Here is a 57,671-nt window from a genome sequence, read left to right as displayed (position 1 = left end):
TGCCAATGTCGGTGCATTTTTGCTATCTTTGAAATTCGTTACAAACAACACTATGAGCGCAGAAATAAGACAATTAGAGCCTAAGGCACTTTGGAATAAATTCGCAGATTTAAATGCAGTACCACGACCTTCAAAAAAAGAGGAACGTGTAATAGCTTTCATGAAGAACTTTGGTGAAAATTTAGGATTGGAAACCATTGAAGATGAAGTAGGCAACGTAATTATTAAGAAGCCCGCAACTACGGGAATGGAAAACAGAACTACTGTAGTAATGCAGTCGCATTTGGATATGGTACACCAAAAAAATAACGATACGGTTTTTGATTTTAACAATCAGGGTATTGATATGTATGTGGAAGGTGATTGGGTAAAAGCAAGGGGAACAACTTTAGGTGCAGATAACGGATTGGGTGTGGCAACAATAATGGCAATTTTAGAAAGTACCGATATTCCTCATCCAGCTATAGAAGCATTATTTACCATCGATGAAGAAACTGGAATGACGGGTGCTATGGGTTTAAAAGGTGGTTTGTTGTCTGGTGGTATTTTATTGAATTTGGATACCGAGGAAGATGATGAAATTGGTGTGGGTTGTGCAGGTGGTATAGATATTACAGCAACAAGAACCTACAACGAAGAAGAAACACCTGAGTTTAAAATTGGCTTTGAAATTAAGGTAAAAGGCTTGCAAGGTGGACATTCAGGAATGCAAATTCATGAAGGGTTAGGAAATGCCAATAAAATTATGAACCGCTTATTATTTGATGGTTTTGAGAATTTTGGATTACGAATCTCTGAAATAGATGGTGGAAGTTTGCGAAACGCCATTCCTAGAGAGAGTAAAGCCATTGTTGCAATAGATGCGATTCACGAAAATGCATTTGTCTTAGAAATGAAGGAGCTCGCAGATGCGATAAAGAAAGAATACAAAACCATGGAGCCTGATTTGGTGATTGAAGTTTCGAAGACAGAAGCACCAAAAAGCATTATGGATTTAGGTGTTCAAGAAGGGTTTACACGAGCTATGTACGCTGCTTTAAATGGTGTGTATCGTATGAGCGCTGATATTCCTGATTTGGTAGAAACTTCAAATAATATAGCCAGAGTTGTAGTAAAAGAAGGTAATATTGAAGTGAGTTGCTTAACGCGTTCCTCTGTGGAAAGTTCTAAGATGGATTTAGCCAATAGCCTAAGGGCAACATTTGAATTAACAGGCTGTGAAGTGGAATTTTCAGGCGAATACCCAGGATGGACACCAAATATGGATTCTGCCATCTTGAAGGTAATGACGAAACTCTATGAAGATTTAAATGGTGAAAAACCACACGTAGCAGCATGTCATGCAGGATTGGAATGTGGTATTTTGGGCCAAAATTATCCAGAAATGGATATGATAAGTTTCGGACCAAACATTAAGGGTGCACATTCACCAGATGAGCGTGCGCAGATTTCTTCAGTACAAAAATATTGGAAATTCGTTCTAGAGATTTTAAAGGCTATTCCGGAGTAGTAGATGCTTGTTAAGGTGCGTATAGAAATAAAAGATATAGATATTAATATTTTTCCTTGACTCAAAACTCACGTTCTCAGTGCCATTTGCATGGGGTCGAAATAGCGCTCATCTTGATTACAGTTGCGCGTTGTTATAGCAAGATTTTGCATAGAAACTCTTATAGTGGGTTAATTTCCTCTTTTTAGAAATTGGATGATAGATATTACAATTCCGATGAGAATCATCGGATAAAGAATTAAAAGGTCTACACGTATCAAAGGTCCTGCTGTATTTTCTTTCCATGAAGACAGCACTACAAATTCCCATAATAGGTATAGCATAATAAAGGCCATTGTGGCCCATTGTATGGTTGTTATTTTTTTGTTTTTCATTATTTCTTTAGTTCTAATAACTCAATAAGTTCTATTCAATTAGAAATTTTAATAAACTTACCACCTTTAAAATGTGTTATAATTACTTGATTGTAATTGTAATAAATCAAATTGTTTAATACGTAGTTTCATAAACAACCTCACCATCAAAAATGGTCATCACCACTTTAGTGTTTAGGATTTCAGACTCATCAATAGTCATGATGTCTTTATCAAAAATGGTGAAATCTGCTAGTTTTCCAACTTGTATAGAACCTTTGATGTCTTCTTCGAAAGCACCATATGCAGCATCCAATGTATAGGATTTTAAGGCTTGCTCTCGCGTCATTTTTTGTTCTGGTTCACACCCTTCTTTAATATGTTTTTAGCCTCACCAATCAATAGCCAAAATGCGACAATTATAAAAATAAAACAGTGTCTTTTTTAGGGTACAGGATCGTAACCAGAACCACCCCAAGGATGACAAGAAAAAATACGTTTTATAGCGAGCCATCCTCCTTTAAAAACACCATGTTTTTTTAAGGCTTCTATAGCGTAATGCGAGCATGTAGGCTGGTATCTACAGGTTGCCGGCGTTAACGGAGATATCAAAGTTTGATACACCTTAATCAGCAATACAAATGGTGCTATAAGAATTTTTTTCATATCTATATTGGAGATGCTTAGTTGTTAAGTAATTGTGCAACCAAACAACCTACATCTAACGAATAAACTAGTTTATTGAAAACGTAGTACCGTCTTTTCCGTCTTTTAGCACAATGCCAACTTCTGCCAGTTCATCACGAATCTTATCAGATAATGCAAAATCTTTATTCGCTCTGGCTTCTTGTCTCAATTTTATAAGAACATCAACGGCACCAGAGAGTTTATCTGTTCCTGAATTAGTTTCAGAAGTATTTTCCAAACCAAGAACATCAAATACAAAGGCATGCATTGTGGTCTTTAATATTTCCAAGTCCTCTTGAGAAACACCAGCTTTTCCTTCTTTAATTTGATTGATATATTTTACAGCTTCAAATAAATGTGCAATAAGAATAGGCGAATTAAAATCGTCGTTCATTGCATCATAGCATTTTTGCTTCCATGCATTCACATCAAACGCAGAGTCTCCAGAGGCTTTAATGTTATTCAACAATTTTATGCCTTCCATAAGTCTGTTAAATCCTTTTTCACTGGCTAATAAACCATCATCGGTCAAGTCTAAAACACTGCGATAAGACGATTGCGCATTAAAAAAACGGATAACACCTGGAGCAAATGCTTTACTGAAGAATTTGTTATCGCCAGACAATAATTCATTTGGGTTCACTGTATTTCCTGTGGATTTAGACATTCTAGAGCCATTAAGCTCTAACATGTTGGCATGCATCCAATAATTAACAGGAGAAACTCCTTTTGCGGCCTCGTTTTGGGCAATTTCGCATTCGTGATGTGGAAATTTTAAATCCATACCACCACCATGAATATCAAATTGTTCTCCCAAGTATTTGGTGCTCATCGCGGTACATTCTAAATGCCATCCTGGGAAACCATCGCTCCAAGGTGAAGGCCAGCGCATGATATGTTGCGGTTCAGCTTTTTTCCAAAGCGCAAAATCTTGTGGATTCTTTTTATCGCTTTGCCCATCTAAAGCGCGTGTGTTATGTATTAAATCTTCAAGCTTTCGTTTGCTTAATTTTCCGTATTCATTGGTTTCATTAAACTTATGAACATCAAAATACACAGAGCCATTTACTTCATAAGCAAAACCATTGTCGATAATTTTACTAATCAATTCAATCTGCTCAATAATATGTCCTGTAGCCGTAGGCTCAATACTAGGAGGGAGGAAGTTTAAAGTATTTAGAATGTTATGAAAGTCAACAGTGTAACGCTGCACCACCTCCATAGGTTCAATTTGTTCTAAACGTGCTTTTTTTGTGATTTTATCCTCTCCAGCATCTTCATCGTTCTCTAAATGTCCTGCATCCGTAATATTTCTAACATAGCGCACCTTATACCCTAAATGCTTTAGGTAACGAAATACCATATCAAAAGACATAAAAGTCCTTACATTTCCTAAATGAACATTGCTATACACGGTAGGTCCACAAACATACATGCCTACATGTCCTTCGTTTATAGGTTTAAAAACTTCTTTTTTTCCAGTGAGGGAATTGTATATTTTGATTTGGTTTGATTGATATAACTGCATTTGGTTTGCTGATGAGTTATTATAAGTTTTGGGACTAAATATGTTTAAAACTAAAACTGAGTGTCTAGCTGAATATAATCTAAAAATTCTCGACGCGTAGCCATATCTTTAAATTTACCACCAAATTCTGAGGTTACCGTGCTACTTTCAATATCTCTAATGCCTCTTGAATTGACGCATAAATGTTTCGCATCAATAACGCAAGCTACATCTTTGGTATTTAAAACCTCTTGAAGTTCCTTAACAATCTGAATGGTTAAACGTTCTTGAACTTGCGGACGTTTAGCATAATAATCTACAATACGGTTCATTTTAGATAGTCCCACCACGGTGCCATTAGAAATATAGGCTACGTGTGCTCTTCCAACAATAGGTAACAAATGGTGTTCGCAAGTTGAATATACCGTGATATTTTTTTCAACCAGCATTTCACCGTATTTATACTTGTTTTCAAAAGTAGAGGCACTGGGTTTTTTCTTAGGGTCTAAACCTCCAAAAATTTCCTTCACAAACATTTTTGCAACACGATTGGGAGTACCGTTTAAGCTATCATCGGTTAGGTCCAAACCAAGGGTTTCCATGATGTGACGCACGTCGTCTTTTATAATGTCTATTTTCTCCTCATTGCTAAGTTTAAATGCATCACTTCGCATTGGTGTATTCTCTGAAGAACCAATGTGTTCATCTCCTAAAGCATCAAACTCTTCTAAATTGTCAAATTTCATAAGTATTAACTGAAAATTTAATTTGCAAAGATAAGCAATTCATATTTTTTTACTTTGCTTCTAACGTATTATTAATATTACACTTAGTCTTTAATAGTACCCTTATATTACAAAAAAGCTTGAATTCTTAGTTTAAGAACTCAAGCTTTTGTGGTTTATATTGTTTTTGAATTTAAATATTGAATCCTAAGGTTAAGGTAATATTAGAGTTTTCTCTATTAATAGTTGCAGCATCTATCAAACCAATATTGTACAAAGGTGTTTGGTCTGTTCTTTCCCATTTATCGTAGGTAATATCTAATCTGGTATTTCCAAAGTTATAACCAATACCTAAAGAAAAACCGTTTAGATCTCCAACCGTAACACCATCAACATAGGGGCTTTCTTCAAATCTATATCCGCCTCTAAAACTAAATTGTTTATGCTTGTATTCACCTCCTAATCGGTATGTTGCAGCAGTGGTGAGTACGTCGCTAACATCTGCATTCAAACCAGTAAAATCATTTTCTGGTCTAAACTTAGTAGCCCCATAGTTTTTAGTTGAATAATCAAAACTGATTAATCCTTTTTGTCCGAAAACGTACGCAGCACTTCCTGTAAATCTTGCAGGTGTTTGTAATCTGTACGATGGGTATATGTTGGTAACTTGAGGGTTGATATTAACGTTAAATGGAGAGCCATCATCTCCAGCAGTACCTAAAAATTGTGTAGTTTCTTCTTCAATGGTGTACCAAGTAGGAGAATCATAGGTTAATCCAACTCTAAACTCGTTAGTTAATTTTAAAATCCCACCTAATTGAAATGAAAACCCTGAACCTCTTGTAGACAAATTGTTTTCAAACTCAACATCAGTAATTATCGAGCCTACGTTATTATTATCTTCAAAAAGCAGGGTAGAGCGGTCGTAATCTATAAAATGTGAGTTTAAATTAACTCCTAAAAATAGGTCGTCACCGTATTGTGCAGCAAGATTAACTGCGATTTTACCGTTATATCCTGTTGATAAATACGTGTAATCATGATTAAAATTACCTTCTGCAACATTTAATAGATAGCTCGTATTGTCATCGGCATCAACTTCTGGTTCTAAAATAAAAGATTCGTAGCCTAAGAAACCTTGTTGGTGTGCAAAACCCAAATCGTTTCCTATATTAACGTATGCGTCATCTAAAGTTTCATTTGGAAATGCTGAGATTTCGTCTAAACGAAGTCCGTTAGCATAATCAAAGAAATAGCTTCCGATGGTGTTATTAAAATTATTACTATTAGTATTTGTACCTACAGCAAACCAATTATCATCATGGTTATTAGTTCTATCGAAGGCTACACCAATAGTAAATTTTTTCCAAGGAGAGTTACTTGTGTTTTTAAAAACGAAAGATGCTCCACCTTGCGTTAAATCGAAATTAGAATCGTTAACACTACCAGTGCCATTAAAATATTGTGTATTGTTATTTAATTCGGCATTCGCTAAAGAAAACGATGCATGACTTTGGCTAAACACCGCAGAACTTGCAGGATTAATACTTACGGCACTCATATCTCCACCAAGTGCACCAAAAGCACCACTTAGCGCTCTAAAACGAGCAGTTCCTTGAATATTGTCTTGAGAATATCGTAAAGCATCACTAATATCTTGACCGTAAATTGTGGAAACAGATAACAAGCCTATGCATAATAATTGGAGCTTTTTCATATGTTTAATTTTTTGTTATTTATGGGCAAAAATAACCCAGAATATTTAAAATAATCAATACTATAAATAGCGTGGTGATTATTTTAAATATCTAAGGTCATACTTGTATTTAATTTTTAATGATTTGTTATTAACGTCTTCTGCCGCCACTAGAACTTCTTGAACTTCCAGAACTTCTAGAGCTCCCTGATGATCTTGAAACAGATCCAGAACTTCTTGAAGGTGAAGAGGACCTTGAATACGAACCGCTCCTACTTGTGCTTGAAGAGTTTCTATTGTAATTAGAATTACTACTTCTAGAGGTTGTAGAAGAAGAGTTTCTCCTTATGGGTGTAGAGTATCTGATGTTAGATGATGACGACCTATTTGGAGAATAAGATGGCTGTCTAGAGCTGCTTCTTCTCACTGTAGAATTTCTATTAATTGATGTAGGTGAGTTTGAACGACTCACTCTGCTAGAAGTACCATTAGTTCTAGCAACACTATTACGCCTTGTTGTGCTATATCTAGAAGATGAGCTGTTGCTGCGCGCAACACTTGTTCTTCTAGAGGTGCTGTTGTATCTTCTTGCAGTAGTACTGTTTCTATTACTTGAAGACAAACGTCTGTTGCTTGCAACACTACTTCTTCGTAGTGAATTGCTAGTAGAGTTTCTTCCAAATAATGCAGTACTTCCTCTTCTTGTATTGCTAAAAGCTAACCTATTGCCAAACCTGTTTCTTGGATAGAAGCCATTGCCGTAGTATAGGGAAGGGTGCCAATTGTTCCAGCCCCAACCGAAGCCACCACCCCAACCGAAGCCTCCGCCCCAGCCCCAGCCAGCATTCCAACCCCAGTTGTTCCAGCCCCAACCAGGGCCCCAGCGGTTCCATCTATTCCAGCCCCAGTTGTTCCAGCCCCAACCGAAGCCTCCGCCCCAGCCAAAGCCAGCATTCAGCCAAGGATCCCATCCCCAGTTGTTCCAACCGTTGTCGTGAAAATTAATTACCACATTGCTATTGGTTTGCCCCCAACCAGCATTACCTTGGTAATCGTTATAAATAGTATCATTAATTGCAAGGTTCTGTTCGCTACTGTATCCGTCAATATCTGTAAATATTGCACCATTATCGGTAGCTATCTCATATTCCTGCGCTTTATTCTTAAAATAATTCTCGTAATAATCATTATTACCAGGAGTATTTATTGTGCCATCAACAACTTTAACTTCATCTTGCTTATTATCGTTGGCTCCTCCGTAAATACCATCATTGTCAACACCTACGTATTGGTAGGAACCGCATGATGCTAACCCGAATAACAATCCTAGGATTGCTGCGAATTGCATTTTCGATTTTAAGTAGTGATTAATTTGCATATCTCTTTAATTTAATTGTTGAACAAAACAAAAATAGTTAGTTTTGCGCTACTATTTTTTTATTTAACATAATCACAATATTTGTGCCAAAAAAGCGATATGAGCAAAAAATTAACAAGTAGGGCAGAAGATTACTCAAAATGGTATAACGAATTAGTGGTAAAGGCTGATTTAGCTGAGAATTCCGCTGTAAGAGGTTGTATGGTTATTAAGCCCTATGGGTACGCTATTTGGGAAAAAATGCAAGCAGAATTGGATAGGATGTTTAAGGAAACTGGACATCAGAATGCATATTTTCCACTTTTTGTGCCCAAAAGTTTGTTTGAGGCTGAAGAAAAAAATGCTGAAGGTTTTGCGAAGGAATGTGCTGTTGTTACACATTATAGATTACAATCCGATCCTAATAACAAAGGAAAATTAAGGGTAGATCCTGAAGCTAAACTCGAAGAAGAGTTGGTTGTAAGGCCTACAAGCGAAGCTATAATTTGGAATACATATAGGAATTGGATACAATCTTATAGAGATTTGCCATTATTGATAAACCAATGGGCAAATGTGGTGCGATGGGAAATGCGTACGCGATTGTTTTTGCGCACTGCCGAGTTCTTGTGGCAAGAGGGGCATACAGCTCACGAAACAAAAGCAGAAGCTATTGAAGAAACAAAATTAATGAATGGCGTATATGCTGAGTTTGTTGAAAATTTTATGGCTATTCCTGTTATACAAGGTGTGAAATCTGAAAGTGAGCGCTTTGCTGGGGCAGAGGATACCTATTGTATTGAAGCCTTAATGCAAGATGGAAAGGCACTGCAAGCAGGGACTTCACATTTCTTAGGTCAGAATTTTGCAAAAGCATTTGATGTGAAGTTTGCCAATAAAGAAGGGAAACAAGATTATGTTTGGGCAACCTCATGGGGTGTTTCTACGCGTTTAATGGGAGCTTTAATTATGACGCATAGTGACGATAATGGTTTAGTATTGCCACCAAATTTGGCACCATACCAAGTGGTTATTGTACCTATTTATAAAAACGAAGAACAATTTAATGCCATTAGTAAGGTTGCTGAAGATATTATAGGTGATTTAAGAGATAGAAATATTTCAGTTAAGTTCGATAAACGCGATACCTTGCGCCCAGGAGCAAAATTTGCGCAACATGAATTACAAGGTGTACCTGTGAGAATAGCTATTGGGCCTAAAGATTTAGAAAATGAAACGGTGGAAGTGGCTAGAAGGGACACTTTAACTAAACAAACTGTTATTCTTGATAGGGTTAGTGTTGTTATTGAGGATTTACTTGAAGAAATTCAAGGAGCATTATTTACAAAAGCTTTAAATTTTAGGAACGAGCATATTACACCTGTAGATACTTTTGATGAATTCAAAAAAGCACTAGAATCAAAAGGAGGGTTTATCTCTGCGCATTGGGATGGCACGACTGAAACTGAAGACAAAATAAAAGAGATCACCAAGGCTACAATCCGTTGTATACCTTTGGATGCGAAGGAAGAAGAGGGGGTGTGTGTGTATTCTGGAAAACCATCAAACAGACGTGTTTTATTTGCAAAAGCATATTAGATAAAAAAAAATTTTAAAAAAGTTTCATCTACTGTTGCAACATTTAAAAATAGTTGTATTTTTGCATCCGCAATGGAAACGTTGTAGGTTCATTTAAATAGAAATTTACCAAATGGCCCGTTCGTCTATCGGCTAGGACGCCAGGTTTTCATCCTGGTAAGAGGGGTTCGATTCCCCTACGGGCTACAATTTTTAAATAAGAAAAAAACAAAATGGCAAATCATAAGTCAGCTTTAAAAAGAATAAGAAGTAACGAGTCTAAGCGTGTGTTGAATAAATATCAACATAAAACAACGCGTAGTGCAATTAAAAAGTTGCGTGAACTAACAGATAAGAAAGAAGCAGAAGCAATGTTTCCTTCAGTTGTTTCTATGTTAGACAAGTTGGCAAAGAAAAATATAATTCATGCTAATAAAGCGTCTAACTTAAAATCGGGTTTGGCAAAACATATTGCTGCGCTTTAGTAGATATCCAAATAGTTATATAATATAAAAAAACCACTCTTTAAAGAGTGGTTTTTTTATGGGCATAATTTTAATATCTTTCCTTTTAATGTGAAATTCTATCTGCTAAACCTATGTAATGTAAATACCATAGCCGACAGCAATAAAAAGGCGCCAACTTGATGTGCTACTCCTAACCAAACGGGTACTTGCAGTAAGATGGTAAAAACTCCTAGAAGAAATTGAATACCAACCATAATAAGTATTGATGAAATACCTGCTAGTTGGTATTTAGATAGTATCAATTGTTTACTTTTTCTCCAAATAACTATAATTAAAACAACTACAATGTATGCTAATATTCTATGTACAAATTGCACTCCACTTTTACCTTCAATAAAGTTTTTATATAATGGTGTTTGCTCAATATAAACCGTTTCGTGCATGAACTTACCCTCGCTCATCATTGGCCAATGGTTGTGTATCCAACCAGCATCGAGACCAGCTACAAAAGCCCCGTAAATTATTTGAATAATCAGTACTATTAAACTAAAACGCACTAAATTTCTAAATCCTTTTTCGATGGCTTTCCTTTTTGGGAATAATAAATCTAACGCCACCCAGAAGGTATAGGCAAAAGTTAAAAACGCAGTGGTTAAATGGGCAGCTAGCCTATAATGACTAACGTCTGGTCTATCTACCAAACCACTTTTTACCATATACCAACCTAAAAACCCTTGGAAGCCTCCCATAAATAAAAGAATGATGGATTTTTTTATGGTTGGTTTTGTAAGCTGTTTTGTAATTAGAAAATATAGAAATGGGATTATAAAAACAATACCAATTAAGCGTCCTAGAACACGATGTAGCCACTCCCAAAAATAAATATCTTTAAAATCCTCTATCGTAAAGTGATAGTTTAATTTTTGATATTCTGGGTATTGCTTATATAAGTCAAAAGCTTCTTGCCATTCCACCTCATTCATAGGTGGAATAGTTCCAGAAATAAGTTTATAATTTGAAATTGATAAACCCGAATGGGTTAACCTTGTGATGCCACCTACAATTACCATAATAAATATAAGTGCACATCCAGTTAATAGCCAATAAACAACACGTTTGTTATCTTTTTTCTTCATAGCTTAATTTTTTTTCAAAGCAAATACTGTTATCTACATTTTTATATGGGCCAAAATTTTCTGCGACGTTGTAATTGTTTTTCTTGTAAAAGTTTACCGCTGCCGTTTGTTGTTTTCCAGTCTCTAAAACAATAACCGTATATCCTAATTCGCTTGCCCAAGTTTCCAACTCTATTAATATTTGGCTTGCAATTTGTTGCCCTCTAAACTCAGGTACAGTGTACATCCGTTTTATTTCAACTCTATTTACATCAAATACTTTAAAAGCGCCACACCCTACAGCAGTACCATTTAAGTAAGCAACAATAACATGTTTTAAAATTGCAATACCGTTATATTGCATGTAAAACTCATGGTCATTACCATCAATAATCTTTAAATAGCTGTTCAGTTGCGATACCAAATTCTCAAAATCGGGGTGTTTAGCATCTGTTCTTACTAGCTTTAGCATTAGTCCATTACTTTTAAACCTAGTTCTTCACCTTTTTTCAACATTAATCGATAAGCCGCCTCGTGTTCGTTTGGTATGTCACCTTCCAAAATAGCTTCTTTAATAGCTTCTTTAATCACGCCAATTTCTCGTGATGGTTTTAGATTGAAGGTTGCCATAATTTCTTCTCCAGAAACTGGAGGCTGAAAATTACGAACATGATCACGTTCTTCAACTTCAATAATTTTTTCACGTACAATTTTGAAATTATTATGGTATTTATTGAATTTCTTTGGGTTTTTGGTCGTAATATCTGCTTCACATAGCGTCATTAAATCATCTACATAATCTCCAGCATCAAATACTAATCGTCTCACAGCAGAATCTGTAACAATATCTTGAGCCAAAACAATAGGGCGGGAGCTCATCAACACCAGTTTTTGTACAAACTTCATCTTATCATTCAAAGGCATTTTTAAACGTTTGAATAGGCGATACACCATTTTAGAGCCTTCAAATTCGTGCCCGTGGAAGGTCCAGCCTACTTTTTTACTAAAACGCTTTGTGGGAGCTTTACCAATATCATGAAGTAATGCAGCCCAACGCAACCATAAATTATCGGTGTGTTTCGCAATATTATCAACAACTTCTAAGGTATGGTAGAAGTTATCTTTATGGCGTTGGCCTTCAATCTCATCAATACCTTTAAGTGCAGTAAGTTCGGGCAAAATGTAATTTAATAATCCTGTTTTTTCAAGCAACAAAAATCCTATAGAAGGTGTTTTACATTCCAATATTTTATGAAGCTCTACAACAATTCGCTCGTTTGTAATTATTTTAATGCGATGCGCGTTTCGTTTTATAGCCTTTAAGCTATGTGTTTCAATTTTAAAATTGAGTTGTGATGCAAACCTTATGGCACGCATCATGCGTAGTGGGTCGTCGCTATAAGTAATGTCAGGGCTTAAAGGGGTTCGTATAGTTTTATTTTCTAAATCTTTTATGCCATCAAAAGGGTCTAGCAAATCACCATAATTACCTTCTGAAAGGCTTAAAGCTAAAGCATTTATCGTAAAATCGCGACGGTTTTGGTCGTCTTGCAATGAGCCATTTTCAACAACTGGATTTCTACTGTCTTCAGAATACGATTCTTTTCTGGCGCCTACAAACTCCACTTCAATATCATCATAGCGCAACATTGCAGTACCATAGGTTTTAAAAACCTGAACTTTGGGTTTGTTTGGTAAATTTTCTGCCACCTTTTGCGCTAGTTCAATACCGCTACCAATAGCGACTACATCAATATCTTTGGCATCACCACGGCTTAATAAAAAATCACGTACAAAACCTCCAATAACGTAGCTTTCCAAACTAAGTTGGCTAGCAGATTTAGAGATAACTTTAAATATATTTCCTTGAAGTGCTTCTTTGTAATTCATCAATAAAATTCCAAAACTCATTTTCTAAATTCCAAAACAGAATTATATATTAAAAGAGCAATTTATTTTCGTAAAACCTTAACAACATTGCTATTAGTTATCTGGATAATGGCTGCTGATGTTGTGCAAATTTTTTCTTTTTGCAAATTTACGACATAGTCTACACCTTTTAAAATAGCGGGTACTATTTCTTTAAACGATTTTGGGATAGTTTCACCATCAATATGGGCAATTGAAGTTGCAATAGCGCCATTAAACCTTCGGGAGAGTTGATAGCAAAACTCATCATCTGGAATTCTTATAGCTATCGTGTTATTTTTAGATATTAAGTTTGAAGCTATAGTTTTAGGTGCATCATAAATAATTGTAGTTGGTGTATCTACAACATCAATAATACTTTGGGCTGCAGCTGGTATTTCGTTAACATATCTATTTAACATTCTATCATCTGCAACAAGGCATGTTATGTTTCTTTCGCTATTACTTTGCTTGAGCTTATATAACTTATCAAGAGCATCTTTATTTCCCGAATCACAGCCTAAACTCCAATACGTATCTGTAGGAAATAAAATAATATTTCCGGCTTTTAGAGCATTAACCGCATGTTTAACTTCCAAATGTAAATTAGCCATTCTTTAAAACAGATTCGTAAATTTTTATAGTGTGTTGCGCCATGTTTTCAGTAGTGAATTGTTCTAGTAGTTTCTCATAGCTTTTTGAAATAAATTGAGCTTTTAGTGTTTCTGAGCTGTTGAGCTTCAATACATAATCGCTTAATGTTTTAGCATCATGCATAGGCGCTAATAAACCATTGGTTTTATGGGTTATAAGTTCGGGAATGCCACCAACATTGGTACTCACAATAGGTGTTTTATGATACATAGATTCATAAATAAATTGAGGTAATCCCTCACTTTGAGAGGTCATTAATGAGATATCAAATTGTGGAATGAAGTTTGAAGCTTGGGGTGTATATCCCAAAAAAAGGACGTGTGCTTCTAAATTTAAACGTTTTACTTGTTCTAACAGTGCGTCGGTACGTTCGCTGAATGTTCCTATTTGAATGAAAATAAAATTGGTTTGTTTTTCAATATTTACAATTTGGTTAGCAACATTTATAAACGTTTCTAAATTTTTTGCTCTTATATGGTTCCCAATATGGCCAACAATAGTTTTATTGTAATCAATACTATACTTTTCTCGTAGTTTAAATGGCGTCTCCGTGCTTTTGGTTTTTAGGTTGGTGCCGTGGTAAACTGTTATCACTTTACTTTGGTCTGAGATAGCTTTTTTAGCGACTTTTTCGGTTTCCTTTGAAACGCATAATATGTTTCTAATTTTTGAATAATTATACTTATAAAGGGTTTTTTTACGCTCCTTTATTGGGAACGAGGTTTTTTTACTTAAAACAAAAGGTGGTAAATTATAGATCTTATCTGCAATTATAGTGAGTTGAAGTGCGCTTGGGTCATGAATATGAATAAGATCGATATTTTCAGATTTACAGATGCTACCAATTTTAAGTACAAAGCGTAAATCTATTTTTATTTTAAGCGGTGCTGAAGTGAAATGAATATTTGTATTTGACAATCGCGCTTCAAAAGGAGAATCTTTAACGCATAATACCGTGTTTTTTATTTCAGGATTTGAAATACCTAATTCTGTACACAAATTCTCGATATGGTATTCGCCACCACCCCAATTTGTTACTCCTGATACGTGTAAAATATGCATTAAAACTTGCCCTGATTATTTAAGATGTGCCTAGTCAAAAGTACACCTTGCATATTGATTACGCAAATATTATAATGTGAACACACTCAAATATATTTAGATATATTTGCACCAAAGCTTTACGAAATAGTCAAAAAGTTTTCAATGCGCACAACACTAAGAGTACATCCTAATTATAAAGGCCTAAACAGCAAATTAAAAGATGCCATAGCTAACTTTGATAGTTATGGTGATGTATTGGGTGCCGCAGAACGGAATGTGATAAAAAATGTAACTATTAATGGTATGACATGTACCATTAAATCGTTTAAAATCCCGAACATTCTTAATCAAGTAGCCTATCGTTTTTTTAGAAAATCTAAAGCAGAACGCTCATACATATATGCCAATAAATTATTGGATTTAGGTATTAAAACCCCAATGCCAATTGCGTATCAAAAACAAGTATCGTTATTTCTATTTAAAGGGAGTTATTATATTAGTGAGTTTGTGGATTGTGATTTAACATATAGAGAGTTAACTACAGATTTTAATATGGAAGATCACGACGCAATTTTAAGGGCATTTACCAGATTTACGTATAAACTTCATGAAAAAGGGGTGCATTTTTTAGATCATTCCCCGGGAAATACACTAATAAAAAGAACGGAAAATGGTTACGATTTTTATTTGGTAGACTTAAATCGTATGGAATTTGGCAAATTAGATTTTGAAACGCGGATAAAAAACTTTTCAAAACTTACCATACATAAGTCGATGATTGAAGTGATGAGTAACGAATATGCCAAATGCACAGGAGAGGATGAAACCAAGATTTTTGAAACGATGTGGCAGTATACCAAAGCATTTCAAGAGAGGTATTACAGAAAAATAAGAATAAAGAAGCGCATTTTCTTTTGGAAGAAAAAATACCAGGATAGAGTTTCTGAGTCGCCAATTTGATAAAAGATATGGGAGAACATCTTTACTTCAGTCTAGTTCATAAATGGAAATATTTGATTGCGATTTTAAAATCAAAATTTTATACTACTCCTGCTCAAGTGAAACGAGTAGTTTATGTGGCTCGAGAAAAAGATAAAGATTGGATTTTTGGTGCAAAAGTAAGGCGCTTGTCCAGATTCTCTTCATTGGAAGCTTCAACCCATTACCATGATAAGTTGCGTGATTTACCAGATGCCGACGGTTATTTTTTCATCTACCAAAATTATTTTTGTAGGTGTATCCGGAGTACTCCAAGTATTTTAAAAAAGAAAAATGTGGTGATGTTTACACACCCTAATTGGTCAAAAAAATACTCAAAAACTCATGTGGTTTGGTGTTTAAATAAAGCAGATACTATAATTTGTTTAAACTCCAATGTAAAACAATACCTGATAGATTGTGGTGTAAAGGAAAAGTTACTAAAAGTGCTCCATATTGGCACCTCCTCTAAAACATTTTATCCACACGAAAGAGGTGCAGGTGATGTGGGGTTTTGTTCAAATTTCGGTGAACGAAAAAATCCTGACTTGATTTTGGATATTATTAAGAATATGCCACAAAGAACATTTCACATTATAGGACGAAATTGGGAAGATTATGGTAAATACGATGAGTTAATAAACTTACCAAATTTTGTATATCACAATAATGTAGCTTATGAGTCTTATCCTGATTTATACAATAAATTAGATGTTTTCGTATCGCCATCGCTTTTGGAAGGTGGCCCTGTTCCTATTCTTGAAGCAATGATGTCTAATTGCGTACCTGTAGCTTCAAAAACAGGTTTTGCCCCAGATTTAATTCAACATGGTAAAAATGGCTATTTATTTGAGCTTGATGCTACCTATAAAGACGTTGTGCCCTTAATAGAAAATGCTTTTCAAATTAAAGAAGATGTACGCGAATATGTGATGCCTTTTACTTGGCAAAACTGCTCTAAAACTATTGATGGCTATTTTTTAAGTTGAATTAGCTTTTCGTTGTAATTCCCAAAGTTTAGTATATTTTAAAAATGTAATATTGGCAGTTTGTACGCAAATTACAAAGCCGTTTACACCATCTAAAATACCCAAGCGTAGGAAGTACGATTTGAAAAATGCCCAAGTAGGATTGAAAATCATCTTAAAAAAATTAGATGTTTTCCCTTTATCAAAATAAGCTTGTGCTGCAATTGTAGAAAAGTATTCTGTCTTTTTATTGAATTCAGAATACGTTTGGTACGTCTGGTGTAAAATATCACCCTTTAAGAAACCTACCCTAGTATTTTTATTTGATAAAACAACATTGTCATGTGGATTAATACCTTGCCATTTTGCTTTTCTTCTATCAAAAACTCTTAGCTTTTTATTGGGATACCAATCTGAGTGTTTTATCCATTGACCGCAGAAATTATTAAATCGATTACAGTAATAACCATCCAATTTCCAATTAGATTTTAATTTAATAATAGATTTTTGCAGCGCTTCAGAAAGGGCTTCATCGCCATCCAAAGAAACAACATGATCGTATTTAGCTTTTTTTAAGGCAAAATTCTTTTGCTCAATATAACCTAAGAACCTTTGTTCTATAAATGTAACTTCATATTTGCTACAGATGTCTTTTGTGTTGTCTGTAGAAAACGAATCTATAACAATAATTTCGTCAACAACATTTTTTAATGATTTTAAACATGCTTCAATGTTTTTTTCCTCATTAAATGTTATTATAACACCAGACAATTTAATCATTACAGAAATTAAAAAGATTTTTGGCAAAAATAGCTATTTTTGAAGCAATGAGCGCATTTGATGTTTCGGTAATTATAAGTACTTACAACAAACCAGAATACTTAGCAAAAGTATTGTGGAGTTACCAGTTTCAAACGTTTAAAAATTTTGAGGTTGTTATTGCTGATGATGGTTCTACAAATGAAACCAAAATGTTAATTGAAAACATGTCCAAAGACGTTCGTTTCCCGATTCAGCACATATGGCAACCCGATGATGGTTTTCAAAAAACCAAAATACTAAATAAGGCTACTGTTGCTGCACAATCGGAATATTTAATTTATACGGACGGTGACTGTATGGCTAGGGCAGATTTTGTAGAAACACATTTAGCTTTAAGAAAGAAAGGATTTGCGTTATCGGGTGGATATTTTAAACTTTCTAAGGATGTTTCCAGAAAAGCAAATTTCGATATAATCGCATCTCAAGATTGTTTTAAAGCTGATTGGTTATTGCGGCATGGGCAAGCCAAAAGTTTTAAAATGAATAAGTTAAGCCCTTCAAAACTTAAAACTACATTGTTGAATACATTTACACCAACAAAAGCTACGTTTGATGGCATGAATGTTTCCGTTTGGAAGCAGGACGTCCTAGACGTAAATGGCTTTGATGAGCGCATGCAATATGGAGGAGAGGATAGGGAACTTGGCGAGCGCCTTATGAATTATGGTATAAGATTTAAGCAAATACGGTATAGTGCCATTTGCTTGCACCTGTATCATGAGAGGCCTTATAAGAATAATGAAGTTTTAGAGAAAAATAATATTATAAGAGCTGAAACAAAAAGAAAAAGAAAGGTTTATACCAACTACGGCATTTTAAAATCTAAGTAATAAGCTCTTTTTTGCATTTTGTAAGTGCCGATGCTATTACTTGATGCATATCGTAGTATTTGTATTCTGCCAACCTACCTCCAAAAATAACATTGGTTTCAGTCAAGGATAGTTCGCGGTATTTTTGATATTTCTGTTGGTTCTCATCGTTGTTCACAGGATAGTATGCCTCTTTTTTAGGGGTCCAAGTTTCAGGGTATTCTTTGGTAATCACTGTATGTTTTTGTGTGCCAAACTCAAAATGTTTATGTTCTAAAATCCTAGTATATGGCACATCAGCGTCGTTATAATTCACTACGGCATTACCTTGGTAATTATCCATGTTTAAAATTTCATGTTCAAAACGAAGCGAACGGTATTCTAATTTTCCAAATTTATAACCGTAGTATTCATCAATATTTCCCGTATATACTATTTTATGAGCAAGATCTTCAAGTTCACTTTTATTTTTCAAAAAATCTACATTCGTCCTTGTTTCAATACCTTTTAGCAAACCATCAGTAATGGTATTGTAACCACCTATTGGAATACCTTGATATCTATCATTGAAATAATTATTATCAAACTTGTATCTCACAGGGAGTCGTTTAATGATAAAAGCAGGTAATTCTGTTGCTTTTTTACCCCATTGTTTTTCTGTATATTCTTTAATAAGAGTTTCGTAGATGTCTTTGCCAATTAGCGACAGCGCTTGTTCTTCTAGGTTTTTAGGGTGCTTTACACCGTATTCCCTAATCTGGTTTTCAATAATCTGTTTTGCTTCAGCCGGTGTTTTTACGTCCCATAGTTGATGAAACGTATTCATATTAAAAGGTAAGTTATAAAGCTTGCCTTTAGAAAATGATAATGGAGAGTTGATATAATTATTAAATGTTGCGAACTGATTTACATAATCCCAAATACCTTTATCATTAGTGTGAAAAATGTGCGCGCCATATTTATGTATGTTTATACCATCGTTGTTTTCGCAGTAAATATTGCCTCCTAAATGCGCTCTTCTGTCAATAACCAAGCAAGTTTTTCCCATTTTAGTGGCTTCATGTGCAAATACAGAACCAAATAATCCCGCACCAACAATTAAATAATCATACTTTTGCATACATTTATATTTTTAACAAAGCTAGGTATAATAACCAAAAAAAAGAATTCGTTTTAATGTATTATATTTCAAGAAATTATAAGTCTTTATTTAATGCTGCAGGAAAAGCCAAAACCGATTGTGAGTTTGTTTTTGATAAAATGGGCTTTAAAAACTTAGGGTTTAAGCAGTCTGCCATTCCAAATTCTGCCATTGGAACGATTAAGAATTTCTTCGGGATTTTATTGGCGTTATTAAAATTACCTCGAAAAAGTACCCTTGTAACGCAATATCCAAATAATAAGTTCAGAAAAATGATTCTCTTTTTCGCAAAGCTTAAAAAGTGTAAAATCATCACTTTGGTTCATGATGTGAGAATTTTAAAAGGAAGGACAAAAGATGTAGATGCAGAATTACGTCAAATTGTAAATTGTGATGTAATTATAGTGCATAACCCTTCTATGAAAAAATGGTTTTTAGAGCAAGGGGTGAACATTCCAATTATAGTACTCGGGATTTTTGACTATATCTCCGAGAAAAAACCAATGCAAAATACCAATAGAGCGCCAAAAGACTCATACGATATAGCTTATGCTGGAGGTTTCGGGGATGGTAAAAACTCCTATATTTTTGATTTTGATATTTTGGAAAACAGTAATTATAACTTGAGACTGTATGGTATTGGATTCGACCCCAATAAGCGTAAAGTAGATCAAGAAAAATCTGTAGTACACTATGAAGGCGTGTTTAAATCGGATGAAGTCGCTTACAATATAGTATCTGATTTTGGTTTGGTTTGGGACGGTATTTCTAGTGATACCTGTAGTGGTAATTACGGAGCTTATTTAAAGTTTAATAATCCGCACAAAACATCGCTTTATTTGCTTTGCGGCTTACCAATTATTATATGGTCTGAAGCAGCCTTGGCAGATTTTGTTGCTGAGCATAATATTGGTATCACAATTTCAAACCTAAAGGATCTTAATCATATTTTAGAAAATTTAACGATTGAAGAATATCAAAACATGAAGCAAAATGTTGCCGATATTCAAACTAAAGTTATGGAGGGATATTTTGTAGAAACTGCCGTAGAAAAAGCTTTAAGCTTAATTAGATAAATTTTTTAGGAAGGTCTCTAGTTTTTCATAAAATAAAGTAGGCTCAAACTGCGAATAATAGTTATCTATTTGATTTTTAACCTGAGAATTAGTCTTACCTAAAAAAAGAGCTGGTTTGTATTCTTTTAGATGGACCGATACATTGTTGTCTGCTTCTTCAAAGACACTCCAAGTGCCTTTGTCTATCCACGGAGAAAATACTGAAAACGTTGGAACATTGATCGCTTTCGCCATATTTATAGCACCACCTTCATTTCCAATTAATGCTGTACAGTGCTTTGTTATTGCTATAAAATCTCTTAAGCTTTTTCCAAAAACATCCAAATGAATGCATTGTTGTGTTTTTGGTTTACATAGTGCATAAACAGCCTTGGCTTCCTCTGTTTGTTTTGGAATGTAATTGAATAAAATATTGCCACCTGTGGCTTCTACAATACTATCAATAACTTCGGCCATATAAGAAAACGGGTAAGTTTTATTGGCTCCGCTTCCCAAAACACTTATCATAAACAGTGGGTTTGATGTGTCTATCTTAAAATTAGTAAGATACTGTTTGGCAGCCTCTAATTCTTCAGAAGACAGATAAATTTTTGGTTTTACTTCTGGTATAGCTTCACAAATTGGGTTTAGTAGTTGCAACCTGTTTTCTATCGCCAAACCTTTATTGTGTTTTGAAATTTTATGACGCTTAACAGGATGAGTGTAAAATTGCTGAGTATACCATTTATAATATCCAATCTTTGTTTTTGCTTTAGAAAATAGAGTTATAAAATTACTAGACCACTTCCCATAAACATCCACCACAACATCATACTTTTCCTTACGGATTTTCTTTAAAAATTTATAAAACAGTAAGGCGTTTTTATCAATTTTTGGAGTTACCAAAACAAACTTGTCAATATCTGGATTGCCCTCAACAACTGGTAGTGTATGAGAATTAATTACATAATGAAGTTCAGCATCAGGATAGTTTTTTCGCAGCACAGAAAATATTATACTAGATGTTAATACATCGCCAATCATTTTCTGTTGAATTACTAAAATCTTCATATGTTCAAATTACAAATAAAAAATTCCAAATTCCAATATAAGTATTTTGGAATTTGGAATTTAGTTTTTGAAATATTTTGTTTTTACACGGCTACATCATGCTCTCTTAAAGCATCATTAAGGGATGTTTTTTTATTAGTGCTTTCCTTGCGCTTACCAATTATCAATGCACAAGGCACGTTATAACTCCCTGAAGGGAATTCCTTGGCATAACTTCCAGGAATCACCACAGATCTTGCTGGAACAATACCTCTATACTCTTTAGGTTTATCACCCGTAACATCAATAATCTTTGTACTCATAGTTAAAACTACGCCTGCACCTAAAACAGCTTCGGTTTCTACTTTTACGCCTTCAACAACGATACAGCGAGAACCGATAAACGCATTATCTTCTATAATTACAGGAGCAGCTTGTAATGGTTCTAAAACACCTCCAATACCAACACCTCCTGATAAATGTACATTTTTACCAATTTGCGCACAACTACCTACTGTTGCCCAAGTATCTACCATAGTACCTTCATCAACGTATGCTCCAATATTCACATAACTAGGCATTAAAATAGTGCCAGGGGAAATGTATGCACCATGTCGTGCTACGGCATTAGGCACTACACGAATACCTCTTTCAGCAAAATTACGTTTTAAAGGGATTTTATCATGATATTCAAAAATGCCAGCTTCTAAGGTTTCCATTTTTTGAATAGGGAAGTATAAAACTACCGCTTTTTTTACCCACTCGTTTACTTGCCAGCCACCTTCAATTGGTTCAGCAACGCGTAATTCACCTTTGTCTAAAAGATCAACTACGTGTCTTATGGCATCTGTGGTTTTGGTTTCCTTTAAAAGTTCTCTGTTATCCCAAGCGCTTTCTATAATTTGTTGTAATTTTGTCATCTGTATCAATATTTTGAGCAAATATAATATCTAATAGCTAATTGGCTATTGTATTTCATCTTGAAATATGTATAAAAATTTCCCAGAATATCTGATAATTTTTTAAAATTTAAAGGGTGTTTTCACTTTGAAAAAATGTTAATTATAGATGAAATGCATTTTGCGTGTATTTCGTCGTTAAAATTAAGCACTTCCACTATTCATCGATAGAAATATTCAGGTGTTCTAATAATCGAAAATTACTTGATGTACAACTAATATATTATAGTTGAGGCTTCTTGTGGATATATATTTGGAGTGTTGAATCAAATGAAACAACCCAAATCATGAAAACAATTTTTTACATTTTATTTATCTTTTTATTTTCTTTCTCTGCATTGAGTGCTCAGAATGAAGTTAAGGCCAATAATGTAGAAACTACGGTTACTATTTCTGAAGCTAAAGAAGCGACAGTGATAATTGATACTGTAAAGATGAAAGAAGTTATTGCTAGAAGTAGTAGTGATATTAGAATTTTCTTGAACAGAGAGAGAAAAATTGATAACATCAAATTAGTATTTCCTGAAATAAATAAAAGAAAATTGTCTTAAGAACGATTAAGTATTCAAATTTAATAATAAGGTTAAACACGAGAAAGACTGTCTTTGAAGGCAGTCTTTTTTATTTTAAAGAATTACTTTTGTTGAAAATTATAGCATGTCGAGAATTTTAGCAATAGATTATGGTAAGGCACGAACGGGAATAGCGGTTACAGACGAACTACAGATAATTGCTTCTGGCTTAACTACTGTATCAACCAAAGAACTCATTCCTTTCTTAAAAGAGTATCTTTCTAAAGAAAATGTAGAATTGTTTTTAGTTGGTGAGCCAAAACAAATGGATAATTCTCCGTCGGAAAGTGAAGCTTTAATTATTCCATTTTTAAAAAAACTCTCTGAAACGTTCCCAAAAGTTCCTATTGCTAGAGTAGATGAGCGTTTTACTTCGAAAATGGCATTTCAAACTATGATAGATAGCGGTCTTAAAAAACGACAACGGAAAAATAAGGCATTGGTTGATGAGATTAGTGCAACCTTAATTCTACAAAGTTATTTATACTCAAAATAGATTTTTGCCACAATAAATTAATTTACGATACAAGAATTGTATTTTTGCCAAAAATAATCCTGACCAATGATTTTACCAATAGTGGCTTATGGCGACCCTGTCCTTAAAAAGAAAGGCACGGACATAGCAAAAGACTATCCAGAATTAGATAAACTACTAGAGAATATGTTTGAAACCATGTATAATGCTATGGGAGTAGGGCTTGCAGCACCACAAATAGGTTTGCCAATTAGATTGTTTTTGGTAGATACTTCACCATTTGGCGAAGATGAGGAGCTTCCTGAAGCAGAGAGAAATGCGTTGAAAGATTTTAAACGTGTTTTTATTAATGCAAAGATTATTCAAGAAGCGGGTGATAAATGGGCATTTAATGAAGGATGTTTAAGTATTCCTGATGTGAGAGAAGATGTGTTTAGGCAACCAGAAATTACCATTGAGTATTTTGATGAGCACTTTAATAAGCACACAGAAACATTTGGCGGTTTAATAGCTAGGGTTATACAGCATGAATACGACCATATTGAAGGTATTTTATTTACTGATAAACTATCAAGTTTTAAAAAACGCTTAATAAAAGGAAAACTTTCCAACATTTCAAAAGGAAAAATAAATGTAGACTATAGAATGCGTTTCCCAAATCAAAAAAAGAAGCGATAATTTTTGTGTTACATCATAAAATATGATATTTGCGCCTCTTTAAAAACAGAATTATATGGGCTTAGAAAAAGTATTAGCCATTTCTGGTAAGCCAGGGCTTTATAAACTAATAACGCAGACGCGTGGTGGGTTTGTTGCAGAATCTTTAATGGATGGAAAACGCTTGTCCATAAGCTTACAAAACAATGTAAGTGTATTAAGCGAAATAGCAATTTATACATTAACCGAGGAGGTGCCGTTATACAAGGTTTTAGGTAAGATAAGAGATAAGGAGGATGGTAAGTTATGCAGTGTAAAGCCAAAGGATAGTAAGGATAAATTAGAAGAATACTTTTTTGATGTCTTGCCAGATTATGATGAAGACAGGGTATATGCAAGCGATATAAAAAAGGTAATTCAATGGTATAACTTGTTACAAAAGCATGAAATGCTAAACTTACTTGATGACGATGATACAACAAGTGACGAAGAAGAATAAAAAAAACCTCCAAAATTTGGAGGTTTTTTTATACTGTTAACGTAAGTATCATCATTGTTTCACGACATTTACCTAATAAAAACGCTAGCAATGAAGTCCCTTTGGTTTTTTGAAGACACTAATCTTTTTAAAATATTATGCCCCCATAAATTTAAGGCTTACAAATCGCAACATGATTTTGATGCGTATAAAAAACAAGATTATATTTATTTTGAAGATGACTCTGCTAATAAAGTTTACCTTATTGAAAAAGGTAAAGTTAAGTTGGGATATTATAATGAAGATGGGGAAGAAGTCGTTAAAGCTATACTTACAAGAGGTGAGTTGTTTGGCGAAACCGCCATATTTGGAGAATCAAAGCGGGATGAATTTGCAATGTCTATAGATAATACTACCAGTATTTGCCCCATTGGAGTTGAGACCATGCACAACCTGATGAGGGACAATCAAACCTTTAGTTTTAAAGTGTATAAATTCATAGGTTTTAAGCTTAAAAAATTAGAAAGACGGCTTCAGTTGCTTTTATTTAAAGATACTAAAACCCGTTTAATGGAATTCCTTCATGAATTATGTACAGATTATGGATACGATTGTGAAAAAACAGGTGATAAGATTATCCATCACCCATATACGCAAAAGGATATTGCATCTTTAATAGGAACCTCAAGACCAACTTTAAATATTCTTTTAAACGAATTGAAAGAAGATAATATCATTGAATTTACCAGAAAAGAGATAAGAATTTATAAAAAATCTGCCTAATGTTAGATAGCTAACATTTTGGGTCATCTATGAGCTATAATTTTGAATTGTAATAATAAATTAAAAATTATAGCAATGATTAAAAAAATGTTTTTAGCCTTAATGGCAATAGGAATTTTTACTACGTCTTGTAGTAACGATGATGACAACAACGGACCATCAACTTCAAATCTTACGTTGAATTTACAAGGATTAGAATCTTTAGGTGATGATTATGTATATGAAGGTTGGATAATAGTGAATGGCGCTCCAGTTTCAACGGGAACATTTTCAGATGTTACTTCAGCGCAGGTATTTGAAGTAAATTCAGATATGCTGAACAGTGCGACACGATTTGTACTTTCCATTGAGCCTTCTGTGGATCCCGATCCTGCTCCAGCAGACACAAAGGTTTTGGTAGGTGATTTTTCAGGACAGAGTGCAACATTAAACTCAGAGGGTATCGTGGCAGATTTTTCATCAGCAAGTGGTACCTATATTTTAGCTACTCCCACGGATGCGGATATGACAAATGAAGCTAGTGGTGTATGGTTTTTAGATAACTCCAGCGGAAGTCCTGCGACAGGTTTAAATTTACCAACACTTTCTGCTGGCTGGCAATACGAAGGCTGGGTAGTCTTTGACGATACTCCAGTATCAACAGGTACTTTTATTGATCCTGCCATGGCAGATAACAATGCAGCTACGTCTCCCTACAAAGGTACTTCGGGCAACGGTCCAGGTTATCCCGGAGAGGATTATGTAATGGGGTCGGCCGCAGGTGTTACGTTTCCAACAGATTTAAAAGGTAGAACTGTGGTTATTTCTGTTGAACCTTTGCCAGATAACAGTCCTGCGCCGTTCGCTTTAAAACCTTTGGCGCACATGGTACCTGCTAATGCCGCAGACCATACAGCCATAACTATGGGAACAGGGCCCGTAGTTAGTGTTTCTGGTACTGCTACGCGATAAATGAAAAAGGGAAATATTATTAATTAAAAAAAGAGGTGTTACATATTTGTAGCACCTCTTTTTTATTCAAAAACTGATTTTTTTTAATATAATTCTTTGATTTTACTAAGTTTTGTTTTCCAAAGTTTAAGCTCTTTTTTGTGCTTTTCAATATTAGAATTCACTTCTTTTACCAATGGATTATCATCATCAACATTTGTAAAAAACTGCAGATTATTTTCCAATTGGTTTATTTGACCTTTTACTTCGTCAATCTTCTTACGTATAAAAGAACGTTCGTTGTCTAAGCTTCTATGGTCATCATCATTACTATTTAATGTTTCAAGTTTGGTTTCAAACTTGATCATTTCAGCTTCATTTTTATCAACGTTTAATTTAGAAAATAATTCGTCTATGGCTTTGTTAAATTTACCTTCAATAAAACGTTTGTCATTTGGCACTCTTCCAATGTTTTTCCAAGTATTTACGTGTGCTTTTATTGTCTCTAAATCTTTGTCTTTATCTTTTGTAAGTTTTAATTCTTTAAGTGTGCTTAATAGTTCCTGCTTCTTGTTGTATGCCTCTATAAACTCTTTGTTGGCTTCATTTCGCTTAGAATGCAACTTGTCAAAATAAGCATTACATGCTGTTTTAAATTGTTTCCAAATTTTATCACTATCCTTTCTAGGTACATGACCAATTTTTTTCCAGTCACTTTGAATTTTTTTCATCAAAGGTGTTGTAGCCTCAAAATCCTCACTGTCTTTATTGTCTTCCGCAATTTTAACTAGTTCTCTTTTTTTCTGCAGATTTTGGTATTGTTCCTTTTTTAATTCTTTATAAAAGGCATTCTTTTTTCTGTTGAAGTTTCTAACGGCATCCTTGAATTTTGCCCAAGTGGCTTCGTTTACTTTTATAGGTACTTTACCAGCATTAAAAAAAGCTTCTCGTAAGGTTTCAATTTCCTTTATTTTTTTTTGCCATCCGCCGTGGGAATTTGTAGATTCTTCCGCAATGGCTTCTATCTTAGAAATTATATCCTGCTTTTTCTCTAGATTTTTTTCATAAACTTTATCGATCTCTTTAAAATAGAGTTGCTTTTTTTCGTTTATAGCCTTTGTAGCAGCTTTAAATCGTTCCCAAATAACTTCTCGGTGCTCTTTACCTACAGGGCCTAACTCTTCTTTCCACATTTTGTGTAGTTCTTGCAGCTCCCTGAAGGCATGCATAGCATCATCATCTTTTGCAAGTTCTTCGGCGCGTTCAATAATTTTAAGCTTTTTTTCTAAATTATGTTTAAAATCTAAATCGCGTAAGTCTCTATTTAAATGTAAAAAATCATAGAACATTTCAACATGATGGTGATAGCTATTCCATGCATTATTGTATTTATCTCTTGGAATTGGTCCTGTATTTCTCCAACGGTCCTGTAATTCCTTAAAATGTTTGTACGTGGTGTTTATATTTTCTTCAACATTAATTAATCCTTTTAGCTCTTCAATAATTTCAAGTTTGTCTTGAAGATTTTGTTTTAGATTTTGCTCAATATTTTTGTAATGCTGATTCAGCTTATTGCGATAGTCTTTATATGCTGATTTAAAACGTTTTTGTACAGGACTTGAATAATAAAAATCTATCTCATTACCACCATCATTTATAAAGTCTGCCTTTTTTTCATCAACTAAGGCATTGAATTTAGATTTAAATTCAGTTCTAATAGCATCAACATGAGCTCTAATTGCTTGGACTTTTTCACTTCCTAAAAGTTTTTCTAATTCAATAGCAAGCGCTTCTAAAGACATTTTATCATACTCTTTAAATGCTATAGTATGTCGCTCTTTATTGCCTTCATCTTCCGCGTCCTCCGCATTAGATTCTTCTATTTCATTCACGCCGTCATCTTCAGAGTTATTAGAAATATCTTCTTCGTTGCTTTTATCCTCTTCAGTTTCAGTATCGTTTATGGGCACAGTGTTTTTGGTGTCCTCAACGTTTGTTTCGGGCACTTCTATGCTTTTATTTTTTCCATCTGCATCTTGCAGGTTATCTGGCTCAGACATTTTAATAAATGTTTAGGGTTCCTTTAGTTTTGTTTAAAGATACTAACTACTGTAATATTTACAAAGCAGGAAAGGTGTTTTTAATATTGAAAACACTTATTGAAGAAGATTCCATATGGCCCAAGCTTTCTCTGCTTGTAACTTTAACATGTTATGCCCGTTAATTGTAGTGGCGCCCTTTTGTTTCCCAAGTTTTAAGAAGGTAGTTTCCTCTGGATTATAAATTAAATCGAAAAGAATATGCCTGCTAGTAATACCTTCATAAGGGATGCTAGGGCAATCTTCAATATTTGGAAACGTTCCCAGTGGCGTGCAGTTTACGATAATTTGATATTCGGAAATAATTGCTTCGTTTAAATCTGAATAAGTGTATGTTACGTTTTTTGAAGCTGTTCTAGAAACGTAATGACAGGTTATGCCTTTTTTTCTTAGGGTGTAAATTACGGCTTTACTTGCCCCTCCTGTACCCAAAATTAATGCTTTTTTGTGATGTTTTTTTAAAAGGGGTTTTAATGAATTAATAAAACCATAGCAATCTGTATTATAACCTATTAGTTTCCCTTTTTTTGTAATTTTTATAGTATTTACAGCACCAATAGCCTTTGCTTTTTTGTTTAGCTTGTCCAAATATGGTATAACTTCTTCTTTATAAGGTATTGTTACATTAAGTCCTTTTAAACCTTCAGTATTTTTGACGATTTCTGGGAAACGGGAAATGTCTTCAATATCAAAATTCTCATAACTAATACCAGAAATATTTTCCTTTTCAAACTTGGTTTTAAAATAAGTTCTTGAAAATGAATAGGAAATATTTTTACCTAGAAGTCCTAGTTTAAGCATGTTTTTTCTGTTTTTGTCCGTAAATTTCTAAACCAACTACTATAGCCAAACCTAATAATACAAAGCCAATGGCATAGTAGGTTTCAGCTGTTAATTCTGGAATATACCGTTTGTAATTTTCTACTATTTTTTCACCTCTGGAATCCAGCATAAAAGTGCCGTTGTCTAAATGTTTATATATAGTTTTTTTCCAAGGCCAAACCACACCTAAGGATCCAATAATAAATCCTATTATAGAGGCTGTGGTTATACTTTTATAATGTTTAAGTATATAACTAAGCATATGCGAAAATGTAACAAGACCAGTAACAGAACCTAATGTAAATACAGCCAGTACCTTTAACATTCTTATACGACTTTCGTTATGTATAAAGTCTATATTTCCACTTAATATATCAGACATAGAATCGTAAAGTGCGTTTACGGAATCTACTAATAAAAGTACGTAATTACCTAGAAGAATAAGTATGAACGAACCAGAAAAACCCGGAAGCGTCATACCAGAAACACTAATAATACCGCAGAAGAACACGAATAATAAATTATCATTCTCCTTGGCAGGATTTAAAAAACTTATACCCAAACCAATTGCAATACCTAAGCATAACGACAAAATGGTTCTGTTGTTCCAATCGTTAAAGTCTTTGTTAATGTAGTATATAGATCCGATTATCATTCCAAAAAACACGCTCCACACGTACAATTCATAATGTAAAATGAGGTAATCTAAAATTTTTGAAACGCTAAAATAGCTTACAATCATCCCCAGAAATAGTAAGCTTAAAAAGCGACCGTTTATGTAATTAAAAAAGCTTTTAAACCTACCATTAATAAGCAGTTTGAAAGCCTTACCATTTACTTTTTTTAGTGAATATATAAACTCCTCGTAAAACCCAGCAACAAAAGCTACTACACCTCCAGATACTCCTGGTACTTTGTTGGCGGCACCCATACCGAGTCCTTTCAGTACAAGAAAAAGTTTATCATTAAGAGTTCTTGTGTTTTCCATTATTGCTTTTTACTGCCCAATTTTTCGAGAATAAAAATAGTTAAAAACCCTAAAATCATTAAAACAATTGCAAAAACAAGTTGGTTGTCGCCATTAAAACTTATGGGGGAAACACTTTTTTGTAGTAGGGGTAATTTAATCCCTTTGGAGTTGGTATACCATGATAGTGTTTCTTTCCACGGCCATACTTTATTTAAAGACCCAAGGATAAAACCTGTTAATAAGGCTAAAGTGGTATTATGGTAATGTTTAAAAAGCCATTTTAGAACATGGCTAAAACTTAATAAACCAAATACGGCACCAAAACTAAATAGCGCGATTTCTTTGATATTGATGTCATGAATAGCGTTACTCAATGTTTTATAAGCTCCTAAAATAATTAATATGAAAGAACCTGATATTCCGGGTAAAATCATGGCACAAATGGCTATAGCTCCTGCAATAAATAAAAAGTAAGGGTTATCATTATTCTCCATTGAAGGTAGCGTAGAAATATAGAAAGCTACTAATGTTCCTATAATAAATGAGATAACTGTTCCAACATTCCATTTAGTAATTTGCTTACCAACGAAATAAATACTCGCAATAATAAGTCCGAAGAAAAAAGACCAGATGAGCACAGGGTGATACTCTAATAGATATTTTGCTAACCTCATAAACGACACAAAGCTAACCACAATTCCGCCTAATAAAGCAACAATAAAATTACCATTAAGTGCTTTCCAAAACTGTTTAATTCCTTTTTGAAATAGTGTTTTGAAAAGGGATAGGTTTATATTGCTTATTGTAGAAATTAATTCTTCATAAATACCAGAAATAAAGGCAATAGTACCACCAGAAACTCCAGGAACAGCATCGGCAGCCCCCATAGCCACACCCTTTAAGGAAATTATAAGATAATCTACTAGACGTCGTTGCATACTTTGATTTTAAAAAAATCAAAGGTATGTAATTTGAAGTAATTTATGAGTTTGAATTAAACAGGGTTTTTACCTGTGGATTGTTAAGAAGTTCAGGGAAAAGTTCATCTATAATAAAACTAAATTCATTATTGTTTTTTAAACCATTTCTTAGGTGAAATACGCCTTTATCTATTTCTAATATTGAAAAGAACAATCCGCCTAAACGGTATTGTATTTCGGCATTTTCCGGATAAAACTCTAGTGCTTGTTCAAAGTTTAATATTGCAGCTTCTGGCTCGCCCAATTTCAGTAATAGATCGCCTCGCGCAATCCAAGTATCGATTTCAAAATTACCTAGTTCTAATGTTTTTTTGTAGCCTCGTTCTGCCTCCTCGAAAAATTTTAAACGATGGTTTATCTGCGCGTACAACTTCCAGTAGTTCACATTTTCCGAGTCAATATTTATTGCTTTATTTATGTAATATAAGGCTTTTTGAAGGTTTTTACGTTTTTTGTAGAACCTAGTAATCGCAATCCAACCTTTGTCTAATAACGGGTCTTCATGAACGGTTTTATAATAATATTGTAAAGCTAAGTCGTGTTTTTTTAGCTTCTCGTAACAACTACCAATTCTCAATAGAGCAAAAGAAGTAGGGTCGTCTAGCTTTAAAGTAATACTATAGCTTTCAATGGCTTCTAGATATTCGCCTTGTTTTTCTAAAACCTTACCGCGTTCTAGATAGGCGCCAACAAAAGAATCGTCTGAAATTATAGCAAAGTCAAAAGCCGCCAATGCTTTTTTATATTTTTTCAAGGTAACGTATTGCTTACCTAATTGGTGCCATGCTACTTCACAGTATGGGTTTTTATCCAAAAACATATTTAGATACTCTATGGCTTCATTATGTTGTTCTAAAAACTCAAAACAGTAAATCACATTATATAATGCGGAATAATCATCAAGATCCTGTTCTAAGCACTTCATGAAACATGTTTTTGCTTCTTCAAAATCATCCAAGAACAAATATTCCATTCCTATTAATGAGTAAATGTCGACTACATCTTCGGAAAGGTCTAGGGCATGTTTAAGAACTTCAATAGCTTTCTTATGGTTATCTTGTTTCGATAGAATATTGGCTTTTTGAATGAAGATTTCTTCATTATGGGGTTCTAATTGATAGAGCCTATTTAAGAGTTTATCAGCTTCATCTAAGTTATTCTCAAATACAAACACTTCAACTTTAAATAACCTTAAATTGATTGAGGTAGGATGTTGTTCTAAACCAAGCTTAATCGCCTTTTTTGCTAAAGCTATTTTGCCTTGGTTGAGGTAGTGGTGAATGATGTTTTCAAATTCTTCAGAATCAAAAAACAAAACATGGTTTGTTTTTAACATCGATTCAAACTTAGTAAGAGGTAAATTGTTGTTGTCGCTTTGGCTAAACTCCATAAACACGTTTCTGTGTACTATTCTACTGAGATAAAAATAACGTTCTCATGCCGCTGTTCTGAACCATTGCAAAAATGTTTTTAACAAAGTAATGAACAGAAAATGGTTTTATTTGATGATAATTATGACTACTCATTAAAAATCAGAGCGTTAATTGGTATGGCTTGCAGCTATTTTGTCTAAAACAGAACAAATAATATGGCATCCTTTAGTGATTTCTTCATCCGAAATTGTTAGCGGAGGCGTGATTCTAACCGCTTTAGGTTCAAATAATAGCCAGAAAAGAATCAGGCCTTTGTGTTGACTTTCCAAAACCAAGGCATTTGCTATTTCTGCTGAAGGAACCATTATGGCTAACATCAGTCCTTTACCGCGAATCTCCTTTATAAGTTGATGCTTAAGTAGTTTTCTGAATAGTTTTTCTTTTCTCAGTGTGTCAGATATCAAATTGCTTTCGGTTATTTCCTTAAGTGTGGCAAGTGCCGATGCTGCAATAAGTGGATGCCCGCCAAACGTTGTAATATGTCCTAGTTTTGGGTTGTCCATAAGCAAATCCATAAGCTCCTGAGAGGCTGTGAATGCGCCAATTGGCAATCCGCCACCAAGACCTTTACCGGTAACTAAAATATCTGGAGTGCAATTATAATGTTCAAAACCAAAAAGTCTTCCTGTTCTTCCAACTCCCGGTTGTATTTCATCTAATATTAACAATGTTCCTGTATCGTCACATTTTTTTCTAACGCTCTCTAGATAGTTGTTTTTTGGTTCTATAAATCCTGCACCACCTTGAATGGTTTCAAGAATAATGCAGGCTGTTTTTGTGGTAATATGGTCTAGATGACTTTCATTATTAAATTCAATAAATCTAACATCAGGGAGTAATGGTCTAAATGCTTGCTTACGCTCTTCATACCCCATAACACTCAAAGCGCCCATTGTATTACCGTGATATCCGTTTTTTGCAGCAATTATTTCACTTCTTCCAGTGGCTCGTCTTGCTAATTTAAGTGCGCCCTCAATTGCTTCGGTACCTGAATTGGTTAAATATGTTTTTTCTAAAGGCTTCGGTAAGTGTTCTGCTAATAGTTGGGTGAGTTCAACTGCTGGTTTTTGGATGTATTCACCATAAACCATTACGTGGAGGTATTTATTTAATTGAGTTTGAATCGCCTCATTAATTTTCGGGTGATTATGCCCTAAAGGGCAAGCTGATACTCCAGCAACAAAATCTAGATATTGATTTTGATTAGTATCGTAAATGTAACAGCCATTAGCATGGGAAACTTCCATGGCCAATGGATGTGGTGTAGTTTGTGCTTGGTATTTAAAAAACTTTTGTTTCATTGTTGCTAGTTTTCCCTTTTTACGCCTTTTGCACTTAATGGTTTAGTTATTGTGTTTTGTTTTGGTTTTTTATTGGGTTCCTTTAAGTTTTCCTCATCAAAAAATTCTTCTTGTGGAATGTAATCGTCAAGACCTTTTATAACTGGTAAAATTAAAGGTGGGTCATCTTTAAATAAATCTTCAACACTATTAGGGCGTTCATCTTCACGCCAGTCAAAACCTTTTAGTATTTTTTCATTTTTTGGGAATTGGGATTCAGGATAAATATCGCCATCTATTTGGTTTATTTTTCTAACTTCCTCGATAGCATTATCAGTAATCAGAATATTTATTAAACCAGATTTCGATTTATCAATTCCTGTTAATTCTCCGTTTTCGTCTCTGAAATAGTAAATAGATTGGGCATTTTTAATGATGTCAACATGATATAATTCATTTTTTTCATTAAATAGTCCAACGAGCTTTTTACCGTTAATTTGATTATAGCCATTACCAAGCGTATCCTTACTAATCAAAAATGCGTGGTTGAACACTATTAGTGAATCTAGCTTATCCTTTTCGGTATCTGATTGTAAATGAATTGTATCTCCCGTCATTTGGTTTCCCAAATTCCATAAAATAGGTTTTCTAGCAGTAGAGAATGCAGCATTTGCACCCGGAGCATTTATATTGATAAGTTGTGTTAGTCCTGTTTCGTGATTTACGTGAATAGAATCTGCCTTTCCACTCAAGTCTGACTTATAAAGTTTCACTTTTCTAAAAACTCTTGTAATACGTTTCTCTGGTTTTCCGGTAACCATTAAGGTGTCTCCATGTATGTATAAGGAATCTTGTTCTTGAACCGTAATAGCATAAGCGCGCTTTGTGATGAATATAGAATCTTTGGCTTTAAATACTTCAGCGTAGTGTCCTTTAACTACGCTATTGTTTAGGGTATCCGTGATTTTAATGTTATTTGTGGCCGAAGAAAAGTTTCGATTTTGATCAAAATAAAGACTGTCACCTACAATTTCTTTACCGTCATAATCAATTTTAGCGTTTTTCATTGCAAAACCCACTTTAGCTTTTGTATCGTAGTAGCCTTTTTCGCAGTAGGTAACGCTTTCTTCGGTAGTAATGGTTGAGGGGCCAAACAAGTAGGCGTATCCGGTATCGGAATAAAAATCGAAGTAATTGGTAACAATTTCAGCATCTGGATTTGTTAGTACTACATCTTCAACAAATTGATACTTTTTCTGTTCCATGTAATACCGACCAATTTTACTGGTTATGGTACCAGAGGAATCTTTTACTACGGTACCATGGCTTCTGTAAAATGCCTGCTGGCGTTCCCTGTCAAAATACAGGGTATCTGTAGTTATAGTAGAACTGGGATCGGTTAAAACCACATCCCCACTTGCAAATGCCAATTTGTTTTCGCCATTGTATTCTACATATTTAGAGGTCATGTTAATAGTGTCTCCTTGAATCATTTTTACATTTCCAAAGGCTTCAATAAAATTGTCGTTACCATAATAATAGGCCTTATCGCACCACATATCGGTGCCTCCGTGAAAAATATGTACCTGTTCAGAATCGTCTCGTGTCAAAATTTTAGCACCGGGGTATTTTTCTTCATCAAACGTTAAAAAACCAGAATATTTTATTTCTATGCTTTGTTGCGCATAGCAATATAAAGAACTAAACAGCGTTAGTAAAAAAACAAGGTATGGGGAAATATGTGTTTTCAAATTCTATATAGTTTGTGGCAAAAATAACGATTAAAATAACGTTTCAGTATAAAGCAACAAAAAACGCTTCAATCCTTTAAAATCGGATGAAGCGTTTTTTAGATTTAACTAATTTATTAAATATTAGATCTTAGCAGTTTTAACAGTTTTTACAATTCTACCCGCAACTTTGTATGGGTCTGCGTTAGATGCTGGTCTTCTATCTTCTAACCAACCTTTCCAGCCTTTCTCAACTGTGATAATTGGAATACGGATTGAAGCCCCACGGTCTGAAACTCCATAAGAGAAATCAGTAATCGCAGCAGTTTCGTGCAGACCTGTTAAACGTTGATCATTAAACTCACCATAAACAGCAATATGTTCATCTACTACTGGACGGAAAGCTTCACAAATCGCTTCGTAAGTTGCTTTATCTCCACAAGTTCTCAACGTTGTATTAGAGAAGTTTGCGTGCATACCTGAACCATTCCAATCCATTTCTTTTCCTAATGGTTTTGGATGATATTCAATATAGTATCCGTATTTTTCAGTTAAACGGTCTAGTAAATATCTCGCAATCCAAATTTCATCTCCAGCTTTTTTAGCGCCTTTTGCAAATAATTGAAATTCCCACTGTCCACAAGCAACCTCTTGGTTAATACCTTCAAAGTTTAATCCAGCTTCTATACATAAATCAGCATGCTCTTCAACTAAATCTCTACCGTGAGTGTTTCTACCACCTACAGAACAGTAATATAATCCTTGAGGAGCTGGGTAACCACCAATAGGAAATCCTAATGGTAATTGAGTATGGGCATCCATTATAAAGTACTCTTGCTCAAAACCAAACCAGAAATCATTATCATCATCATCAATTGTAGCTCTACCATTAGATTCGTGTGGTGTTCCATCTGCATTTAAAACTTCACTCATTACTAAGTATCCGTTTTTACGCTCTGGATCTGGGTATATAGCTACAGGCTTTAGGATACAATCAGAAGCTCCACCAGATGCTTGTCTTGTAGACGATCCATCAAAAGACCAGTTTCCTAATTCTTCTAAAGTTCCTTGAAAGTTTTCGTGCTCTTCTACTTTGGTTTTACTTCTCATATTCTGAGTTGGCTTGTAGCCATCTAACCAAATGTACTCTAATTTAATTTTAGCCATAATTATTGATTTATTGATGTGTAATTTTTATTAATTTCAACAAATATAAATTTTTATTGAGATACTATAAATTATTAGGGGTGCTTTTCATAAATGCTATTGTTATTTTTATTTATACCCCATTTTTTTAAGGTTTATTTTAAAAAAAGTATAGTTTTTTATGTATATATTGAAATATTGATAATCATAAAAAACTCATGTTTCTATCATTTTTTTATAACTATCCACTATTTTTGTAATTCATTTTTCGTTAACAGCTAAACAAACGTTACCATGTCGATTTTACGATTTCACGCACTCAAAGAATCAATAAGTTATAAACCAAATACCTTTGTTGAAAAGGGTAAGCGCTCAGAATTATTTGGTACAAATGTGTTTAATGAGAATGCCATGCGCCAATACTTAACGCGCGATGCTTTTAAAGGAGTGATGAGCGCCATTGAGGACGGAAAGAAAATTAGTAGAACGGTGGCAGACCAGGTAGCATCTTCAATGAAGGATTGGGCTTTATCTAAAGGTGTTACGCATTATACGCATTGGTTTCAACCCTTAACAGGGGCTACGGCAGAAAAACATGATGCTTTTTTTGAAACTTTAGAAAACGGTAATGCTATTGAAAAATTTGGAGGAAGTCAATTAGTTCAACAAGAACCCGACGCTTCAAGTTTCCCTAGCGGAGGTATCCGTAATACATTTGAAGCTAGAGGTTACACAGCCTGGGATCCTACTTCTCCTGCATTTATTTACGAAACAACGCTTTGCATACCTACTATTTTTGTGGCGTATACTGGAGAAGCCCTAGATTATAAAACACCTCTATTAAGAGCACTACATGCGGTAGATGATGCCGCTACGGACGTTTGTAAATATTTTGATAAAAATGTAAAGAAAGTCACCTCATCCATGGGGTGGGAGCAAGAATATTTTTTGGTAGATAAGAATCTGGTAGTAAGCAGGCCAGATATAACCTTAACGGGTAGAACCTTGTTGGGGCATTCGTCTGCCAAAGGGCAACAGTTAGACGACCATTATTTTGGCTCAATTCCCAATCGAGCGTTAAATTTTATGCGCGATTTGGAAAACCAGTGTATGCTTTTGGGTATTCCCGCCAAAACACGTCATAACGAAGTAGCTCCAAATCAGTTTGAAATTGCGCCTATTTACGAGGAAGCTAACTTAGCTGTAGATCATAATTCATTGCTTATGGATGTTATGGGGCGTGTGGCTTCTCGTCATAATTTTAAAGTGTTGTTACATGAAAAACCATTTGCTAATATTAATGGTTCTGGGAAGCATAATAATTGGTCGCTTTCAACTGATACAGGTGTTAACTTGTTAAAGCCGGGGAAGACGCCAATGAGCAACCTACAGTTTTTATCCTTTTTTATAAATACCATAAAAGCGGTTTATGAAAACGAGGAATTGTTAAGAGCTTCAATAGCTTCTGCTAGCAACGACCACAGATTGGGGGCAAACGAAGCGCCTCCGGCAATTATGTCAATATTTATTGGTGAACAACTTACTAAGGTTTTGGAAGAGTTGGAAGGTGTTACAAAAGGTAAATTATCGCCCGAGGAAAAAACTGATTTAAAATTAAATGTAGTTGGGAAAATACCTGATGTGCTCTTAGATAATACAGATAGAAATAGAACATCGCCTTTTGCATTTACAGGAAATAAATTCGAATTTAGGGCTGTAGGTTCTATGGAAAACTGCGGTAACCCGATGACAGTTTTAAATACCATTGTTGCAAAGCAATTAAAGGAATTCAAAAAAGAAGTAGATGTACTTGTAGACGATAAAAACTTTAAAAAAGATGAGGCTATTTTTAATGTATTGCGAGAATATATAAAAGCTTCAAAGGATATTTTATTTGAAGGTAATGGTTATGGAGAAGCTTGGGAAAAAGAGGCTAAAAAGAGGGGTTTGAGCAATAATAAAACCACTCCAGAAGCCCTAAAGGTAAAGTTGCACAAAAGTACTATTGGCCTATTTGAGGAAATGAACGTAATGAGCAAGATAGAATCTGAAGCACGGTACGAAGTTGGTATGGAAGCTTACATAAACCATATACAAATAGAGAGCCGAGTACTAGGAGATATAGCGCGTAACCATATTGTGCCAACCGCTGTTAAATATCAAAATATACTTATAGATAACGTTAAAGGCTTAAAGGAAATTTTTGAAAACGAATATAAAGATCTAGCCAAAGAGCAACTTAACCTTATAAAGGATATATCGGGTTATATTGACGGTATAAATAGCAATGTGACCAAAATGATTGATGAGCGCAAAAATGCTAATAAATTGGACGATATAACTAAAAAAGCTGAAGCTTACTGCTATAAGGTTAAGCCATTTTTAACCGAAATTCGTTATCATTGTGATAAACTTGAACTACTGGTGGATGACGAGTTATGGCCGCTTACAAAATACAGGGAATTGTTGTTCGTGCGTTAAGGTTTTAACGAGGATGATTTATTTCTTATTTTGACTCATAGAATTCTGCCTTAATTTTAAAGACATTTTTATGAATATTAAAACACTTATAATTATTATAATTAATAGTCTAATTGTTTTAGTTGTATGTGTTTTGTCTTTTTCTTTTTACAATCAATTTTCGAAGGTTTTAAACGATCGAATTTTACTGCAATTAAATTCAATTAAAACACTCAAGCAAAATCAGATTGAAAATCTAGTAAGGTTAGAATGGAATGGGTTTTTAACTTCTGATGAACAATATCAAGACCTTGATAGCTCCGCTTATTTTATTTCAGATAGTCTCAAGAGTATTTCTGGAGTTCATGATTTTACGCCTTATCATATCAACAAAAAGACGTCGGTAGGTTTTATTTCGAATTCAGAAAACGGAATCAAGATTAAGGTTCTAGATTATGATAAAATAAAACAAATACTTCTGGAACGTACGGGCATGGGGGAAAGTGGGGAGTCCTATCTTGTAGGGGAAGATTTTAGAATGCGCTCCCAATCGCGGTTTTTTCCAGAAAAAACACCCTATTCTATAGTAGTAAAAACTGAAGGTGTAATTAATGCGTTATCCGGAAAAAATGGCAGAGGTACATTTAAAGATTATAGAGGTGTAGATGTGTACAGTGTATATAGTCTTATTGAAATTTCTAATCTTAAATTGGTTATCCTTTCTGAAATAGATGTAAGTGAAGTTACTGTACCCTTGAAAAATTTAAAATCCAGACTTATTGGTTTAACCATTGTTATACTTCTGGTAGCAGTTGTGCTATCGCTCTTTCTTACAAGAATTATTACAAACCCCATAAAAAATATGAAAGAGAGTTTAAAAATTATGGCTGGGGGTAATTATAACCAAAGCAATGAATTTGTAAAAAATTCTAAGGAGATAAAAGAGATGTTTGCAGCTCTAGCTAGCCTCAAGGAATCGTTGCAAGGTGCTGTGAAATTCTCTGAAGATATTGGTAAAATGAATTTTAACGCGCAATATACGCCTAAAAGCACTCATGATGTTTTGGGTAAGAGCTTATTGGTGATGCGAGATAAACTTATAGAATTTCAGAATAATGAGAAAAACAATAGGATAATCGCTAAGCGCATGTTGGTGGACGGTTTGGAAAATGAGAGAAGGAGCCTTTCAAGAGAACTTCATGATGGTGTAGGGCCTTATTTAACATCTTTAAAGCATTACATTGAAAATAGGGTTGAGGACAAAGCGCAAAAAATAGAAATGAAAAAAATAGTTGATGATACCATTTCTGAAATAAGGTTAATGTCTAACGCGTTAATGCCTTCGTCTATAGACGACTTTGGTGTAGGCGTTGCGTTAACAAATTTTGTGGAAAGCTTAAAGAAATCAATAGCTATTACCATAGAATACGAAGATTTAACCAAAAGTAATAATTCAAAAATCACCAACCATCAAGCTATAAATTTATTTAGAATTAGTCAAGAGTTAATCAATAATTCCCTAAAGCACTCCAAAGCGAAAAATATTAGAATTACATTGTCAGAATTTGATGATTTTATATCGCTTTTTTATTTTGATGACGGCATTGGTTTCGATATAAATAATGTAAAATTGGGGTCTGGAATTGTTAATGTTAAAGAGCGCGTAGAGATTTGCAATGGTAAAATCGTAATTAATTCTGAGACTGGAAATACGACTTTTGAAATAGAACTGCCTGTAAATTATGAATGATATTAAACTAATAATAGCAGACGACCATGAGCTTTTTCGAAACGGATTAGCAGAGTTGCTAAGAAAGCACGATGACATAAAAATAGTAAAGAGTGTTGCCGATGGGAAAGCGTTTATTGATGCCATACAAAGTAAATTGGAGGCCGATATTGTTCTTCTGGATATTACTATGCCGAGGATGGACGGTTTTGAGGTTTTAAAGCAACTGAAAGCTTTAAACTCTAAAATAAAACCCATAGTGATATCTATGCATACTGATGGTAATTATATAGCAAAATGTGCTAAAAGTGGTGCTTATGGGTACTTGTTGAAAAACACTGATGAAGACGAGTTAACCTTAGCAATAAGAATGGTAAACAAAGGAAAGAAATACTTTAGTGCCGAAATTTCTGAAAAGATGATAAATTTTATGTCTGCTCAAAGTGTAAGCGAAAATATTTTATCCAATAAGGAAACAGAAGTGCTAGGGTTGATTTCGGAAGGATTAACAACAAAAGAGATAGCAGCTAAACTATTTGTTAGTACACGAACTATAGAAACGCATAGAGCTAACATTCTAAAAAAACTAGAAGTAAAAAACACTGCAGAGCTTATTAAAAAAGCGGCAAAACTTAATTTAATATAAATCTTTTTTCAGTCTTCATATCCGTATAAATACGGATGCAAATTGGGTAGATTCTCATACCTCCTAAACCCTACTTTGGTGCTTAATTTTGTCATGAACCATAAAATAAAAATCATGAAAAAAGTAGCATTAATATTAGGAGTATTATTTATTTCTTTTGGTGCTTTTGCTCAAAAAAGAAGCGATTTTAAAGGACCAGCATACAAAAATTATAAGCCTTGGAAACATGAAACCGTACCAACTACCTTATACGTGTCTACCGAGAAAAAATCGTTGAAAGGGCCAGCATACAAAAATTACAAACCATGGAAAGACACTTCTGAAAAGAAGGCGATAACCATAAATACAAGCGGTACCGAAAGACAAAAATTAAAAGGACCAGCATACAAAAACTATAAACCTTGGAGGAAAAAGGCGTAATGGTTATGGTTCGATAGGCAACATACGTCAAAAATATGCAGTATTTAGCATTGGCTGTGTTGCTTACTCTAACTACATCAAAAAGCATTTGGAATTACTGTTTCAAATGCTTTTTTATTATACAATATATTTGGTTTAATTACCGTACTTAGGTAATTACCTCAGTTATTTTAAGATTCTTAAATCACCTTAAACCTTTTTATTTGGGCGTTCCCCTGTCGGGTCGGGCTTTCACTACTCGCTCTCTGCGAGGAGCTCAAACATGCCGTTCAATCCCTAACGCGGGCGTGTTTGCTTAATTATGGTTTATATTAAAAAGGAAGGTTTATTTTGTGAGTTTCGTTTAACGTTTCAGCTATGGCAAGTAGGGCAAGGGATAAATACCTTCCTTTCTGTCTGCGCTCGTAGCCAAAGCTTTTTGTTTTGTTTTTATCATTTTCATTTTAAATGCCAAATCCAAAAGATTTGGCGGACATAACAAACACGCCTAAGCAAATGAATTAGGCACTTACCGTCCTATTTGCTATAGGTATTGTTGGCAATAGTTATTTTTTCAATTTCTTAATTATCAGTTCTTTAAAGTCACTTTTTTTCAAAATTCTATTTTCATTAGTGTTGGTATTCCTCAAGAAAATAAAGTCATTGGTTTGACCAAAGAAAATCAATTCTTTAGTGGTTTTTATCTCTTTTTTATCATTTATTAAATGAATAGAATAGTCGGCATCTCCATTTCTAATTCTCTCTGCACGTTTTATATTTATTTCTGAATAAACTATAAATACCACAATCATTAAGATAAAATATACAAATAGTATAATTCTGGGGTTCTTTTTATTTTTAGAGTTTTGATGAAATTTAAACTTTAAAAAAAATATTATACCCCAAAAAATCATTAATAATACTATTAGTTCTGAGTTTGGTAATGACTCTCCGATTTTTCTAAATATTGCAAAGTATGCAACAAGAAGTATAGGAATTAAATTCAAGTATAGACTTGTGGCTATTGAAATTATCCAGTAAGTGTGTTTTGAGATTTTTTTAAATGTTGCGTGTTTGATTTTATTAATTCCCTGGTAGGGATTAAACCTGTCCTTTTCCATTTCCGAATCAATGTATTCATCACTACCGAATACAACCATAGGAGCTAATATTATAATCATGAAAAGCAACGCTACAACAATTGCAGAGCCTACAGGTATAAAAGAAAATGCTAGTTCTTGTACGGTTAAGTAATATAGAATATCCACTCCGAATTTATCGAAATACAAGCTTTTATTAAAGTAACCAAAACAAACTAAAATAATATAGGTTATTGGTATAGATTCTTTTAAAAAACTTAATGTGGATTTCTTATTTTCAGCCATTTATTAATCGGATATTCGCTTTTTTGTAATTACTGCCAATGGTTTGACGGATATGCGCCGTTGTCTAATACTTCGACAAGCTCAGCACAAGGGGCTTATAGCCGCCGTTAAACGAAATTATCATTTTTTTCTGACAAAATCAAGTTATATAACTGGTAGAAATCAAAAATTTCATTCAGTTAAAAACTCGTTAATAAAACTCGTTTCATATTTAAATTGAAGCGTCTTAATCTTTAAAATATTCCTTTACTTTGCATCTCAATACACAATTATGAGTCAAGAAGTTTCAAAACGGTATTCACAACGTGGTGTTTCAGCTTCAAAAGAAGATGTGCATAATGCTATTAAGAATATAGATAAAGGATTATTTCCAAAGGCATTTTGTAAAATAGTTCCAGATTATTTAACGAATGATGATGCCTATTGCTTAATAATGCATGCTGATGGTGCTGGAACAAAATCCTCTCTAGCATATATGTATTGGAAGGAAACTGGCGATGTTTCGGTTTGGAAAGGCATTGCACAAGATGCATTAATAATGAATGTAGATGACTTATTGTGCGTAGGTGCAACCGATAATATTATGTTATCTTCAACCATTGGCAGAAATAAAAATCTTATTCCTGGCGAAGTCATTTCTGCAATTATTAATGGCACCGAAGCGCTTATTGAAGATTTAAAATCATTCGGGGTTACCATTCATTCTACAGGTGGCGAAACTGCTGATGTTGGTGATTTGGTACGTACCATTATTGTAGACTCAACCGTTACGGCTAGGATGAAACGCAGTGATGTAATTGATAATGCTAATATTAAAGCGGGTGACGTTATTGTTGGATTGGAATCTTTTGGACAAGCTTCTTACGAAACCGAATATAATGGTGGTATGGGAAGTAACGGTTTAACTTCAGCAAGACACGATGTATTCCATAAGTATTTGGCTGAAAAGTACCCAGAAAGTTTTGATGCTGCCGTTCCTGAAGCATTGGTGTATTCTGGTACTATAAAATTAACGGATTCCGTTGAAAATGCTCCTATCGATGCCGGTAAATTAGTGTTATCACCAACACGTACTTATGCGCCTATTATTAAAGCAATCTTATCAAAATATAAGAGTGATAAAATTCATGGTATGGTGCATTGCTCAGGTGGTGCACAAACAAAAATCCTTCATTTTGTAGATGATTTACATATCATAAAAGATAATATGTTTCCAATTCCGCCACTGTTTAAATTAATACAAGAGCAATCTAAAACCGATTGGAAAGAGATGTACCAAGTATTTAATTGTGGGCATAGAATGGAACTATATGTATCGCAAGATGTGGCGCAAGATTTAATTGATATCTCAAAATCGTTTAATGTAAATGCTAGAATAATTGGAAGAGTAGAAGAGGCTTCAAAAAAACAACTTACAATAAAAAGTGAGTTTGGTGAGTTTAAGTATTAAATTTCTAATTAAAGCAAAAATGGAATAGTTTTTGTTTAAAAGAAAAACTTAAAACGAACTAGGATAAATTAACCAAACACAATGAATGCAACAAACCGTTCGGTAGTGGAAAGATTCATCAATTATTTACTTTTAACAAAGCTCGAAAACCAAACTCCAAAATCTATTAAAAATGTATTGCTAGCTATTGTAATTTTATTTGCTAGCGTAGCAGCTTTTGCGCAACCAGATTCCCTTTATATTAAAGAAAATAAAGCGTATGATGGCCCTCAATGGAAGCAAAGTCAAAAAGCAAGTATAGATCTAAGTCAGGTAAGTTTTACCAATTGGAATGCGGGAGGTACAAACTCTATTTCTGCATTACTGGGTTATCAATATACGGCTAACTATAAAGATAAATTCTTCTTTTGGAATAATGGGTTGCGCATTGGTTATGGCGTGAACAAACAGGACAGTAGAGAACTGCGTAAAACAGATGATATTTTTGAGATTACTTCAAATCTAGGCCACCAACCTACACCAGATTCTAAATGGTTTTATTCCGCTAGATTCAACTTCAAAACCCAACTTACTAACGGGTATTCCTACCCAGATACCAGTAATCCTATTTCGCGATTAATGGCGCCAGGGTATTTGTTTTTTGGAGGAGGTATGGAGTATGGTAAAAATATCGAAGAGCTTTCTTTTTATGCCTCACCTCTAACGCTTAAGGCTACATTCGTACTCGATCAAGAATTAGCAAATGCCGGTTCTTTTGGTGTTGATCCTGCTGTTTTTGATGAAAACGGAAATATTATACGTGAAGGAAGTAACATTCGCAGGGAAGTAGGTATTCTTATAACGAATGGTTATGCTATGGATTTGGCTAAAAACATTAAGGCTACGAATCTATTAAGTGTGTATTCAGATTATCTGAATAACTTTGGTAATATAGATGTAGATTGGAGAGTAAATTTTGATTTTAAAGTAAATAGCTTTGTTAGGGCTACGTTAGAATCTCATTTGCGATATGATGATGATGTAAAAACTATAGAGCCCTCTGCAACTGTTGAGGGGGAATTTGATGAGTCTGGAGCAAGGATACAATGGAAACAATTTTTAGGAATAGGTATCGCTGTTGATTTTTAATCTTTTCTATTAAATAAAAAAATTTGTTAACTTTTAAATGTTGATAAATCGTTAAAATTCTGAAAATCAATTATTTGAATTTTTTTTGTTGTAAACTTTATGATTTTTGTCATATCGAAAATCAAATAAATTTTGTTGTTTTATAGTTTCTAAATTAATCCATCAATTTATAAACCATAACACTACAATGAACGTAAAAACATCTTCTGAACAAAAAACATTTACTCAAGAAGAAGCCTTTAAAGCCTCACTAGAATATTTCAAAAATGATGACCTCGCCGCCCGTGTATGGATTAACAAATACGCATTAAAAGATTCGGCAGGCAACTTATTTGAAAAATCTCCAAACGATATGCACAGGCGTATCGCTAAAGAACTAGCCCGTATCGAAAAAAAATATGCCAATCCACTTACAGAAGCAGAAGTTTTCGATTTAATAAAAGATTTCAAGTATATAGTACCACAAGGAAGCCCTATGGCTGGTATTGGTAACCCTTACCAGATTGCCTCTTTATCAAATTGCTTTGTAATTGGAAATAGCGGTGCTTCCGATTCTTATGGTGGTATTATGAAAATAGATCAGGAGCAAGTACAATTAATGAAACGTCGTGGCGGTGTTGGTCACGATTTGTCTCATATTCGCCCTAAAGGATCTCAGGTAAAGAATTCAGCCTTAACTTCTACTGGGATTGTACCGTTTATGGAGCGTTACTCGAATTCTACACGCGAAGTGGCTCAAGATGGAAGAAGAGGTGCGTTGATGTTGTCAATTTCTATCAATCATCCTGATGCTGAAGATTTTATTGATGCGAAGTTAGAAGCGGGAAAGGTTACTGGAGCTAACGTTTCAGTTAGAATTGATGATAATTTTATGAAAGCTGTTAAGGCTGGCTCAGAATACGTTCAAAAATATCCTGTATTTAGTAAAGAGCCTAAATTTACTCAAACCATTAAAGCTAATGGATTGTGGAAAAAAATTGTGCATAATGCATGGAAATCTGCAGAACCTGGTATTTTATTCTGGGATACCATCGCTAATGAATCTGTGCCAGACTGTTATGCCGATTTAGGATATAAAACAGTTTCGACAAACCCGTGTGGTGAAATCCCGTTATGCCCTTACGATTCTTGTCGTTTATTGGCCATTAACCTATTCTCTTATGTTGAGAAACCATTTACCAAGAATGCAACATTCAACTTCGATTTATTTAAGAAGCATGTAGCCTATGCGCAACGAATTATGGATGATATCATAGATTTGGAGCTAGAAAAAATTGATGTTATTCTTAAAAAGATTGATGAAGATCCAGAACAGGACGACGTGAAAGCTGTGGAACGCAATTTATGGTTAAATATTAGAAAGAAAGCCCATGATGGTCGTAGAACAGGAATAGGTATTACGGCAGAAGGCGATATGCTAGCTGCTTTGGGATTAAAATATGGAAGTAAGGAAGGCAACGCCTTTTCTGTAGAGTTACACAAAACAATTGCTGTAGAAGCTTATAGGGGTTCTGTAAATTTAGCAAAAGAACGAGGTGCATTTTCAATTTTTGATTCTGATAGGGAAAAAGACAATCCATTTATTCTGCGTTTAAAAGAGGCGGATAGTCATTTGTATTATGAAATGTTAGAATACGGACGACGCAACATTGCCTTATTAACTATTGCGCCAACAGGAACTACGAGTTTAATGACGCAAACTACCTCTGGTATTGAGCCGGTATTCTTGCCCGTATATAAAAGAAGGCGTAAGGTAAACCCTAACGATAAAGATGTTCGCGTAGATTTTGTTGATGAGGTAGGCGATTCTTGGGAGGAATATGTAGTATTCCATCATAAATTTAAACAATGGATGGAGGTACAAGGTATTGATACGTCTAAAAATTTCTCTCAAGATGAAATAGACGATTTAATTAAAAAGTCACCTTACTACGGGGCTACATCCAACGATGTAGATTGGTTGAGCAAAGTAAGTATGCAAGGAGCCATACAAAAATGGGTAGACCATTCTATAAGTGTTACCATTAATTTGCCTAATGACGTAAGCGAAGAGCTGGTGGGCGATTTATATGTAAAAGCATGGGAAGTAGGCTGCAAAGGTGTTACGGTATATCGTGATGGTTCTCGCTCAGGGGTATTAATTTCAAATGATGAAAAAAAGGAGGAAGGTTCTGAAAATAAGCTTACAGTTTTCCCAAACAAGCGCCCGCAAACATTAGAAGCAGATGTGGTACGTTTTCAAAACAACAAAGAGAAATGGATTGCATTTATTGGCTTGGTAGATGATAAACCTTATGAGATTTTTACAGGACTAGCAGATGATGAAGATGGTATATTATTACCGCGTTGGGTGAACACAGGGTTAATTATTAAAAACAGAAATGAGGACGGTTCGTCTAGATACGATTTTCAATATAAAAACACTAGAGGTTATAAAACAACTATTGAAGGATTGTCGCATAAATTTGATCCAGAGTTTTGGAATTATGCAAAACTAATTTCCAGTACGTTGAGACATGGTATGCCAATTGATAAAATTGTTGATTTAATCAATAGCTTACAGTTGGACAGTGAGTCTATTAATACATGGAAGAATGGTGTTGGTAGAGCTTTAAAACGATATATTGAAGACGGTACAAAAGCTAAAGGGCAAACCTGTGCCAATTGCGAATCGGAAAATTTAATCTATCAAGAAGGCTGTTTAACTTGTAAAGACTGCGGTTCTTCAAAATGTGGTTAATACTGTTTTAAGTTATAAGTGAAGACGGGAAGCTTTAAGCTTTCCGTTTTTTTTTAAATGAATTCTTTAAGAATCAAAATAAATGGCATGCTTAACATGATATCTATTAAAAAAAATAAAGCAAATAATTTAATCGTCGGAATACCCAAGTTATTATAAAACAGCAGTTTTTGTTTAGCTTTAGTTTCAGTAATAATATGCCATAAAGACAAAAGCAATAAAAATTTTAAAATAAACAGAGGGATTATATCAAAATTTAAAACCGAGAGGACAAAATTTATGAGGTACGACCAGGCAAAAAAAGGTCTGTAGAATAGAAAGATTGATGAAAACCGTTGCATAGTAATGATACTAACGCTTAAAGTTTTATATTATTTTTATTTGTTAGGATAAGCATTGCATTCAATCACTCAAAATTCATAAATTATCGTATTTTTGGTGACCAATTAAAAAAGCAGATGTTAGATAAGTTACAGATAGTAAAACAGCGTTTTGACGAGGTAAGCGATTTAATAATTCAACCGGATATTATTTCAGACCAAAAGCGTTATGTGGAGCTAACAAGAGAATATAAGGATTTAAGAATTTTAATGGATAAGCGAAATGCTTACATTGAACTGACCAATAACTTAAAGGAAGCTGAAGAGATTATTTCGGACGGTAGCGATCCAGAAATGGTAGAGATGGCCAAAATGCAATACGATGAAGCCAAGGAAGGCATCCCAAAGCTCGAAGAGGAAATAAAAGTGTTATTAATTCCTAAAGATCCTGAAGATGCTAAAAATGCTGTAGTTGAACTGCGCGCAGGAACTGGAGGTGACGAGGCTAGTATTTTTGCAGGCGATTTATTTAGAATGTACACGAAATATTGTGAGAGCAAAGGGTGGAATGTAAGTACTGTAGATTTTAGTGAAGGTACAAATGGGGGATTTAAGGAAATACAGTTTGAAGTAGCCGGTGAAGATGTTTATGGTACCTTAAAGTTTGAAGCTGGTGTACACCGTGTACAACGTGTGCCACAAACTGAAACTCAGGGGCGTGTGCATACAAGTGCTGCTACTGTTATGGTATTTCCTGAAGCTGAGGAGTTTGATGTGGAAATAGACCCTAAAGATGTTCGTATCGATTATTTTTGTTCTTCTGGCCCAGGTGGACAATCTGTAAACACCACTTATTCTGCGGTGCGTTTAACACACGAACCCACTGGTTTAGTGGCACAATGTCAAGATCAAAAATCGCAACATAAAAACAAGGAGAAGGCTTTCAAGGTGTTACGTTCGCGTTTGTACGATTTAGAGTTAGCAAAGAAGCAAGAAGAAGATGCTGCGAAACGTGGCAGTATGGTCTCATCTGGTGATAGGAGTGCTAAAATTAGAACGTACAACTATCCACAAGGACGTGTTACCGACCATAGAATTGGTTTAACGCTTTACGACCTGCAGAATATTGTAAATGGTGATATTCAAAAGATAATTGATGAATTACAATTAGCTGAAAATACGGAAAAGTTAAAAGCTAGTGACGATGTAATTTAACTGTTATTCCTGCAAGAGTAGGAATTCTTAAAAGTACGATGTAATGTTATTTAGATTCCTGTTTTCGCAGGAATGACAAAAAGTTTCAAGTGACTACAGAAAAACTCATTTCAGAAATCAAAAAAAAGCAATCCTTTCTTTGTATAGGATTGGATGTAGATTTAAACAAAATCCCCAAATATCTTCTAAAAGAGGAAGATCCTATTTTCGCATTTAATAAAGCTATTATTGATGCAACACATCATTTGTGTGTGGCTTATAAGCCAAATACTGCATTTTACGAAGCCTATGGCATAAAAGGATGGAAAGCATTAGAGAAAACCATTAAATATTTAAATGAAAAGCATCCAGAAATATTTACAATAGCAGATGCAAAACGTGGTGATATTGGTAATACGAGTACTATGTACGCTAAAGCCTTTTTTGAAGATTTAGCGTTCGATTCGGTTACCGTAGCGCCATACATGGGTAAAGATTCTGTGGAACCTTTTTTAGCTTTTAAAGATAAACATACTATCCTGTTGGCGTTAACGTCTAATCAAGGTGCATTTGATTTTCAAACCAAAACTATTGATGATAAAGAAGTATATAAACATGTGCTGGAAACATCGAAATCGTGGAATGATGCCAATCGTTTAATGTATGTTGTTGGTGCAACAAAAGCAGAGTATTTGGCAGACATAAGGCAGATTATTCCAGATAGCTTTTTACTGGTTCCGGGAGTGGGAGCACAAGGCGGAAACTTGCATGATGTATGTAAATACGGTATGAACGACAGTGTAGGTTTACTGATTAATTCTTCAAGAGGTATTATTTATGCTTCAAATACTGAAGATTTTGCCGAAGCCTCTGCTACAAAAGCGAGCGAACTTCAGCAAGAAATGGCTTTGGAATTGGCTAATTATTTTGGAAACTAGAATATCCAAGTTTTTAGGCTAAATTATTCGTATAAAACTTGGTAAAAAAATCAGCGTTTTGAAGGGAGGTTACTGTTGTTTGCGGATAGTACTGCGTTAGGGATTGTAGAGGAAAGCCCACAGCGAGGCACGAGCGAGGACTTGCAGCCCTTCGACGGTGCTCAGGATAAACTCAAGCCCGACCCAACGGGGAACGCCCAAATTAAAACCACTTGTTAGAGGTACAAAAAACAAAAGGGACTCAATATAGAGCCCCTTTTGCGGTTTTAATAAGAACCTCGATTAAAAGTGTTCGTGTAAATGATGATGTTCATCAATTAGTGGTCCACCTTCAATGATTTGTTGTGATGCTTGAGATGCAAATTTCTCAAAGTTTAAGTGGAAAGAGTGTGCTAATTGAATAGCTTTTCCAACATAAGCTCCTTTTTGCAGCCAAGTATTCATTGGGTCTAATAATTCTGTTGGTACACCAGGACAGTATTTAGGCATGTACAATCCGAAAATGAAGTTTTGTTCGTAATCTACATCGTCTAAATCGCCATTAAGTATGGCTGTAATCATTGCTCTGGTGTATTTCAACTTAATACGAGACCCTACTCCGTACGGTCCAGCACTCCAGCCAGTATTAATCAACCAAACATTAACACCAGCTTCTTGCATTTTTTCGCTTAACATTTCACCATAAACAGTTGGGTGCAGTGGCATAAATGGCTCACCAAAACAAGCGGAAAACGATGGTACAGGCTCTGTAATACCAGCTTCGGTTCCTGCTACTTTAGCAGTGTAGCCTGAAATAAAGTGATATGCAGCTTGCCCAGGTGTTAATTTAGATACTGGAGGTAATACACCAAATGCATCACAAGTTAAGAAGAAAATATTCTTAGGGTTATTGGCATAAAGTGTTTCTTGGATATTGTCGATGTGATAAATAGGATAGCTTACACGCGTGTTTTGTGTTATACTACTATCTTCGAAATCAACTTCGCCATTGTCTTTAAATACTACGTTTTCAAGGATAGCACCTGGTTTAATTGCTCGGTAAATATCTGGTTCTTTTTCTTCAGTTAGGTCAATTACCTTTGCGTAACATCCACCTTCAAAATTAAAAATCGTATTGTCTTTTGTCCATCCGTGTTCGTCATCACCAATCAGTTTTCTGTCTGGGTCAGCAGAAAGTGTTGTTTTACCAGTTCCTGATAATCCGAAGAAAATAGCAGTGTCGCCTTTTTTACCAACATTAGCAGAACAGTGCATTGGCAATACGTTTCTTTCAGTTGGTAAGATCATATTCAACGCAGAGAAAATACCTTTTTTCATTTCTCCAGTATAGGCAGAACCGCCTACCAATGCAATCTTATCTGTAAAGTTTAGAATGGAGAAGTTGCCTTGGCGGATACCGTAGGCTTTAGGATCTGGACATTCGTATCCAGGAGCACATAGAATTAACCAATCTTCTTTAAAGTTTTCTAATTCCTTTTCGCTAGGTCTTAAGAACATGTTATAAATAAACATGTTAGACCATGGGTATTCTGTTACAGTCCTAATATTAGTTCTAAATTCAGGATCTGCACATACATAACCATCTCTAGCAAAAATCTCTTTTCCAGAAAGGTACTCTAAAATTTCATTTTTTAGTTTATTGAAGTTTTCAGGACTAATAGGCTTGTTGGTTTTTCCCCACCATACTTTATCAGCGGTGTAATCATCTTTTACTAAAAATCTATCTTGAGGTGATCGTCCAGTAAATTTCCCGGTATTAATGGCAAGAGTTCCGTTTGAGGTTTCTTTACCCATACCTTTTTCTACGGTAATTCTTTGAAGTTCTGCTGGAGATAAGTTCCAGTGTGCGGTTACATCTTTCAAACCGTATTGCTCTAAATCGTGTGTTGGATTCATGATTGTTTCCATTTTGAATTTAATTTTAAGGTTCTTATTTTAATTTATTTAAAATGGCCATATTAATGGCACTAGTATCAACGATATAATAAAAAACATTAGTAATAATGGAGCGCCCACTTTTAGGTAATCCATAAACTTATAACCTCCTGCGGACATTACCATAGCATTTGTTGTTGTACCCACAGGGGTTAAGAACGCTGTTGAAGCACTAATGGCAACTACAATCATAAATGGTTCTGGGGATATATTTAAAGAGCTAGCTGCAAGCACTGCTATTGGTGCCATAAGTACTGCAGTCGCTGAGTTGTTAATAACCTGACTAAACATTGTAGTAAGTAAAAATATACCACCTAACAACATTACAGGAGATACAGATCCTAAATAAGTAACTAATCCATTTGCTACCATTTGTGCTGTTCCTGTTTTTTGAAGCGCTATACCCATAGGTATCATTGCTGCAATCATAACGACACTTGTCCAGCTAATACCTTTATATGCTTTAGACATTGGAACACATCCAGTAAGCAGTACTATACCGCCACATATTAAGGCTGCCATTGCTCCAGGCACTAATTTAAATACAAGTAAGGCTATCATTAATACTAATGATCCTAAGGCAATATATGATTTTGAATTAAGGTTGTCGACATTTTTAGCCATACCTTCAGGACTACCACAAATCACTAGGTTTTCGTGTTGTTGTTTTAAATCTTCAATGTTTTCCCAAGAACCTCTCAGCAAAAATGAATCGCCAACCTTAACTGTTATTTCTTTTTCAGTTAATGGTTTGTTGTTTCTAGATGCGGCAAGTAATTGAATACCAAAACGTTTAAAGTAATCGCCTAACTTATATTTTCTTCCTACTAAGATAGAGTTAGGATTTACTATAACCTCAGTCATACCAACCTCCTGATTAATAAGATTATTTTTTAGCTCGTCGGTTACTGGCTCTAACGGTAAAAGCCCTAACCTAAACTTAATCATCAATCTATTTATGTCTTCTGTTTCTCCTTTAACAGTTATGATATCGTGATATTTGAAAAACGTTGCGTTATCTGGAAATTCCACGAACTGAGGTATTCCTTTTAAAGGGTTTGGATGTCTTCTTTTTATTCTTAAAATAGATATGCCATAGTCTTTCTCAAAATTCCAAATGCCTATTTTAGTATTTAGTAATGGAGAAATAGAACGTACACGTAATCTATAGTAATCACCATCTATTTTGTAGGCCTCTATCCATTTGTGAAATGTAGTTTCTATATCTACAGGTTTATTGTTGGTTTTGTTTTTTGGTAGTAATCTAAAACCTATATATCTAAAATACACTAGCGCTATAATTAATAGGGGTAAACCAATAAGTCCGAACTCGAAGAATGAAAACCCTTCGTACCCGCTTTCAATTAGTGCGTTACTTACAATAATATTTGGAGGTGTACCTGTAAGTGTTAAAAGTCCACCAGTATTAGAACCGAAAGCCACAGGCATTAACATTTTAGATGGTAAAGTACCAATACTCCACGCAGAAGATATGGTTAACGGCATTAAGGTAGCCACCGTACCGGTATTACTTACAAATCCAGAAAGTACACCAGAACCTAAGGAAACTATCACTAATAATTTTGGCACGCTTTTTCCTGCCCATTCTACAAACTTTTTACCGGCAAGTGCCGTCCATCCTGTTTGGGAGAGCCCTTCACCAATAATAAACAATGCGGCAATCATTATAACCGTGGGGTTGCTAAATCCACTGAGTGTTTCTTTAGCGTCTAAAATCCCAGTTAAAAACAAACTAATCATTGAGAGTAGTGCCACAATATCAGGTGTGAATTTCCCCCAAACAAATAATGCTATTGTTATAACAAGTATGGTAAGCATTAGGTAGATCATAATATTTCAATATTTTTTTTCTTCTTTATACTGTAAAAGTACCCCAGTATATCTTTAATATTTATGATTATTGTCATGCTTTTTGATACATATTAATTTTTATGTTATTATCGATTTTTTAGCTATTAGATTGAAAATTGAAAACACGAAAACGCTTTCGTATTAAAAGTTTGTTAAATAAAGTTGTAATTTTATCTGAAAATTCAAGGACAAGAGTATTGAAAATTAAGAAATAGTTAAAAAATCTTAGATGAAGTTAGATATTTTAGCCATAGGTGCACATCCAGATGATGTTGAACTAGGCTGTGGAGCAACCATTGCAAAAGAAGTGGCTAACAGTAAAATTATTGGAATAATAGACTTGACTCAAGGAGAGTTAGGAACAAGAGGAACGGCAGAAACAAGAAAAGTTGAAGCAAAAAAGGCCGCTGAAATTTTAAAAGTTGCGTTTAGGCAAAACATGGGATTCGCCGACGGTTTTTTTGTTAATGATGCACAGCATCAGTTAGCATTAATTAAGATGGTTAGAAAATATAGGCCAGAAATAGTATTATGCAATGCCATTGATGACAGACATATTGATCATGGAAAAGGGAGTAAGCTAGTTAGTGATGTTTGTTTCTTAAGTGGATTGTCAAAAATTGAAACGACAGACGATAAAGGTAATGTGCAGGCAGTTTGGAGACCCAAAGTAGTATACCATTACATACAATGGAAAAACTTAAGACCAGATATAGTTGTTGACGTGTCAGGATTTATGGAAACTAAAATGAAAGCTGTGTTAGCCTATGAAACGCAATTTTACAGTGATAAAAGTAAAGAACCTGAAACACCAATATCTAGTAAAAACTTTACGGATAGTGTAGTTTATCGTGCTAGAGATTTGGGGAGGTTAATTGGTGTAGAAGCGGGTGAAGGATTTAATGTAGAGCGATACCCTGCTGTAAATAGCTTATTTGATTTGAAATAGAAATATCCGCTGCTAAAATATTAAAAAAGTCTTTGTAGATAAGATTGAAAACATTTACATTTGCAAACGCATTGAAAAATGCTAATAAACGGTGGTTGTAGCTCAGTTGGTTAGAGCGCCTGATTGTGGTTCAGGAGGTCGTCGGTTCGAGACCGATCTTCCACCCAAAAAGACAAAGCCTTTCAATTATTGAAAGGCTTTTTTTGTGTCTTTAAAAATCGGTAAAAAACTGCCTTAGTCTACTTTAATCCGTTCCTCTCGATTGGCTAATTCCCACGCCGTATAGAATATCAAACGTGTACGAGTTTCTAAAAATTCGTAGTTTATTTTATCTGGAGTATCTGTTGGTTTGTGGTAATCCTCGTGTACACCATTAAAGTAGAATATAACAGGGATGTTGTATTTTGCAAAATTGTAATGGTCCGATCTATAATAAAAACGATTTGGGTCATTTTCGGCATTAAATGTATAATCAAAATCTAAATTAACTGTTGCCTTGTTGATAGAATCAGAAACAGCGTGTAATTCAGTACTTAATCTATCCGAACCTATTAAATATAAATAGTTGGGTTTTCCTTCGTGTTTTTTATCAACGCGTCCAATCATATCTATATTTAAATTTGCTACTGTATTTTCTAAGGGGAAAACAGGAGCTTCCTCGGCATAGTACTTAGAGCCAAATAATCCAATTTCTTCACCAGTAACATGAAGGAAAACAATACTTCGCTTAGGGCCATTGCCGTCCATTTCGGCAGCCTTAAATGCTTCGGCAATTTCTAAAATGCCAACTGTTCCTGAACCGTCATCATCGGCACCATTATTAATTTCTCCTTTTTTTGAAATTCCTATATGGTCTAAATGGGCAGAAATAATAACAACTTCATCTGGTTTTTCAGAGCCTTTAATGTAAGCTATTACATTTTCAGAACCATGATTAGCTCTTCCCTTAAAATATTCTACAGGTATTTCTTGAAAGTAGTCTCCTTTTGAAATTGGAGAAGGAATATCATTGGCAACATAATGATCTTTAATAAATTGTATAGCTTTTTTTTGTCCTTCCTCTCCTGTTTTTCTACCCTCAAATTCATCGGATGCATAAGTATAGAGCATGTCTTTCAGCTCATTTGCGGTAATGGTCTTTGCGTATGTATCAGGATTCACTGCTTGTTTTGCGCTTTTTTGAGAACTACTGCAACAGGCTAAAATGGCAGCTCCTAAAAAAAGGATACTTGTTTTTTTCATAGCAATTATGTTAGTTTAAAAATATGTTGTTTTCATCAATGTCCACACGCTTCTCTTGGTTTGTTAATTGCCATGCAGTGGCAAAAATTAATTTGGTGCGTTTTTCAAGTAGCTCATAATCTATTTTATCTGGAGTGTCTGTGTGTTTATGGTAATCGTCGTGTTCACCGTTAAAATAAAAAATTACTGGAATATCATATTTTGCGAAATTATAATGGTCGGACCTAGAATAGTATTGGTTAACGTCTTCTAAAGCATTGTATTTATAATCTAGTTCTATATCAGAATAGGCATCTCTCACTTTTTCTGAAGTGTAATGTAATTCTTTGCTTAATCTATCTGTACCAATAAGATATATATAATTTTTATTTTGAGCGTGCCTATCATCCACACGACCAATCATGTCTATATTTAGGTTAACAATGGTGTTTTCCAGCGGGAAAACTGGCTGTTTTACATAAAATTCTGATCCCCTTTTTCCTATTTCTTCTGCCGTAAAATGCATGAATAGAATACTTCGTTTTGGCGTGTGGCCATCTAATATAG

At 34.5% G+C, this 57,671-nt stretch carries 52 protein-coding genes and 2 tRNA genes (1 of these 54 only partly in view); 25 read left to right on the top strand and 29 right to left on the bottom strand.

Features of this window, described 5'->3' with window-relative positions:
- Positions 1 to 52: 52 nt before the first annotated feature.
- The gene (locus BMY39_RS09020; RefSeq protein WP_092579204.1) at positions 53 to 1,510 is read left to right on the top strand and encodes an aminoacyl-histidine dipeptidase; all 1,458 of its coding nucleotides are present in this window, start codon (positions 53 to 55) and stop codon (positions 1,508 to 1,510) included.
- A gap of 170 nt (positions 1,511 to 1,680) precedes the next feature.
- Here the strand turns inward: BMY39_RS09020 and BMY39_RS09015 are convergent, their stop codons facing one another.
- The 7 genes from BMY39_RS09015 to BMY39_RS15085 form a co-directional block, all read right to left on the bottom strand.
- The gene (locus tag BMY39_RS09015; RefSeq protein ID WP_092578755.1) at positions 1,681 to 1,884 is read right to left on the bottom strand and encodes a hypothetical protein; all 204 of its coding nucleotides are present in this window, start codon (positions 1,882 to 1,884) and stop codon (positions 1,681 to 1,683) included.
- 115 nt (positions 1,885 to 1,999) lie between these two features.
- Entirely contained in the window at positions 2,000 to 2,242 is a 243-nt protein-coding gene (locus tag BMY39_RS09010; RefSeq protein WP_262490329.1) for an amidohydrolase family protein, read from the bottom strand.
- Positions 2,243 to 2,307: 65 nt separating this feature from the next.
- Positions 2,308 to 2,529 (bottom strand): membrane protein insertion efficiency factor YidD, encoded by a 222-nt coding sequence (yidD, locus tag BMY39_RS09005; protein ID WP_092578753.1) that lies wholly within the window; start codon positions 2,527 to 2,529, stop codon positions 2,308 to 2,310.
- 67 nt (positions 2,530 to 2,596) lie between these two features.
- A complete protein-coding gene (cysS, locus tag BMY39_RS09000; RefSeq protein WP_092578751.1) occupies positions 2,597 to 4,078 on the bottom strand; it encodes a cysteine--tRNA ligase in 1,482 nt (493 codons plus the stop codon).
- A 50-nt stretch (positions 4,079 to 4,128) separates the two neighbouring features.
- Positions 4,129 to 4,803, bottom strand: coding sequence for a GTP cyclohydrolase I FolE (folE, locus tag BMY39_RS08995; RefSeq protein WP_092578749.1), 675 nt, complete (start codon positions 4,801 to 4,803; stop codon positions 4,129 to 4,131).
- A gap of 172 nt (positions 4,804 to 4,975) precedes the next feature.
- Positions 4,976 to 6,499: an OmpP1/FadL family transporter gene (locus tag BMY39_RS08990; protein ID WP_092578747.1), complete on the bottom strand. Its 1,524-nt coding sequence runs from the start codon at positions 6,497 to 6,499 to the stop codon at positions 4,976 to 4,978.
- Between the two features lie 130 nt (positions 6,500 to 6,629).
- A complete protein-coding gene (locus BMY39_RS15085) occupies positions 6,630 to 7,826 on the bottom strand; it encodes a hypothetical protein (RefSeq protein WP_177176576.1) in 1,197 nt (398 codons plus the stop codon).
- Between the two features lie 129 nt (positions 7,827 to 7,955).
- Between BMY39_RS15085 and proS the strand changes: the two genes are divergently transcribed.
- The 3 genes from proS (at position 7,956) to rpsT (ending at position 9,898) form a co-directional block, all read left to right on the top strand.
- Positions 7,956 to 9,434 (top strand): proline--tRNA ligase, encoded by a 1,479-nt coding sequence (gene proS, locus BMY39_RS08975; protein ID WP_092578741.1) that lies wholly within the window; start codon positions 7,956 to 7,958, stop codon positions 9,432 to 9,434.
- Positions 9,435 to 9,548: 114 nt separating this feature from the next.
- Positions 9,549 to 9,620: transfer RNA gene (locus BMY39_RS08970), tRNA-Glu, on the top strand.
- Positions 9,621 to 9,646: 26 nt separating this feature from the next.
- Positions 9,647 to 9,898, top strand: a complete 252-nt coding sequence (gene rpsT / locus BMY39_RS08965; RefSeq protein WP_092578739.1) for a 30S ribosomal protein S20 — start codon at positions 9,647 to 9,649, stop codon at positions 9,896 to 9,898.
- A gap of 98 nt (positions 9,899 to 9,996) precedes the next feature.
- On the opposite strand, the gene BMY39_RS08960 is transcribed toward rpsT, so the two are convergent.
- The 5 genes from BMY39_RS08960 to BMY39_RS08940 form a co-directional block, all read right to left on the bottom strand.
- A complete protein-coding gene (locus tag BMY39_RS08960; RefSeq protein ID WP_092578737.1) occupies positions 9,997 to 11,016 on the bottom strand; it encodes a COX15/CtaA family protein in 1,020 nt (339 codons plus the stop codon).
- Positions 11,000 to 11,467 (bottom strand): GNAT family N-acetyltransferase, encoded by a 468-nt coding sequence (locus BMY39_RS08955; RefSeq protein WP_092578735.1) that lies wholly within the window; start codon positions 11,465 to 11,467, stop codon positions 11,000 to 11,002. The genes BMY39_RS08960 and BMY39_RS08955 overlap by 17 nt, the downstream gene beginning before the upstream one ends.
- Positions 11,467 to 12,885 (bottom strand): CCA tRNA nucleotidyltransferase, encoded by a 1,419-nt coding sequence (locus tag BMY39_RS08950; protein ID WP_092579202.1) that lies wholly within the window; start codon positions 12,883 to 12,885, stop codon positions 11,467 to 11,469. Before BMY39_RS08950 ends, BMY39_RS08955 begins: the two co-directional genes overlap by 1 nt.
- Before the next feature lie 62 nt (positions 12,886 to 12,947).
- On the bottom strand, positions 12,948 to 13,517 hold the full coding sequence (locus tag BMY39_RS08945) for an L-threonylcarbamoyladenylate synthase (protein WP_092578733.1): 570 nt from the start codon (positions 13,515 to 13,517) through the stop codon (positions 12,948 to 12,950).
- Complete coding sequence (locus BMY39_RS08940; protein ID WP_092578731.1) at positions 13,510 to 14,619, bottom strand: glycosyltransferase family 4 protein; 1,110 nt, start codon at positions 14,617 to 14,619, stop codon at positions 13,510 to 13,512. Before BMY39_RS08940 ends, BMY39_RS08945 begins: the two co-directional genes overlap by 8 nt.
- A 144-nt stretch (positions 14,620 to 14,763) precedes the next feature.
- Here BMY39_RS08940 and BMY39_RS08935 point away from each other — a divergent pair, with 144 nt between their 5' ends.
- Both BMY39_RS08935 and BMY39_RS08930 read left to right on the top strand, forming a co-directional pair.
- Positions 14,764 to 15,561, top strand: a complete 798-nt coding sequence (locus BMY39_RS08935) for a Kdo domain containing protein (protein WP_092578729.1) — start codon at positions 14,764 to 14,766, stop codon at positions 15,559 to 15,561.
- Positions 15,562 to 15,569: 8 nt separating this feature from the next.
- On the top strand, positions 15,570 to 16,568 hold the full coding sequence (locus BMY39_RS08930; RefSeq protein ID WP_092578727.1) for a glycosyltransferase family 4 protein: 999 nt from the start codon (positions 15,570 to 15,572) through the stop codon (positions 16,566 to 16,568).
- Here the strand turns inward: BMY39_RS08930 and BMY39_RS08925 are convergent.
- On the bottom strand, positions 16,560 to 17,327 hold the full coding sequence (locus BMY39_RS08925) for a glycosyltransferase family 2 protein (RefSeq protein WP_092578725.1): 768 nt from the start codon (positions 17,325 to 17,327) through the stop codon (positions 16,560 to 16,562). The two genes, BMY39_RS08930 and BMY39_RS08925, sit on opposite strands and share 9 nt — an antisense overlap.
- 20 nt (positions 17,328 to 17,347) lie before the next feature.
- Between BMY39_RS08925 and BMY39_RS08920 the strand changes: the two genes are divergently transcribed.
- Positions 17,348 to 18,199, top strand: a complete 852-nt coding sequence (locus BMY39_RS08920; RefSeq protein ID WP_317039335.1) for a glycosyltransferase family 2 protein — start codon at positions 17,348 to 17,350, stop codon at positions 18,197 to 18,199.
- On the opposite strand, the gene glf is transcribed toward BMY39_RS08920, so the two are convergent.
- Complete coding sequence (gene glf / locus BMY39_RS08915) at positions 18,192 to 19,298, bottom strand: UDP-galactopyranose mutase (RefSeq protein ID WP_092578723.1); 1,107 nt, start codon at positions 19,296 to 19,298, stop codon at positions 18,192 to 18,194. The two genes, BMY39_RS08920 and glf, sit on opposite strands and share 8 nt — an antisense overlap.
- A gap of 56 nt (positions 19,299 to 19,354) precedes the next feature.
- Between glf and BMY39_RS08910 the strand changes: the two genes are divergently transcribed.
- A complete protein-coding gene (locus BMY39_RS08910; RefSeq protein ID WP_143064756.1) occupies positions 19,355 to 20,395 on the top strand; it encodes a glycosyltransferase in 1,041 nt (346 codons plus the stop codon).
- On the opposite strand, the gene BMY39_RS08905 is transcribed toward BMY39_RS08910, so the two are convergent.
- Together BMY39_RS08905 and BMY39_RS08900 are read right to left on the bottom strand one after the other, a co-directional pair.
- Positions 20,384 to 21,445 (bottom strand): glycosyltransferase family 9 protein, encoded by a 1,062-nt coding sequence (locus tag BMY39_RS08905; RefSeq protein ID WP_092578719.1) that lies wholly within the window; start codon positions 21,443 to 21,445, stop codon positions 20,384 to 20,386. The genes BMY39_RS08910 and BMY39_RS08905 overlap by 12 nt on opposite strands.
- 83 nt (positions 21,446 to 21,528) lie before the next feature.
- On the bottom strand, positions 21,529 to 22,344 hold the full coding sequence (locus tag BMY39_RS08900; protein ID WP_092578717.1) for a 2,3,4,5-tetrahydropyridine-2,6-dicarboxylate N-succinyltransferase: 816 nt from the start codon (positions 22,342 to 22,344) through the stop codon (positions 21,529 to 21,531).
- Positions 22,345 to 22,670: 326 nt separating this feature from the next.
- Between BMY39_RS08900 and BMY39_RS08895 the strand changes: the two genes are divergently transcribed.
- The 6 genes from BMY39_RS08895 to BMY39_RS08870 all read left to right on the top strand — a co-directional run bounded on the left by BMY39_RS08895 (position 22,671) and on the right by BMY39_RS08870 (position 26,299).
- Positions 22,671 to 22,934, top strand: coding sequence for a hypothetical protein (locus BMY39_RS08895; RefSeq protein ID WP_092578715.1), 264 nt, complete (start codon positions 22,671 to 22,673; stop codon positions 22,932 to 22,934).
- Positions 22,935 to 23,040: 106 nt separating this feature from the next.
- Entirely contained in the window at positions 23,041 to 23,451 is a 411-nt protein-coding gene (gene ruvX / locus BMY39_RS08890; RefSeq protein ID WP_092578713.1) for a Holliday junction resolvase RuvX, read from the top strand.
- Positions 23,452 to 23,517: 66 nt separating this feature from the next.
- On the top strand, positions 23,518 to 24,108 hold the full coding sequence (gene def, locus BMY39_RS08885) for a peptide deformylase (protein WP_092578711.1): 591 nt from the start codon (positions 23,518 to 23,520) through the stop codon (positions 24,106 to 24,108).
- Between the two features lie 55 nt (positions 24,109 to 24,163).
- Positions 24,164 to 24,586 carry a DUF5606 family protein gene (locus BMY39_RS08880; RefSeq protein ID WP_092578709.1) on the top strand — a complete coding sequence of 141 codons (423 nt, stop codon included), beginning with the start codon at positions 24,164 to 24,166 and terminating at the stop codon, positions 24,584 to 24,586.
- A 90-nt stretch (positions 24,587 to 24,676) separates the two neighbouring features.
- A complete protein-coding gene (locus tag BMY39_RS08875; RefSeq protein ID WP_092578707.1) occupies positions 24,677 to 25,348 on the top strand; it encodes a Crp/Fnr family transcriptional regulator in 672 nt (223 codons plus the stop codon).
- A 75-nt stretch (positions 25,349 to 25,423) separates the two neighbouring features.
- Entirely contained in the window at positions 25,424 to 26,299 is an 876-nt protein-coding gene (locus tag BMY39_RS08870; protein WP_092578705.1) for an anti-sigma factor, read from the top strand.
- Positions 26,300 to 26,382: 83 nt separating this feature from the next.
- On the opposite strand, the gene BMY39_RS08865 is transcribed toward BMY39_RS08870, so the two are convergent.
- The 8 genes from BMY39_RS08865 to BMY39_RS08830 all read right to left on the bottom strand — a co-directional run bounded on the left by BMY39_RS08865 (position 26,383) and on the right by BMY39_RS08830 (position 36,759).
- Positions 26,383 to 28,338 (bottom strand): DUF349 domain-containing protein, encoded by a 1,956-nt coding sequence (locus BMY39_RS08865; RefSeq protein WP_092578703.1) that lies wholly within the window; start codon positions 28,336 to 28,338, stop codon positions 26,383 to 26,385.
- A 96-nt stretch (positions 28,339 to 28,434) separates the two neighbouring features.
- Entirely contained in the window at positions 28,435 to 29,178 is a 744-nt protein-coding gene (locus BMY39_RS08860; protein ID WP_092578701.1) for a shikimate dehydrogenase family protein, read from the bottom strand.
- A complete protein-coding gene (locus BMY39_RS08855) occupies positions 29,171 to 30,187 on the bottom strand; it encodes a DUF368 domain-containing protein (RefSeq protein ID WP_092578699.1) in 1,017 nt (338 codons plus the stop codon). Before BMY39_RS08855 ends, BMY39_RS08860 begins: the two co-directional genes overlap by 8 nt.
- A complete protein-coding gene (locus tag BMY39_RS08850) occupies positions 30,187 to 31,107 on the bottom strand; it encodes a polyprenyl-phosphate transporter (RefSeq protein ID WP_092578697.1) in 921 nt (306 codons plus the stop codon). Before BMY39_RS08850 ends, BMY39_RS08855 begins: the two co-directional genes overlap by 1 nt.
- A 43-nt stretch (positions 31,108 to 31,150) precedes the next feature.
- Entirely contained in the window at positions 31,151 to 32,539 is a 1,389-nt protein-coding gene (locus BMY39_RS08845; protein WP_092578695.1) for a tetratricopeptide repeat protein, read from the bottom strand.
- Between the two features lie 150 nt (positions 32,540 to 32,689).
- Entirely contained in the window at positions 32,690 to 33,883 is a 1,194-nt protein-coding gene (locus BMY39_RS08840; protein WP_092578693.1) for an aspartate aminotransferase family protein, read from the bottom strand.
- Between the two features lie 5 nt (positions 33,884 to 33,888).
- Entirely contained in the window at positions 33,889 to 35,613 is a 1,725-nt protein-coding gene (locus BMY39_RS08835) for an OstA-like protein (RefSeq protein ID WP_245738226.1), read from the bottom strand.
- Between the two features lie 123 nt (positions 35,614 to 35,736).
- Complete coding sequence (locus BMY39_RS08830) at positions 35,737 to 36,759, bottom strand: glutamine synthetase beta-grasp domain-containing protein (RefSeq protein WP_092578691.1); 1,023 nt, start codon at positions 36,757 to 36,759, stop codon at positions 35,737 to 35,739.
- 273 nt (positions 36,760 to 37,032) lie between these two features.
- Between BMY39_RS08830 and BMY39_RS08825 the strand changes: the two genes are divergently transcribed.
- From BMY39_RS08825 to BMY39_RS08810, 4 genes are all read left to right on the top strand, one after another.
- Positions 37,033 to 39,219, top strand: a complete 2,187-nt coding sequence (locus tag BMY39_RS08825) for a glutamine synthetase III family protein (protein ID WP_092578689.1) — start codon at positions 37,033 to 37,035, stop codon at positions 39,217 to 39,219.
- A gap of 70 nt (positions 39,220 to 39,289) precedes the next feature.
- Positions 39,290 to 40,948, top strand: a complete 1,659-nt coding sequence (locus BMY39_RS08820) for a sensor histidine kinase (protein ID WP_092578687.1) — start codon at positions 39,290 to 39,292, stop codon at positions 40,946 to 40,948.
- Positions 40,941 to 41,573 carry a response regulator gene (locus tag BMY39_RS08815; protein ID WP_092578685.1) on the top strand — a complete coding sequence of 211 codons (633 nt, stop codon included), beginning with the start codon at positions 40,941 to 40,943 and terminating at the stop codon, positions 41,571 to 41,573. The genes BMY39_RS08820 and BMY39_RS08815 overlap by 8 nt, the downstream gene beginning before the upstream one ends.
- A gap of 114 nt (positions 41,574 to 41,687) precedes the next feature.
- Positions 41,688 to 41,993 (top strand): hypothetical protein, encoded by a 306-nt coding sequence (locus tag BMY39_RS08810; RefSeq protein WP_092578683.1) that lies wholly within the window; start codon positions 41,688 to 41,690, stop codon positions 41,991 to 41,993.
- Between the two features lie 545 nt (positions 41,994 to 42,538).
- Here the strand turns inward: BMY39_RS08810 and BMY39_RS08805 are convergent.
- Entirely contained in the window at positions 42,539 to 43,357 is an 819-nt protein-coding gene (locus BMY39_RS08805; RefSeq protein ID WP_092578681.1) for a hypothetical protein, read from the bottom strand.
- Between the two features lie 271 nt (positions 43,358 to 43,628).
- Between BMY39_RS08805 and BMY39_RS08800 the strand changes: the two genes are divergently transcribed.
- The 5 genes from BMY39_RS08800 to pyrF all read left to right on the top strand — a co-directional run bounded on the left by BMY39_RS08800 (position 43,629) and on the right by pyrF (position 51,127).
- On the top strand, positions 43,629 to 44,807 hold the full coding sequence (locus BMY39_RS08800) for an AIR synthase related protein (RefSeq protein WP_092578679.1): 1,179 nt from the start codon (positions 43,629 to 43,631) through the stop codon (positions 44,805 to 44,807).
- A gap of 81 nt (positions 44,808 to 44,888) precedes the next feature.
- Positions 44,889 to 45,935 (top strand): DUF3078 domain-containing protein, encoded by a 1,047-nt coding sequence (locus BMY39_RS08795; protein WP_177176575.1) that lies wholly within the window; start codon positions 44,889 to 44,891, stop codon positions 45,933 to 45,935.
- 187 nt (positions 45,936 to 46,122) lie between these two features.
- Positions 46,123 to 48,675: an adenosylcobalamin-dependent ribonucleoside-diphosphate reductase gene (locus BMY39_RS08790; RefSeq protein WP_092578677.1), complete on the top strand. Its 2,553-nt coding sequence runs from the start codon at positions 46,123 to 46,125 to the stop codon at positions 48,673 to 48,675.
- Between the two features lie 458 nt (positions 48,676 to 49,133).
- On the top strand, positions 49,134 to 50,210 hold the full coding sequence (gene prfA, locus BMY39_RS08785) for a peptide chain release factor 1 (RefSeq protein ID WP_092578675.1): 1,077 nt from the start codon (positions 49,134 to 49,136) through the stop codon (positions 50,208 to 50,210).
- 89 nt (positions 50,211 to 50,299) lie between these two features.
- The gene (gene pyrF / locus BMY39_RS08780; protein WP_092578673.1) at positions 50,300 to 51,127 is read left to right on the top strand and encodes an orotidine-5'-phosphate decarboxylase; all 828 of its coding nucleotides are present in this window, start codon (positions 50,300 to 50,302) and stop codon (positions 51,125 to 51,127) included.
- 282 nt (positions 51,128 to 51,409) lie between these two features.
- Here the strand turns inward: pyrF and pckA are convergent, their stop codons facing one another.
- Both pckA and BMY39_RS08770 read right to left on the bottom strand, forming a co-directional pair.
- Positions 51,410 to 53,035 carry a phosphoenolpyruvate carboxykinase (ATP) gene (pckA, locus tag BMY39_RS08775; RefSeq protein ID WP_092578671.1) on the bottom strand — a complete coding sequence of 542 codons (1,626 nt, stop codon included), beginning with the start codon at positions 53,033 to 53,035 and terminating at the stop codon, positions 51,410 to 51,412.
- 36 nt (positions 53,036 to 53,071) lie between these two features.
- Positions 53,072 to 54,913 (bottom strand): SLC13 family permease, encoded by a 1,842-nt coding sequence (locus BMY39_RS08770; RefSeq protein ID WP_245738224.1) that lies wholly within the window; start codon positions 54,911 to 54,913, stop codon positions 53,072 to 53,074.
- Between the two features lie 250 nt (positions 54,914 to 55,163).
- Between BMY39_RS08770 and bshB1 the strand changes: the two genes are divergently transcribed.
- Together bshB1 and BMY39_RS08760 are read left to right on the top strand one after the other, a co-directional pair.
- Positions 55,164 to 55,883 carry a bacillithiol biosynthesis deacetylase BshB1 gene (gene bshB1 / locus BMY39_RS08765; protein ID WP_092578669.1) on the top strand — a complete coding sequence of 240 codons (720 nt, stop codon included), beginning with the start codon at positions 55,164 to 55,166 and terminating at the stop codon, positions 55,881 to 55,883.
- A gap of 90 nt (positions 55,884 to 55,973) precedes the next feature.
- Positions 55,974 to 56,049 (top strand) — tRNA-His (locus tag BMY39_RS08760).
- Between the two features lie 68 nt (positions 56,050 to 56,117).
- On the opposite strand, the gene BMY39_RS08755 is transcribed toward BMY39_RS08760, so the two are convergent.
- Together BMY39_RS08755 and BMY39_RS08750 are read right to left on the bottom strand one after the other, a co-directional pair.
- Positions 56,118 to 57,125: a M28 family metallopeptidase gene (locus BMY39_RS08755; protein ID WP_092578667.1), complete on the bottom strand. Its 1,008-nt coding sequence runs from the start codon at positions 57,123 to 57,125 to the stop codon at positions 56,118 to 56,120.
- 10 nt (positions 57,126 to 57,135) lie between these two features.
- Positions 57,136 to 57,671 carry the 3' portion of a M28 family peptidase gene (locus BMY39_RS08750; RefSeq protein WP_092578665.1) on the bottom strand. Its footprint extends 514 nt past the window's final position, so 536 of the gene's 1,050 nt are visible here — the last part of the coding sequence; its start codon lies off the right edge, out of view; the stop codon is at positions 57,136 to 57,138.

This window comes from Hyunsoonleella jejuensis, from assembly GCF_900111025.1.
GTDB classification, from domain to species: Bacteria; Bacteroidota; Bacteroidia; order Flavobacteriales; family Flavobacteriaceae; genus Jejuia; species Jejuia jejuensis.
This window is presented reverse-complemented; position numbering and strand designations above follow the sequence as displayed.

Coding starts and splice junctions, on each gene's coding strand:
- BMY39_RS09020 (WP_092579204.1), top strand. CDS start 53: ATGAGCGCAGAAATAAGACAATTAGAGCCTAAGGCACTTTGGAATAAA.
- BMY39_RS09015 (WP_092578755.1), bottom strand. CDS start 1,884: ATGAAAAACAAAAAAATAACAACCATACAATGGGCCACAATGGCCTTT.
- yidD (WP_092578753.1), bottom strand. CDS start 2,529: ATGAAAAAAATTCTTATAGCACCATTTGTATTGCTGATTAAGGTGTAT.
- cysS (WP_092578751.1), bottom strand. CDS start 4,078: ATGCAGTTATATCAATCAAACCAAATCAAAATATACAATTCCCTCACT.
- folE (WP_092578749.1), bottom strand. CDS start 4,803: ATGAAATTTGACAATTTAGAAGAGTTTGATGCTTTAGGAGATGAACAC.
- BMY39_RS08990 (WP_092578747.1), bottom strand. CDS start 6,499: ATGAAAAAGCTCCAATTATTATGCATAGGCTTGTTATCTGTTTCCACA.
- BMY39_RS15085 (WP_177176576.1), bottom strand. CDS start 7,826: ATGCAATTCGCAGCAATCCTAGGATTGTTATTCGGGTTAGCATCATGC.
- proS (WP_092578741.1), top strand. CDS start 7,956: ATGAGCAAAAAATTAACAAGTAGGGCAGAAGATTACTCAAAATGGTAT.
- rpsT (WP_092578739.1), top strand. CDS start 9,647: ATGGCAAATCATAAGTCAGCTTTAAAAAGAATAAGAAGTAACGAGTCT.
- BMY39_RS08960 (WP_092578737.1), bottom strand. CDS start 11,016: ATGAAGAAAAAAGATAACAAACGTGTTGTTTATTGGCTATTAACTGGA.
- BMY39_RS08955 (WP_092578735.1), bottom strand. CDS start 11,467: ATGCTAAAGCTAGTAAGAACAGATGCTAAACACCCCGATTTTGAGAAT.
- BMY39_RS08950 (WP_092579202.1), bottom strand. CDS start 12,885: ATGAATTACAAAGAAGCACTTCAAGGAAATATATTTAAAGTTATCTCT.
- BMY39_RS08945 (WP_092578733.1), bottom strand. CDS start 13,517: ATGGCTAATTTACATTTGGAAGTTAAACATGCGGTTAATGCTCTAAAA.
- BMY39_RS08940 (WP_092578731.1), bottom strand. CDS start 14,619: ATGCATATTTTACACGTATCAGGAGTAACAAATTGGGGTGGTGGCGAA.
- BMY39_RS08935 (WP_092578729.1), top strand. CDS start 14,764: ATGCGCACAACACTAAGAGTACATCCTAATTATAAAGGCCTAAACAGC.
- BMY39_RS08930 (WP_092578727.1), top strand. CDS start 15,570: ATGGGAGAACATCTTTACTTCAGTCTAGTTCATAAATGGAAATATTTG.
- BMY39_RS08925 (WP_092578725.1), bottom strand. CDS start 17,327: ATGATTAAATTGTCTGGTGTTATAATAACATTTAATGAGGAAAAAAAC.
- glf (WP_092578723.1), bottom strand. CDS start 19,298: ATGCAAAAGTATGATTATTTAATTGTTGGTGCGGGATTATTTGGTTCT.
- BMY39_RS08910 (WP_143064756.1), top strand. CDS start 19,355: ATGTATTATATTTCAAGAAATTATAAGTCTTTATTTAATGCTGCAGGA.
- BMY39_RS08905 (WP_092578719.1), bottom strand. CDS start 21,445: ATGAAGATTTTAGTAATTCAACAGAAAATGATTGGCGATGTATTAACA.
- BMY39_RS08900 (WP_092578717.1), bottom strand. CDS start 22,344: ATGACAAAATTACAACAAATTATAGAAAGCGCTTGGGATAACAGAGAA.
- BMY39_RS08895 (WP_092578715.1), top strand. CDS start 22,671: ATGAAAACAATTTTTTACATTTTATTTATCTTTTTATTTTCTTTCTCT.
- ruvX (WP_092578713.1), top strand. CDS start 23,041: ATGTCGAGAATTTTAGCAATAGATTATGGTAAGGCACGAACGGGAATA.
- def (WP_092578711.1), top strand. CDS start 23,518: ATGATTTTACCAATAGTGGCTTATGGCGACCCTGTCCTTAAAAAGAAA.
- BMY39_RS08880 (WP_092578709.1), top strand. CDS start 24,164: ATGGGCTTAGAAAAAGTATTAGCCATTTCTGGTAAGCCAGGGCTTTAT.
- BMY39_RS08875 (WP_092578707.1), top strand. CDS start 24,677: ATGAAGTCCCTTTGGTTTTTTGAAGACACTAATCTTTTTAAAATATTA.
- BMY39_RS08870 (WP_092578705.1), top strand. CDS start 25,424: ATGATTAAAAAAATGTTTTTAGCCTTAATGGCAATAGGAATTTTTACT.
- BMY39_RS08865 (WP_092578703.1), bottom strand. CDS start 28,338: ATGTCTGAGCCAGATAACCTGCAAGATGCAGATGGAAAAAATAAAAGC.
- BMY39_RS08860 (WP_092578701.1), bottom strand. CDS start 29,178: ATGCTTAAACTAGGACTTCTAGGTAAAAATATTTCCTATTCATTTTCA.
- BMY39_RS08855 (WP_092578699.1), bottom strand. CDS start 30,187: ATGGAAAACACAAGAACTCTTAATGATAAACTTTTTCTTGTACTGAAA.
- BMY39_RS08850 (WP_092578697.1), bottom strand. CDS start 31,107: ATGCAACGACGTCTAGTAGATTATCTTATAATTTCCTTAAAGGGTGTG.
- BMY39_RS08845 (WP_092578695.1), bottom strand. CDS start 32,539: ATGGAGTTTAGCCAAAGCGACAACAACAATTTACCTCTTACTAAGTTT.
- BMY39_RS08840 (WP_092578693.1), bottom strand. CDS start 33,883: ATGAAACAAAAGTTTTTTAAATACCAAGCACAAACTACACCACATCCA.
- BMY39_RS08830 (WP_092578691.1), bottom strand. CDS start 36,759: ATGGCTAAAATTAAATTAGAGTACATTTGGTTAGATGGCTACAAGCCA.
- BMY39_RS08825 (WP_092578689.1), top strand. CDS start 37,033: ATGTCGATTTTACGATTTCACGCACTCAAAGAATCAATAAGTTATAAA.
- BMY39_RS08820 (WP_092578687.1), top strand. CDS start 39,290: ATGAATATTAAAACACTTATAATTATTATAATTAATAGTCTAATTGTT.
- BMY39_RS08815 (WP_092578685.1), top strand. CDS start 40,941: ATGAATGATATTAAACTAATAATAGCAGACGACCATGAGCTTTTTCGA.
- BMY39_RS08810 (WP_092578683.1), top strand. CDS start 41,688: ATGAAAAAAGTAGCATTAATATTAGGAGTATTATTTATTTCTTTTGGT.
- BMY39_RS08805 (WP_092578681.1), bottom strand. CDS start 43,357: ATGGCTGAAAATAAGAAATCCACATTAAGTTTTTTAAAAGAATCTATA.
- BMY39_RS08800 (WP_092578679.1), top strand. CDS start 43,629: ATGAGTCAAGAAGTTTCAAAACGGTATTCACAACGTGGTGTTTCAGCT.
- BMY39_RS08795 (WP_177176575.1), top strand. CDS start 44,889: ATGAATGCAACAAACCGTTCGGTAGTGGAAAGATTCATCAATTATTTA.
- BMY39_RS08790 (WP_092578677.1), top strand. CDS start 46,123: ATGAACGTAAAAACATCTTCTGAACAAAAAACATTTACTCAAGAAGAA.
- prfA (WP_092578675.1), top strand. CDS start 49,134: ATGTTAGATAAGTTACAGATAGTAAAACAGCGTTTTGACGAGGTAAGC.
- pckA (WP_092578671.1), bottom strand. CDS start 53,035: ATGGAAACAATCATGAATCCAACACACGATTTAGAGCAATACGGTTTG.
- BMY39_RS08770 (WP_245738224.1), bottom strand. CDS start 54,913: ATGATCTACCTAATGCTTACCATACTTGTTATAACAATAGCATTATTT.
- bshB1 (WP_092578669.1), top strand. CDS start 55,164: ATGAAGTTAGATATTTTAGCCATAGGTGCACATCCAGATGATGTTGAA.
- BMY39_RS08755 (WP_092578667.1), bottom strand. CDS start 57,125: ATGAAAAAAACAAGTATCCTTTTTTTAGGAGCTGCCATTTTAGCCTGT.